Origin of the sequence: Frankia sp. R43, from assembly GCF_001306465.1 — a bacterium.
Classification (GTDB): domain Bacteria; phylum Actinomycetota; class Actinomycetes; order Frankiales; family Frankiaceae; genus Parafrankia; species Parafrankia irregularis.
In genome coordinates, this window is the sequence record NZ_LFCW01000001.1 from 865,071 (window position 1) to 922,741 (window position 57,671).

Below are 57,671 nucleotides of genomic sequence, written 5' to 3' on the forward strand. Positions count from 1 at the left end.
AGACCTTGGAGAACATCTGGCGGGTCTCCTCGACCGCCAGGAAGTGCTCCTGGTCCGGCGCCTTCTCGTAGGCGTAGCCCGGCGAGAGCTGGATCTGGTCGACCTTGAGCTCGTCGTTCAGGAAGTTGATGACGTCGATGACGTCCTGCGGGCTGTCGTTGTTGAAGAAGGTCGAGTTGCTGCCGACCTGGAAGCCGGCGGCCTTCGCGGCCTTGAAGGCAGCGACGCACTCGTCGAAGGTGCCGGGCTTCTCGACGATCGCGTCGTGCCGATCCTTCAGGCCGTCGATGTGCAGCACGAAGGTGAAGTACGGCGACGGAGTGAAGTTCTTCAGCTTCTTCTGCAACAGCAACCCGTTGGTGCAGAGGATGACGAACTTCTTCCGCTTCACGAGCTCGTTGACGATCTCGTGCATCTGCGGGTGCATCAGCGGCTCGCCGCCGGCGATGGCGACGACCGGAGCGCCGCACTCCTCGACCGCCGCCAGCGCGTCCTCAACGCTCATGCGCTGCTTCAGGACGGATGCGGGGTGCTGGATCTTGCCACAACCCGTGCAGGACAGGTTGCAGGCGAACAGTGGTTCGAGCTCCAGAACGAGCGGAAAGTGCTTCCGGCGGAGCAGCTTCTGCTTCGCCAGATACGTTCCAACGCGGAGTGAGTACCGCCAGGCGACAGCCACGGCTCACGCCCCCCTTTCATCGGCCGCATCAGTAGCGACCCGAGGTCTTGGAACGACCATACAGGTTGTACGTACAGCCTGCATGTCGATCACGGAATGAGGCCCGGCACACACGTGGGCAAAAGCTGTCGCAGCCGCTCACGGGGACACCGGAAGGCCCGACCAGCCACTTTGACAGTCCATCGGCAATGCTGGAACGACGCAAGGTCACTCGGGGTAGTCAACCGCCGGCGTTTTGAATCACGATGGTCACCCTGCGCTATTCGGATCCGGGTGACGCGGAGCATCCGGCGCGGCCTGACAAATTCATGACACAGACATCTGCGGCACCTTCGTGAACGCATCTCGCGAGAACACACTGTGGCCTGTGGCCCACCCGGGCGCCAGTCAGGCGGGAGAACACGTCGGCGGCCCGGGTACAGTTCATACCCGGGCCGCCGATGGTGCTTCGGTAGCCGATGACGCTTCGGTAACGGTGCCGATGGCGCGCGGGAGCCGCAACTCCGCGCGCCGACGTCACTTCCGTTCTGAAAGCGGTCGGCGGACCTCCTTCGGCAGGTGGAAGGAGATCGACTCCGTCCCCACCGAACGGACCGTCACCGAGGCCGAGCCGAGCCCGGACAACGCGGCCGTCAGCTCCTCGACGAGCAGCGGCGGCGCCGACGCCCCGGCCGAGATGCCGATGGTGCGCGCCCCACGCAGCCATTCCAGCTGGACGTCACCGACGCTCTCCACCAGATGGGCCGCCACCCCGTCGCGCTCGCTGACCTCGACCAGCCGCTTGGAGTTCGAGCTGTTCTCCGAACCCACGACCAGGACGAGATCGGCCTCGGCCGCGACCCGGCGCACCGCGTTCTGCCGGTTGGACGTGGCGTAGCAGATGTCCGCCGAGCCCGGGCCGACCACCGCGGGGAAGCGGACCCGCAGGGCGTCCACGACCTCCTCCGCCTCGTCCACGGCCAGTGTGGTCTGCATGAGGTAGGTGACCCGTTCGGGGTCCTCGACCTGCAGGTCCTTGACCGCCTCGGGTGACTCGACCAGCTGGATCCGGCCCGGTACCTCGCCGAGGGTGCCCTCGACCTCCTCATGGCCGGAGTGCCCGATGAGCAGCACCGTGTCACCCCGGGCGGTGAACCGGCGCGCCTCCGCATGCACCTTCTCCACCAGCGGGCAGGTCGCGTCGATGACGTCGAGCCCACGGTCACCGGCCTGGTCCCAGACCGCGGGTGCCACACCGTGCGCGGAGAACACGACGGTGGCCCCGGCCGGGACCTCGTCCAGTTCCTCGACGAAGATCGCACCCCGGCTGGCCAGGTCGGCGACCACATGGGTGTTGTGCACGATCTGCTTGCGCACGTAGACCGGCGCGCCGTGCAGCTCCAGCGCGCGTTCCACGACCTCGATGGCCCGCTCGACCCCGGCGCAGAACGCGCGCGGCTCGGCGAGCAGCAGGCGGCGGTTGGCCACCGCGTCGACCCAGGCGTGCAGGGCCGGGCCGAGCGCGCTGATCGTGCGCAGACCGGTCACCCCACGCCGGAACAGGTCCAGCTTGCCCAGCGGTTCGGCGGGAGTGTCCACGATCACCCGGACCGCCGCGATCGGCCGGTCTCCCGCGCCGGGCGCGAGAGTCGCGGATTCCATATCCACCGCGATGGCCCCGGTCGCGGCCAGTTCGGTCCGGGCCGCGCCGGTCGCCACCTTCTCGACCGAGACCATCGGGCCGACGTGCACCCGCAGGCCACCGCGCCGCAGCTCACCGGCGAGCAGCGGCGCTGTCGGGCAGGTGGCGACCACCGTTCCGTCAGCGAGGCGCAGCTCGCTGGCGACGACGACGTCGCCGGGCCGGGTCTCGTCGGTCAACCCGCCGGCCAGACCGACGATCGCCAGTGCATCCGGCCGAGCCTCCCGCACCACCCGGTTCGCGCGGTGCGCGCGGTCCGGCCCCATCCCGGTCCGCACGATGGTGGTTCCCTCGGGCAGATCGGCCCGGCTGATCGCGAAGGCCTCCAGCCGGAGGGCGGCCGCGACCACGAGCCGCTGCGCGCGGGGGGCCGGCTGTACGGGCGACCCCTTGGCACCCGCCGCGCCCGCCACTCCCGCCGGGCTCGATCCAGGCGCGTCGGGATCCGCCGGAAGCGACAGCTCCGAGACGGTGTCCGGTGCCTCGACCCAGCGCGCGAGCGCCAGCGGTGAGGCGATGCCGGCCCGCGACGGGCCACCCGCCGGCGGAACGGCACCGGCCTGCTCGGGGATCGACGCCCGCGGCGTCGCACCCCGCGGCGTGACCGTGGTCGGCCCCGGGTTCGTCACCTGGCTGTCACGGTCACGTGAGCTCGCGGAACGCGCGCCGCCGCCGTGCTCGGCCGCGCCGCCGCTGTCCGCTGCCGGGATGCTCATCGCGTCGCCCTCCCGGTGAGGCTCACGTACCGGCCGAGGGCTGTCACCGGGAAGACCAGCCGGTACAGGTGGTAGTTGATGGAGAAGTCCCAGGGGAAGCCCGTCCCGGTGAACTGCGGCTCGTCCCAGGTGCCGTCCGCGCGCTGCGTGTCGCACAGCCAGCGGATGCCGCGCTCGATGGACTCCCATTCGACGCTGCCGCGCTCCGGCTCCATGGCCAGCAGTGCCAGCAGCGCCCAGGCGGTCTGCGAGGCGGTCGGCTCGCCGCGTCCGATCCACGAGTCCTCGCGGTAGGAGCGCAGGTCCTCGCCCCAGCCACCGTCGGATGTCTGGTGCTCGACCAGCCAGTGCGCGGCGGCGAGGATCGCCGGGTGGCTCGCGCTGACTCCCGCGGAGATCAGCGCCGGCACCACGGCACCCGTGCCGTACACGTGGTTGACACCCCAGCGGCCGAACCAGGATCCGCCGGCCTCCTGGTTGTCCAGCAGCCAACGGACGGCCCGCTGGGTCATCGGGTGATCGGCCCGGCCGAGCAGCGCGAGCATCTCGACCATGTGCGCCGTGACGTCCGCCGACGGCGGGTCGACGACCTCACCGAAGTCACAGAACGGGATCTTCGTGACCAGGGTGCGGACGTTGTCCGCGTCGAAGGCGCCCCAGGCTCCGTTCGACGAGCGCATCCCCACCGACCAGTCGACGCCCCGCTCCGCGGCGGCACGCAGCTCACGGGCGAGCTCCGGGTCGGCGGCGGCGATGGTGCCGGCCGCGGCGGACCCGGCCGAAGCCGCCGCCGCGGCGGCCGCTGCCGCCGATCCGGGCCCGGAGCCGTCCGAATGATCCACCGGGCCGTGCCCGTCCCCGAGCAGGCGGTGGATGGCGATGACCACCTCGGCGGTGTCGTCGACGTCCGGGTAGAAGTCGTTGTCGAACTCGAAGGCCCAGCCGCCCGGAGCGAGGGTGGGGCGGCGGATCGCCCAGTCACCGGCGACCCGGACCTCCTCGTCGGCGAGCCAGCGACCAGCCCGAACCATGGCCGGGTCGTCACCGGGCACGCCGGCGTCGGCCAGTGCGACGACCGCGAGCGCGGTGTCCCAGACCGGTGACTGGCACGCCTCGATGCGGCGGACCATCCCGTCCGGGGTCTGCTCACGGATCGTGAACCGGTCGAGGGCGCGGAACGCCATCGAGATCACCGGGTGGTTGAGCGGGTAGCCCATCAGGTGCAGGGCCATGATCGAGTAGACCATGGGCGGCTGGATCCCGCCCCAGCAGCCGTCCGCCTCCTGCCGGGCGATCACCCACTCGGCCGCGCGGCGCAGCGCGAGGCGGCGCAGCGGCTGGAAGGGCCGCTTCTCGTAGCGGTGCAGCACCACGTCGAGCCGCTCGAACGCCCCGGCCCAGCTGCGCAGCGGGGACTTCACCGGCTTCGGAGCCGGGACCCGCAGCTCGTCCAGCGTGAAGCCGAGCGAGCGCACCGGCCGCAGCGAGCCGACGATCGTCAGCGCGACCACGGTCTGGCGGGCCCAACACGCGAAGTCGTAGATGTTCAGCGGGAACCAGGGCGGCAGGAAGGACAGCTCCGCGGGCAGCACCGGGATGTCGTCCCAGGACCATTCACCGAACAGGGCCAGCCAGATCCGGGTGAACACCCGGGACGCGGCGATGCCGCCGGCGGCACGCACCCACTCGGCCGCGGACCGCATGTGCGGGGCCTGCGGATCGTCACCGGCGAGCCGGAGCGCGACGTAGGCCTCGATGGTCGTCGAGATGTCGGACGGGCCGCCGTAGAAGGTGGCCCAGCCGCCGTCGGGGAGCTGCTGGGAACGGATCCAGCGTCCGGTCTCCTGCGCCGTCGCCGGCGTGAGGATGCCGAGGAACTGCCGAAGCATGAGGTCCTCGGCGTCCATGGTGACGTTGGTTTCCAGCTCGCCCTTCCACCAGCCTTCGTCGGCCTGGAGGGAGAGCAGGTGGTCGCGTCCGCGCGCCAGGGTGTCGACCACCGGGTCACGGTGGGCGTCGGCGGGCTGCGGCTGTGGCTGTGGTGCGCCGGTCAGTACCGCGGTCCCGGCCTCGAACGGCCCGGCCTCCTCCATCGGCGCCGCCGTCGACGGGGCCGGAACCTGCGGGGCCGGAACCTGCGGGGTCGGGTGCGCGGCCGTTGGGGCAGCCGAGGACTGGTCCGAAGTCAGGCTCATCGACGACTCCCCTCGTCGTACAGATGCAGGTACAGGTCGTGCGAATGACCGCCGGGCGACCGGCGGGCGGGTACTGCCACCTCGCTCCCCCTCAGCGATCTCGTTCGGTCACGAAACGCGCCATGGCCAGCAGCTCCGCCTCGGCCGACGCCGGGATCGAGATCGAACGCAGCGCGTTCTCACACGCCTTGAGCTGACGGTCCGCCTCGGCCGTCGTCCAGTCGCGGCCGCCGGCGCGCTCCACGAGAGCGGCGATGTGCTGCAGCTCGGCCTCGGACGACTCGCCCTCACCGGTGAGGAAGGCACGAAGCTCTTCGGCATCGTTTCCACCGGCCTCCAGCGCCACCACGACCGGCACCGACTTCTTGCGCGAACGCAGGTCGTTCAGCACCGGCTTGCCGGTCACCGCGGGGTCGCCCCAGATGCCCAGCAGGTCGTCGATGAGCTGGAACGCGGTGCCGAGCCGGGAGCCGTACTCGGCCAGCCCGTCCACCACCTCACCGGGGGCACCGGCGAGCACCGCACCGAGGGAGGCGGAGCAGGCGAGCAGCGCGCCGGTCTTCCCGTCCTCCATGTGCAGCGTCTCGGCCACCGAGACATCCGAGCGGGATTCGAACAGGAGGTCCTCCGCCTGCCCGCGGACGAGGTCCTGGACGCCGGCGCCGAGGATGACCGCGGCGCGGCGGCCCGGTTCGCCCTCGACCTCCAGCAGGACCTGGGTGGCCAGGCCGAGCAGCGCGTCACCGGCGAGGATCGCGCCGTCGGCGCCGAAGACCGTCCACGCCGTGGCGCGGTGGCGGCGTTCGGTGTCGCCGTCCATCAGGTCGTCGTGCAGCAGCGAGAAGTCGTGCACCAGCTCGACCGCGACCGCGGCCGGCAGGCCGACCTCGGCCGGCGCACCGGCGGCCTCGGCGGAGAGCAGGGCGAGTGCGGGCCGAACGAGCTTGCCGCCGTTGCCGGGCACCGGGTCGCCTGCGGCGTCAACCCAGCCGCGGTGGTAGGCGACGACGTGGCGCAGCCGGGGGTGGAGCCGGTCCACCGTGGCGCGCAAGGCGGGCACCGTCAGGGCGCGCCCGCGCTCGATCGCTTCCGGAACCGTTGTGGTCATACCGGGAATCCCCCCGTGGACTTGGATGTCACTTTCTGGGTCGTCGCTGTGTGTGCTGTCGACGAGTCAGCTGCTGCCATGGACTGGGTCGGCACCTCGCCCTGCGACGCACTGTCGTGCGACTCGCCGCCCTGCGACTCACTGCCCTGCAGCTCACTGCTCGCCGTGGGCGGAACGTGATCGGCCGCGGGCAGTGTGCTCCCCGATACCCCCATGCCGGCGAGCGTCTCACGGGCAGCAGCGATTCCGCTACGCACGGCACCTTCCATGGTCGCCGGCCAGCCGGTGTCCGTCCAGGTACCCGCGAGTGCGAACCCGGGCAGAGCGGTCGCCTGATCCGGGCGCAACCGCAGCGAGCCGGGCGCCTGGTCGAAGGTCGCGGTGCGTTCCCTGGTCACGAAGACCTCGAGCAGCTCCGCCTCGCGCGCGGCCGGGAACAGCCGGCGCATCTCCTCGACGAACAGCGCCCGCAGATCATTGGCGGGCTGGTCGATCCACTCCTGCGCCGCCGACTGGGACAGCGCCAGGTACTGCGCCCCGGGCGGCCCCACCTTCGCCAGCCCGGAGGAGACCGTCCGGTCGAAGATCCACTGGATGGGTGAGCCGACCACAGCGAGCATCGGACTGTCCAGCACCGGCCGGTCGTAGATCATGTGAATGTTGATGATGGGCGAGACACCCAGCTCACGCAGCCGGTCCCGGTCGACGCCCGAGCCCTCCGGGAGCAGATCGGCGGCGGCCGGCGGCGGCACGGCGAGCACCACCCCGTCCGCCCGCAGGACCTCTCCCCCGTCGAGGGTGACCTCCCAGCCGGTGGAGGTGCGGACGATGGCCCTGGCCTTGGTGCCCGTCCGCACGGTGCCGCCCGCGGCCGTCAGCGCGCGCACGGCCGCGTCGCCGTGGAGCTGCTGCAACGGGGCTTCAGGCCAGCCCAGGTCACCCGCATCGGCCCCGTCGAGCAGACCGGTGCGGACCACCTTGGCGGCCAGGCCAAGCGACGCCTCGGCGGCCGGGGCGTTCAGGGTCGCGACGGTGAGCAGCTCCCACAGCGCCTCGGTGGCCGCGGCGCTCTGGCCGTGCCGCTGAAGCCATCCGCCGAACGAGTCTCCGTCCACCTTCGGGTCACGCTGGTTCAACCGACCGATCTGGAACGCGGCCAGCGCGGCCCGGAGGCGGTCGGCGAGCGGCAGCGCCCGGTATCCCAGCAGCGCCGGCGCGAGGTGCAGCGGCGCGGGCAGCGGCACCCGGGTCCGGCGCAGCCTGGTCCGGGTCAGCGAGCCCGCGATCAGCACCTCGACGTCCAGCCGCTGCTGCAGGGTGGTCAGGTGGGTGACGCCGAGCCGGGCCAGCAGCCCGCGATAGGCGGTGCAGCACCGCATGAAGACGTGCTGGCCGGTGTCGATCCACAGCGAGCCGTCCTGGAACTTGCGCTGGAACGACGTGGTCTGGCCGCCCAGGCGCGGCCGGCCCTCCAGCAGCACCGGCCGGGCGCCCTCGTCCGCGGCGACCAGCGCCGCCGCGATACCGGCGAGCCCGCCGCCGATGACGACGACCCGGCCCCGCCCCGCGTCCCGGCTCTGCCCCGCGGACCGGCTCTGCCCCGCGGACCGGCCCTGCCCCTCCGACCGGCCCTGCTCGGTGCCGGCGTGGGCGCCGAGCGAGCCCGCGCCCTCCGACCAGTGGGCCGGTGGCGTGTCCCCCTGTGCGCTCATGCCGCCCTGGCTTCCGATCGGCCCGCGAGGCTTCGTGCCGCCACGACGGCCTTCTCCCAGCCGGGCAGCGACAGCCGGCGTTCCAGGACCGCGGTCGGGTCCTGCCGGATGCGCCGGTTCAGCCGCAGGTAGATGCCGGCCATCGCGCCGCAGCAGGCCGCGCTGCGGCGGTCCAGCAGGCCGAGCAGGGCCAGGCCACGCGTGTACCACTCGTCGGCCCGGACCGCACAGTCGCGCAGATAGTCCACCAGCGCGTCCTCCGGGGCCCCGAGCCGCCCGGCGGCGTCCACCGTCAGCGTGACACCGGCCTTCTCCAGCTCGGTCGACGGCAGGTAGATCCGCCCGTTGAGCAGGTCCTCGCGAACATCGCGCAGGATGTTGGTCTGCTGCAGCGCCACGCCGAGGGCGTCGGCGATCTCGGCCGCCCGGGCGTCACCGGCCGAGCCCTCCACGCCGAAGATGCCCAGCGAAAGCCGGCCGATCGTGCCCGCGACCAGGCGGCAGTAGCCGACCATGTCCTCGAACGTCTCGTACGTCGCGCCATGGACGTCGCTCTCGACGCCGTCCGTGAGCTCGATGAAGGCCTCGATCGGGATGGGGAAGCGCCGCGCGGTGTCCGCGAGGGCGACCATCACCGGGTCGGAGCTGTTCGTGTCCAGCGCGCGGATGTCGGCGCGCACCTTCGCCAGGCCGGCGAGCTTCTCCTCGGCCGGCAGATCGCCGTCACCGATGTCGTCGAGCCGGCGGGCGAGGGCGTAGACCGCCGACAGCGCGCCGCGCTTCTCCGCGGGCAGCAGGCGGATGCCGTAGCTGAAGTTCCGCGCCGCCTCCCGCGTCAGTGCCTCGCAGGAGGCGTAGGCCTCGGCAACTGTGGAACTGCCCGGTGCACCCGCGCTCATCTGACCCCCTCGGTGCCGTCAACATCTGTTACGGCGGACGCCGGAGCACCCATGCTGTCCGTTCCGGTGACCTCACCCGATCCGGTGACTGCTGGCCTGGTGGCACCGGGCCCGGCGGCACCGGGAGCGGCCCCACCGGCCCGGGCGACGCCGAGCCTGGTGGCCCCTGGCCCGGTGACCTCGGTGGCCGCGTTCCCGGCAGCCCTGGCGGTGGCTGCCGCGCCGGGCAGCCACCAACGCGCCCACGCGGTCGCGGCGAAGGCCGCGACCCGGGGCTTGGGAGCCTTCGGCGCGCCGCCGAGCATGTCGTAGTCGGCGCGCCGGATGGCGTCGAGGGCGGCCCGGCCGCCGCCGACGAAGCCGGCCATCGCCAGCCGCAGCCGGCCCCCGACCAGACCCACCAGCGGTGCGCCCGAGTCGAGCAGGGTCCTGGCCCGAGCCACCTCGAACGCCATCAGGTGCCGCACCGCCGGCGACGCGCTCGGCGCCGCCAGGTCGGCCTCGGTCACCCCGAAGGCCTCCAGGTCCTCCAGCGGCACGTAGATCCGGCCGGCGGCGAGATCCTCCGCCACGTCCTGGAAGTGCTCGGCCAGCTGCAGCGCGGTGCAGATCCGGTCCGACAGCGCGACCCGGGCCGGGGTCGCCAGGCCGAAGACACCGAGGACCATCCGGCCGATCGGATCAGCCGAGAGCGTGCAGTAACGCACCAGGTCGTCGTAGGTGTCGTAGCGGGTGACCACCTGGTCCTGCCGGTTCGCCTGCACGAGCCGGCGGAACGGCTCGGCGGGCAGGTCACAGGCCCGCACGGTCCGAGCGAGCGTCTGGTGCACCGGCAGCCTCGGCTGCCCGCCCGACCAGATCAGCTCGAGGTCCTCGCCGAGCTCGTCCAGCAGTGCCAAGCGGTCGCCGGGGGCTTCGTCGCCGATGTCGTCGACAAGCCGCCCGAAGACGTAGAGGGCGTTCAGGTGCTCCCGCAGGCGTGCCGGAAGCAGCCTCGACGCAACCGGGAAGTTCTCCGCGGACGCGGCCAGCAGCACCTGGTCGGTGGGTGTGGTCAGGTCGGTCACGCCGAGAGGGGCAGACGGACGCGGTGGGCCGGTTCGGGCGTCGATTGCGGTCATACGCCTCTCCTTAACGTGGCGCTGCGCGCTCCGGGTGCGCGGTGCGGTGTGCGTCCTGTGCGTCGTCCGGCCGGGCGAGCGCGATGCGTCGCCGACCGCGATGGTGCCGGTCATGGTGCGTGCCAGATCGCCGGAACCGCTACCGCTGGCCGGAGGGGTGCTGGCCAGATCTCCGCCGGGCCCACCGCGGCAGGCGCCGGTCCGGCACTGGTTGGCCTGGTCGTGGGCAACGTCCGGGCCATCCGGTCAGCAGGGGTCAGGTCGGTCAGGGGCAGGCGGTGCGTGACGCCCAGGCGGCGGTGGGACCGCCCGGACGTCACGCCATGGGATCACAAGCGCCGTGCCGCACGTTCACTGCCTGGCACGGCCGGGGACACCGCCGATCAGGCCGTGCCCCCCGCAGCCACCTCGTCACCGGTGCTGCCACCGGTGACGACTGAGCCCTTCCCATCGCCGACTCGGGCCTGCGACATCCCTGGCCGTTCGCCGTGAGATGGAAAAGACTCACTGGAGTAGTCCGCTGCGCGCACTCACCTCCCGGGCCGGCGGTCGGATCCGGAACTCATCCGAAGACACCGGCCAAGCGGCGGTACAGCGACGGAGCCGCGCCGTGAACGCGCGCGGCGGCGGACAGCCATCGGGGCACCCACACTTCGGCGTCTCCCCGGCCGGTGCCGGCGAGCATCCGCTGCGCCACCAGACCCGCAGGGATGGGACGCGGCCACCGGCGCACGTACGGTGCACCACGCCGGTGGAAGAAGGGGGTGTCCACAGCTCCCGGTAAACACAACGTAACGCTAATGCCACGTCCTGCGACTTCGGAGCGAAGCGCGTCGGCGAACCCCACCATCGCGGCCTTCGAAGCCGAGTACGCGACCTCGCCACGAACGCCCAACGCGCCCGCGACGCTGCCGACCAGCAGGATTCGACCCTGGCCCCGCTCCAGCATCGCCGGCAGCATGGCCCGGACGAGCAACATCGGGGCCAGGACGTTGACCGCGATGAGATCATTGATGGTTGACGGAGGCATCACGTCGAACGGCCCGGCCGCGCCGAGACCCGCCGAGCAGATCAGCAGATCCACCTCGCCGAGCAGCTCCGCGGCACGGGATGCCACCGCGACCTCGCCACCGGGGCGCGCCAGGTCCACCGCGATCCGGTGGCCCTGCGTCGCCGCGGCGACCTCGTCAAGAGCCGCGCCATTGCGGCCCACCAACAGCGAACGACAGTTCTGATCAGCGAGCAGGAGGGCCGCCTCCCGACCGATACCGGAGCTGGCTCCGGTCACCACGGCAGTGCGTGGCGGCCATCCGCCCGTCGAGGCGGTTCGCGCGCCGCTGGACGCGACAGGCAGGCTCCCTTCGCGGGCAGCCGCGCGAGGCCGAACGATCACGGCCCACCACCTCGGGTCACACGGTCCCCCCCGTGGTCCCGTTCCGGCACAGGTTTCACGTCACCTACTGCTTCCGTTTATGTCGCCCTCCACCATCGGCGTTCCACGTGCGACGGGATCAGACCTGCACTCCCGCCCACCGCCGGCTCGCTTCGAGCGGCTCCACCATTTCATCGTCCAGAGGCCAGGTCGTCCATCGTCAGATGTACGACATCGGACCCTGCTCCCTTACCACACATTCGGTGAGGCGAACGGAGGACCAGATCCGTATTCACCCCGCCGAAGCTTCAGCGGAATTGCCTTCGTGTTTTCCGAACGGAATGACACAACATTGACATCTACCGGACATCGAGACGTAGCTCACGCCCGCGCGAGTCACCGCACCTGCCGACCATCGGCTACACCCTGCCGTCAGTCCGAACCAATCGCCACCGGATCACCGGCGACGACCTCGGCGAAGGTGCGCGCCGGCGCCTCCACCGCATGGGTGTATGCCCCATCCGGGTAGTAGACGGGACAGCTCGACGGATCATCACTCGGGCACGGCGTCATCTCCCGCACGCCGACAACCCTACCGTCCCGGACAAACATGATCGAAAGGGGCAGCAACGTGCGGAACATGTAGAAGCCGGACGTCGTCTCACCGGCAAATTCGAAGATCATCCCGCGCCCCGGAGGAAGGTCGGTCCGATACATCAGGCCTCGGCGCCGCTCGGTGTCACTGTCGGCAACCTCGGCCACGATAGTCAGGCCGCGAACCCGGACGGTGACAGTCGCACCATCACCCGAACCCGCATTTCCTCCGGAACCCGCAATGCCACTACAGGCCGCGACGAACACCGTCGCGGCGGCGGCGCCCAGGGCGCCGGCCAGTCGGGGGACGGACGGGCTCACACCGCACAACCCGGTACCGGGCAGTCCCTCGGCGGGCCACCCGGACACAGCCCCCCACTACGCCAGCCGCCACTGCGCCAACCATCGTCGGGCCAACGGCTGCTATACCAGCGGCTACTGCGCCAACGGCTCCACGGCCTGCTCTGGTCCGAGCGCGGCAAGGGCGGCCTCCACGATCAGACACTGAAGTTCTTCGGACAACAGCGGCGCGAACGGAGACAGCGTGCCGGCAGCCGCCGACGCGCAGTCACCCGCGGCGGTCGCATCAGCACCCACCGCCGGGTACGCCGGGCGAGCATCGTCGGCCGCCCCGACACCCGCCGCCGCGGCGGTGCCCAGCGAGATCTCCGGTGCCACCGCGTCGGCGGTGCCATCCGCACCGCTGTCTCCAGTAAATCCGGTCAGGCTCCGAATGCCCGTTGGACTCCCCACGCGAGTGGTGGTGATCCAGGTCGCCGTGCCACCGCGGTCGGCCGCGCCGCGATGCCCGCCGCCAGCCGTGCCGTACCGACCGCCGTCAGCCGGGTGCGCGGCACCGCCGCCGGGCCGCCCGGCCGCCGCCGTCGATCCGCCGGCCGTCACCCCGACCGACGCCGATCCGACTGACGCCGATCCGACAGGCGATGCTCCGCCGGCCTCGGATTCGCTCGCCTCGGTTTCGTCGCTCGCGGCAACATTCCGCCAGCGCGCGCGGCCCATCGCATCGCCCATTACGCCGCTCTGGACACAGCCGACCGCGCAGCGGGCCCGCATGATCCGGGCCACCGTGGGCCGCGGCCCGGCAAGAGCACGGATGATCAGCTCGTACTGGGAAATGATGTCCTCCTTGCCGATCCGATGGTGCAGCACCGAGGGATCGTTCGCGAAGGCGCAGAGGACGGCACCGGTCTCCACCAGCAGTGACGTGAGTGCCTCGAGGATCGCCCGCGGTGGCGGCGGAGGGTCACGACGGGCCAACTCGACCAACTGTGCGAACCCGGACTCGAAGGGCGAAATCAGCGCTTCGAGAATCATCTCCTTGGACGAGAAGTGATAGTAGAGCGCGGCCTTCGTCACGCCGAGTCGTTCAGCGATGTCACGGACCGAGGTGCCCGCATACCCTCGTTCCACGAAGAGCTGCACGGCCGCCTCGAGGATCCGCGTGCGGGTGTCGGCTCCCTGCGCGCGCGTGCGTCCTATGACCACCAGCACTCACCCCCACAGGACGGTCAGCCGCGAATGCTACTCTTGCACTCACTTACTGAACGATCGGTAAGCAAATTGAGCGATCGGTAAGCGAAGCGCCTGGCGGGAGGCCTGCCGGCGGCACCACGGTCACCGGTGGTGGCGTCGATCAGTGCCGATCAGTTGGGCCGTCAGCAGGTCACGGACAGCGACAGACGACCAACCAGCACCTCCGAGGGGAAACGATGGCAAAGCTCGCTCGCTGGTGCTTCCAGCACCGCTGGCTCGTCCTGGGCCTTTGGGTCGCGGCTCTTGTCGGGCTGGCAGCGCTCGGCCGGGCCACGGGCGACGACTACAAGGACACCTTCTCCCTGCCTGGGACGGACTCCCAGAAGGCAATCGACATCCTCGAACGTGACTTCCCGGCGCAGTCGGGCGACAGCGCGACCGTCGTCCTGCACGCCCGTACCGGCACGCTGACCGACCCAGCGATCAAGGCGCAGGTCACCGACATGGTGGGGCAGCTCGCCAAGCTGCCGCACGTCGCCGAGGTGATCAGCCCGTTCAGCGCCGACGGCAAGGGCCAGATCAACGAGGCCGGCACCACCGCGTTCGCCACCATCGCCCTCGACCTGCCCGGCAACGAGCTGCAGATCTCCGACATCGAGCACGTCGTCGACACCGCCCGCGGCTACGACATGGGCGCGCTCCAGGTCGAGGCGACCGGGCAGGTCGTCGCGAACACCGAGCAGACGACCAGCTCCACCGAGCTCATCGGCATCATCGCGGCGGCGATCATTCTGTTCGTCGCGTTCGGTTCACTGCTCGCGGTCACGCTGCCGCTGATCACCGCGCTGGCCGCGCTCGGCGTGGGCCTCAGCCTCATCATCCAGGTCTCCCACCTGACCTCGGTGGCCGAGTTCAGCACCATGCTGGCGACGCTGATCGGCCTGGGCGTCGGCATCGACTACGCGCTGTTCATCGTGAACCGCCACCGCATCGGCCTGCGGGCCGGGCGCTCCCCCGAGGAGGCCGCGGTCAACGCGGTCAACACCTCCGGCCGCGCCGTTCTCTTCGCCGGCGCGACGGTCTGCATCGCCCTGCTCGGCCTGTTCGCCCTCGGCGTGACCTTCCTCTACGGTGTCGCGCTCGCCGCGGCGTTGACGGTCGCGATGACCATGCTGTCGTCGGTCACCCTGCTGCCAGCGCTGCTCGGCTTCTACGGGCAGAAGGTGCTGAGCCGCCGCGAACGCCGCCGGATCGCCCAGCACGGCCCCGAGCCGGAGGCGCCGTCCGGCTTCTGGTGGCGGTGGGCCAAGGGCGTCGAACGCCGCCCGGCCATCCTCGCCGTGCTCAGTGCCGTCGCGATCGCCGTGATCGCGATCCCGTTCTTCTCACTGCGGCTCGGTTCGTCCGACCTGGGCAACGGTTCGGAGGACAAGACCACGAAGCGTGGCTACGACCTGCTCGCCGAAGGCTTCGGCCCCGGCTTCAACGGGCCGTTCTCCCTGGTCACCGACCTTTCCTCCGGCGCGGGCCTGCAGGCGCTGAACCAGGCGGTCGCCGCGGCACGCGACACCCCCGGCGTCGCCTCCGTGACCGAGCCACGGCAGAGCCCGAACGGCCGGGCGGCGATCGCCACCCTCTACCCGACGTCGAGCCCGCAGTCGCCGGAGACGGCCGAGCTGCTCGACCGCCTACGCGACGACGTCCTCCCGACCGCGACCGCGGGCGCCGCCGCGCCGGTGTACGTCGGCGGGATCACCGCGATCTTCGAGGACTTCGCCGGCGTCCTGTCGGACAAGCTGCCCCTGTTCATCGGGATCGTCGTGGTCCTCGCGTTCATCCTGCTGGTCGTGGTCTTCCGCAGCCTGCTCATCCCCCTGACGGCCTCGGTGATGAACCTGCTGGCAGTCGGTGCCGCGTTCGGTGCGGTGGTGGCGGTGTTCCAGTGGGGCTGGCTGTCCGACCTGTTCGGCCTCAGCCCCGGGCCGATCGAGGCGTTCCTGCCGGTCATGCTGTTCGCGATCCTGTTCGGCCTGTCCATGGACTACGAGGTCTTCCTGGTCAGCCGCATGCATGAGGAGTGGACCGCCAGGCGGGACAACCGCATCGCGGTGTCGCTCGGCCAGGCCGAGACCGGCCGGGTGATCTCCGCCGCGGGCGCCATCATGACCCTGGTGTTCGCCGCGTTCATCCTGGGTGACGAACGAGTGATCAAGCTCTTCGGGCTTGGCCTGGCCCTCGCCATCGCCATCGACGCCTTCGTGATCCGCACGATTCTGGTGCCGGCGCTCATGCACCTGTTCGGGCGCGCGAACTGGTGGCTGCCGCGTGGTCTGGACCGGGTCCTGCCGCGGGTCTCGGTCGAGACCTCCGACGATCTCGCCGAAGCCCACCAGGTGCCGGTTCCGGCCGGCGACTTCCGCGACGGTGTGCCGGCGCAGCCGCACGAACCGGCGGAGTCCGAGCGGACCCACTGAGCCACGCGGTCATCGACCGCTGACGATCGACCGCTGACGATCGACCGCTGGAGCTCGACGCCCGGCCGGCAGCCCCACAGCGGGCCACCGGCCGGGCGTGGTCGTTTCCGGCCAGCCGCCCTCAGGGCTCGCGGGCGGCCCGATACGGTCGGTGACAGGCCGCCCGTCAGCGACGACGCGATGAGACGACGACGACGCGAGGAGGCTACGAGGCGACGACGCGAGGACAGGGGTTCCGATGTCCGCTCCCGTTCCAGGGCCCGTCCGGGTCCCCGGACGTCCACTGCGCGTGGTGATCGCGCCCGATTCGTTCAAGGGATCGGTCTCGGCGACCGAGGCCGCGGCAGCCCTGGCTTCCGGGTGGTCGGCGACCCGCCCGGACGACATCGTGGTGACCATCCCGATCGCCGACGGCGGCGAGGGAACACTGGACAGCTTCGCCGCCGCCGTGCCGGGCACGCGCCGCCACGAGCTGGACGTCACCGGGCCGGACGGGCGTCCCGTCACCGGCGCCGCGTGGCTGGAGCTCCCCGACGGATCAGCGCTCGTCGAGCTGGCCCAGGCCAGCGGCCTGCCGCTGATGAGCGCACCGGACCCGCTCAACGCACACACCTTCGGCCTCGGAGAGCTGGTGGGGGCGGCCCTGGACAGTGGTGCCCGCAGAGTTCTGGTGGCGCTCGGCGGATCGGCGTCCACCGACGGGGGGACCGGCCTGCTGGCTGCCCTCGGAGCCCGCTTCCTGAACGCCGCCGGGCAGCCACTTGCGCCGGGCGGCGGAGCGCTGGCCGACCTCGCGGCCGTCGACCTGCACGACCTGCGGCCCGGGCCGCCGGAGGGCATCCACTGCCTGGTCGACGTCACGGCGCCGCTGCTCGGCCCCCTCGGGGCGGCGGCGGTCTTCGGGCCGCAGAAGGGCGCCGGGCCCGCCGAGATCGACCGGTTGGAGACCGGCCTCGCCCGGCTGGCCGAACTCATGCCAGGCCTCGGCGCTGCCGGCCAGGGCACCTCCGGGTCAGCCGGTGTCGGGTCGGGCAGCGTCGGGTCGGGCAGCGTCGGGTCGGGCAGCGCTGGCTCCGTTCTCGCCGAGCAGCCCGGCACCGGGGCGGCCGGTGGCACGGCCTACGGTCTGGCCGCCGCCCTCGGAGCGACACTCGTGCCCGGTGCCCGCAGCATCGCCGAGCACACCGGGCTGCCGGCCGCGCTGGCCGAGGCCGACCTGGTGATCACCGGGGAGGGACGGTTCGACCGGACGTCGCTGGGCGGCAAGGTCGTCGGCGGAGTGGTCACGATGGCGCAGGCGGCCGGTGTTCCCGTGCTGCTCGTCGCGGGCCAGGTCGACGGGCCGGTGCCAGCGGCCGTGCGCGACGCGCTCGCGCTCGTCGACCTGGCCGGTGACCGGGCCCACGCCATCGCGCGGCCCGGTCACTGGCTGACGCTCGCCGGAGCGCGCCTGGCCGAGAGACCGGGCGCGCCGCGGATCAGCTCGGTGCCGGGCTGATCTCCGGGCCGAGCTGTGAATGCTCGTCCCAGGTACCCAGAACCCTGCCGTCGCTGTCGTAGGCACGGATCACCGCGAGATTCCCGATAATCCACCCCTCCCACGACTTCTCCCACGCCTTCATCTCAGGCGTGTCGTACTGGGCGCTCAGCTCAGCCTCGTCGGGCTCCGCACCTGCTTCCAATTCTGGTTCCGGCCAGACAACCTTGTCCTCCAGCTCCTTCAGGGCGGGCGGCATTTCCGCCGAAACCCTGATCACGGCCCGGCCGTCCTTGACGGGAACCTCGATCACCCGGTCGGAGACCGTCGCGGTGACCCGGCTGACCCGCGCGGAGACCTGTGCCACGCTGACGCTGACCTGGGAATTGTTTTCCAGCCCGTCCGCAGTCAGCCCACCGCCCACAGGATGGGTTGACAGAAAACTGGTCAACGTGAGGTCGGGGCTCACAATCTTCGGTTCAGCGGTCTGGTCGAACAGGCCGGCCAGGCCGTAGAAGAGCCCACCGGACGAATCCGCTGGAACATCGCATTCCACGAACATCGAGCCGTCAGTCAGGACGATGCTCGCGCCGAGTGAGTCCCGCGCCCCCGCCCACACCCGCAGATCCTCCACCCGCGGCGCCGGCTGGCCCTCCGTCGACGAATAGGTCTGCCGGCACGCGGACACGACCCGTGTCTCCTCGGCGTCGGTGAAGGTCATCGACTGCAGGCGGGTCACCGCGGGACTTCCCTGCAGGTCGGCCGGGGTGATCGACGCCCGTGACTGGCCTCCGCCCAAGGTCAGCCCGGCGGCGACCGCCGCCACGGCGACGGCGCACGCCACCGCGGGCGCGGCCCAGCGAGCGACCCGGCGGAACCGCTCCCGGGGAAGCCTGCCGCGCACCGCGGGCCACAGGTCGCCCGACGGTGCGACGGTCACCGCCTGCGCCAGGTCACGAAGATGTCCGGCGATCTGCTCGTCGGTGGTCATGCGGCACCCCCTCGTACCTCGTCGGGTTGCCCGACTTCGAGACTGCTGGGCTGAGCCCGATCGGCCCCGCCTCCATCCGCCGGTCTCGTCTCGGCCCAGCCCCCACCGTTCGACTCCGCGCTCCCCGCGACCGCACCGGACGCACCGGACGCGCCGCCGGCTGCCGGGACCCAGCTGGCTGCCGCCGCGGCCAGAGACGGATCCGCGCGCAGGCGCGCGAGCCCCCGGGAGGCGTGCGTCTTCACCGTTCCGGTGGAGCAGCCGAGAATCTCCGCGACCCGCGCCTCCGGCAGGTCCTCGCAGTAACGCAGCACGACGACGGCGCGTTGCCGGGCCGGTAACACGGCGAGCGCCCGAGCGAGCCCGGCCCTGTCCTCGACCGCCGCCAGTTCGGCGGCGGAGGACCTGGCCTCCTGCTCCGGCACGGCCGCCATCGGCGACTCGGGAACGCGGCGCCGGAAGCGGCGCCGATTGGCGTTCACCAGAATGCGGCGCACGTAGGCGTCCGGGGAGTCACTTTCGCGGACCCGCCGCCAGGCCACCAGAGTCCGGGCCAGCGCTGTCTGCGCCAGGTCCTCCGCCTCGGCCGGCTCGCCGGTCAGCAGATATGCCAGCCGCAGCAGCTCCGGAAGCCGCGCGGTGAAATACGCCCGGAACTCGCCCTGTAGTTCTTCGTCCATCCTGCCTCCCTCCCCCCTACAGAGCCCACTTGGGACCACACAGGTTGACAGCGCTCCACCGCGACGCGCCCGGGAGAAGGACCCGTCCTGGGCCACCCTGGGCCGAGGTGTTCGGACGGTCAGCAGAACGGACGGGCCACCGGTCGCACGGCCCTCCGAAGCGGTCCCGCGGAGAGGCGGGCTCCCCGAGGAGTAGACGTCCCGATCGGATGGTCAGGGCGCGAGCGATGAACGCCCGCGGAGCGCGCGGTGCACGGCGGCCGGAATCCACACCGCACACGGAATCGACACCGCACAATGCGCCGCGCTTGGCCGCATGGTTCGGGCGCGTTCATCCTGATCGACTTGGATTACCTCCGCACAGCCGGCACGACGCCGGCCTGCCCTGGGAGGTAATCGTGCGCAGATCCCTGACCCGAGGTGCCGTGGCGGCACTCGCCGTGATCGTCGCAGTGTTCGCCGGAATGGCACCGGCCTTCGCCGCGGGTTCCGGTAGCCGTGTTTCGCAGACCACCACGGTCGGTATCCACAACACCTACGACCCGAGCACCTTCACCTATCTCGCGCAGGCGCTCGATCTGCGCCCAGGGCTGATCGAGCTGGATGTCTGGCCGAACATCATCACCCGGGAGTGGAAGGTCAGCCACTCCAACCCGCTGGGGAACTCGAACAACTGCGTGGCTGCCACGACCGCCGCGGGGCTTTACACCGGGGGTACCAACAAGAACCTGGAGTACTGCCTCGACGACATCCGGCTGTGGCTGGGCGCGCACCCGGACGCCGGGCCGCTGATTCTCAAGCTGGAGCTGAAGACCGGTTTCAGCGCCCGGACGAACCAGGGCCCGGCCCAGCTCGACGCAGCGATCGCGGCACATCTGGGATCCGCCGTGTTCAAGCCCGCAGACCTGCTCGGCTCCTACGCCAGCCTGGACGACGCCGCGAAGGCGAACGCCTGGCCGACCCGTGCCCAGCTGACCGGCAAGGTCATCATCGACGTGATCCCGGGGACGGTCGAGGAGGCGAACCCGACCGACACCCTGCGCACGGACGTCGAATACGCCCAGTACCTCAACGGTCTCAAGGCCGCCGGCACCCTCGGCAAGGCACAGATCTTCCCGGTCGTGCACAACGCCCAGGCCGGCGATCCGCGCTCACGCTACTCCGACACGACACTGCGGCCCTGGTTCGTGTTGTTCGACGGCGACGCGAGCACGTACGCCGGCGGCAGCGTCGACACCTCCTGGTACGACACCAACCACTACCTGCTGGTCATGACAGACGTCCAGACCATCGCACCGGCCGTCGCCGCCGGTGACCTCGCCGCCGCCCAGGCACGGGTGACGCAGGTTGCGGGCCTGCACGCGAGCGTGGCGTCGTCCGACTGGGCGAGCATGCCGTCGGTGAACGCCACACTGCTCGACCGCGGCTGACAACCGCCTGGTTGACCCACGCGGATCAGCGGACCGTGCGGATCAGCGGACCGCGCGGATCAGGCGGACCACGCGGATCAGGCGGATCAGGCGGACCGCGCGGGTCAACCAGGCCTGGCTGGGCCCGGCGGGTCAGGCGCCGCCGGGGTTCAGTGGCACCTCGACCGGCTCGAAGCTCTCGCCGGTCACATCGACGTCGGCGGCGCGCAGGTTCGCCAACGCGGCCTGGGTGAACTCGTTGGTGTAGGCCAGCCCGACCGGGTCACCACGCAGGACCGTCTGCCCGTGCGCGTTGCGGGTGCCGCGGGCGATCTCGACCGTGCGCGCCCAGGCCGCCTCGTCGACGACGCCTATTCCCTCCGGCGACGGCCAGATGAGCTTGTTGACCTCGTTCATCTGCCACAGCTGATGGCTCGCGCCAAGCTGGGAGCCGGCCGCGACGACCAGGTCCCGGCATTCCTCGGCGTTGTCCCGGCAGTACGCCCAGCCGCGCATCGAGGCTTCCAGGAATCTCGTGGTCGTCAGACGGTAGGCGGCGTCGCTTTCCAGCCGCGAGGTGGAGGCCCAGACGGCGTCCTGCAGCATGGCCGTGCCGACCTCGTTCCAGTCGATGACGCTGAGATCCCGGGAGGTGTAAAGCCTGCCGGTCTTCGGGTTCACCGCCTCGAGAATCTGCGCGTACTCGTTGTAGCTCATCGCCGCGCCGGCATCGATGGCACCGGAGAGCAACGCCTTCACGTCGAAATCCTGCTGCACCAGGGTGACGTCCGCCCCCGGGTCGAGGCCGGCACCGGTGATACCGGCGAACAGCTCGTACTCGTTACCGAAACCCCAGGTCCCGACACGGCGGCCGCGCAGGTCCGCCGGTTTCTCGATCCCCGTGTCGGCGAAGCTCACCTGCCAGCTTCCCGAGCGTTGGAAGATCTGGCCGACCTCGGTGATCCGGGCACCCTGCTCCCGTGAGGCGAGGGCCTTGGGGACCCAGGCCACCGCGAAGTCGGCCCTGCCTTCGGCCAGCACCGTCTGCGGAACGATCTCGGTACCGCCCTGGAGGATCTCGACGGCCAGGCCGACATCCGTGAGCCTTTTCAATCTTGGTTTGTCTGATTCTCCCGGCGGTTAAGGGTCACCAATTGACGAATTGAACGGGAACCGGCTCGGGCCGTTCCATCATCTGGCGACGGCAATAGTTGGTCGGGCGGCGGGCGGAGGGATGCCGTAAATAGAGAAGTCCCCGGTAGATCACAGGGTTCCTACTCCACTGTGCCCTTGACCGAGGACTTCCGTTGCTAACCTACCCCGGTGTCGTCGACCTGCCCGAGTCGACCCTGACCTTCCTCACGGGACTGCTGGCCGAGGACCGCGCCCAGCGCCGGACCTGGCGCAAGCTGCCCCCACGCGAGCAGGCACTCCTGGTGCTCGCCCACCTCCGCAAGGGTGAACGCTACGAGCACCTCGCCGAGGGCTTCCAGGTCAGCGTCGGCACCGTCCACAACTACATCCGCGAGGCCGTCGGCCTGCTCGCCACCCACGGCCGGACCCTGCTCGCCGCGGTCTGGACCTTCGCGTGGACCCAGAGCAACTTCCTCATCCTCGACGGCACCGTCGTGCGTACCAACCGTGTCCGTGCGCACAACAAGCTGTACTACTCGGGCAAGCACAAGTACCACGGCATCAACCTGCAGGGCCTCACCGACCCCTACGGTCGGCTGCTCTGGATCTCCGAAGGACTTCCCGGCTCCGTCCACGACCTCACCGCGGCCCGGATGCACGACGTCCTCCATCTGATCGACCGCTCGGGGCTCTACCTCTACGCGGACAAGGGCTACGTCGGCGGCGAGGGTGACCGCCTCCTCGTCCCGGTCAAGAAACCCAAGAACAGGGAACTCCCCGACCGCGACAAAGAGACCAACTGGACCCACGCCACCACCCGCTCGCAAGGCGAACGAGGATTCGCGGTCCTCAAGAACTGGCACATATTCGACCGTTTCCGCGGCTGCCCACGCCGCGTCGGCATCTTCGCCCAGGCCGTCCTCGTCCTCTCCAGTGAGGGCCTTTAGGAAAATCGACTTTGAAAAGGCTCCGTGTAGAAGCCCTTGTCCCGGGCCGCGATGTACCCGGCGAACTGCGCCTGGGTGAACCACTGCAACTGCAGGCGCACCTGGGTGAGACCGCCGGCGACGCCCTCGCCGTTCCCGCTGCCCTGACCACCCTTGCCGTGCCGGCTGGCACGGTCGGGCCCGCAGGCCGCGATCAGGACCGCGGCGACCAGCGCGGCGGCGACTCCCGCCGCAAGACGTCTTCCCATCGAGCCCGCCCCTCCGCACGCACCGAATGGAAACGGCTCAGTCTCCCCGAAAGCACCCGGGCGGCGTGCGGACGGCGTCCGCTCGACTCGACGGCCCGCCGAGATCCGCTCAGTCGGTCGCTTCGGTGCGCTGCGCGGCACCCGCCGGAGCCGAGGAGACCGCAGGTGCAGCGGGCGTCAGATAGCCGTGTTCGAGATAGCCGGCTCCGCCGTGCCCCGCCCGCAGACCGGCCGCCGCCCGCACCCGGCGCGCATGCAGGACGGGAAGCTTCTCCCCCACGTCCGACAGCGGCGTGAAGGCGCAGTTGATGATCTCGTTCATGTCCAGCCGGATCCGCTCCCGCCAGTCGGACGGAAGCAGACCTCCGTCAAAGACGAAAAGCAACATGTCCCCGGTGTGCTCGTCCGAGGCCCAGTCCACCACGAGCAGTGAACCGATCGGCGGCACAATGCCGATCTCCTCCTCGACCTCGCGGACGCAGGCCGCGTACGGCGATTCACCGGGCTCGATGAACCCCCCGGGAATGTCCCACCCGGGCTTGTAGGAGGGTTCCACCAGCAACACGCGGCCCTCCTCGTCGAAGAAGAGCGCGCCGGCGGCCGCCCGGGGCCGGGCCATCGGCGGGCCGACGTTCTCGTTCTCGCCGGCCACGAACCAGTCGACGCTCTCGGCGGGCGCCACGACCTCGGCCGAGGGAACGACCTCGATCGAGGGCACGGCCTCGATCGACGGCTCGGCGTCCGTCGACGGCGCGGCATCCATCGACGGCGCGGCGTCGCCGGCAGCGTTGCGGGCACCCGCCGTCGGGATGCGGCTCGGCCTGGTGGCAGGCGCCCGTCCCTCGATCTCCGCGGACGACGCCACCGGCTGGTAGGGCACCGAGGCGGTCAACCCCGGCGCACGCGAAGCACTCACCGAAGGTGACGAGTCGTCTGCTTGGCGGGAGCCGGCAGTCATGATGGTCCCTTCTGCCGCTACGGGCGAACTAGCTGGTACTGCGCTTACTACACGAATCGGCCAACGATTTCCGACATCAGGTCACGCGCAGTCGGCCCGGAGTGTCGGGCCCGGCCCCACTCCAGCTCCATGCTCGGCGTAGTCGCCCAGCCCTCCGCTCGCTCGGGAAACATCGGCAGCCCATGCCAGTCAGAGTGGAACTCCTCCTTCCAGCAGGTTCCCGTTCGCCGAGTTGCCGTGTGGCGAATACTTGAATTGTGAGCATCAGCACTGTGGGGATGGGCGGTCGCGTGACGGAGTGGACAACGATCCGGGAGGAGCACAAGATCTTCGAGGACGAGGCCGTGCTCGCGCTGGACAAGCCGGTCGGTGTGGCCGTCATGGGTGAGCGCCACGACACAGATCTGGTGTCCATGGCCCGGGAGGCCGGCGAGGAACTGTTCCCCGCCCACCGCATCGACAAGGTCACCTCGGGCGTCGTCCTGTTCGCCAAGCAGCTGCGCCACCACGGCGACCTCACCCGGCAGTTCAACCGGCGCACGGTGGACAAGACCTACCTCGCGCTGACCCGTACCCATGGCATCCCGGCCTCGGCGACGATCGACCTGCCGCTCAGCGTCGGCCGCAAGAACCGGGTGCGGATCGCCGCCAACCGCGCCGACATCGTCACCGTCACGGCGGACGCCGGCCCGGCCGACACCGCCGGGGCCGACACCGCCGGGGCCAGCACAGCCGCGGCGGCACCCGGCCCCGAGTCCGCCCCCTGGCTGTGGACGGTGCCGGCGGCCAAGACGTTCCCGCACGTGCGGACCTATCCGTCGGTCACCCACCTCGCGCGGCTGTGGGAGGGCACCGAGCACACGTTGGTCGCGGCGCATCCGGTCAGCGGCCGGCGGCATCAGATCCGCGTCCACCTCGCCTGGGTCGGGCATCCCATCGAGGGAGATCCGCTCTTCGAGCGCGCGCCGACGACCCGCACCTTCCTGCACGCCTGGCGCCTCGCCTTCGACGCGGGCTGGGATGGTGGCCGCCGGATGGTCGTCGAGGCCGTCCCAGGCCCGGACTTCTGGCGCTCGCTCGACGGCGAGGATGCCGCCGTCGCCGCGGCGAGCCTCACCGGGTTCAACGCTCCGGCCACGTTCTGACGCCTCGGGCAGCCCGGATGCCGGCTCCTCGACGGAGCAGAGCCGGGCGCGCGGCGAACGGAGCCGGGAGGCGCGGGTGGCGGGCCGGCAGCACCGCCTGACGTCCTCGCTCCCGGGCTTTCGGCGCTCTCACCAGTCCTGATGGTCTCCACGGTGGCGGCGTCGCGCAGCAGGCAGCTCAGCCGGACGAGCGGTCGGGAGAGCGGTCGGGCGGGCGGTCGGCGAGCAGGCCCGGCCGGCGTCTGCGGAGATGCCGGCCGCCGGGCCCGGCTCCCCCCTCCTGGAGGCCGGGCCCGGCGGCGTGGTGGGCAGCGGTCAGCGCACGCTGATCTTCGCGCCCAGGTTCCTGAGCTGCGCGCTCGGAGCGGCGACCGGCTTGACGCCCTTCCGGAAGGTGATGGTGACGCTGTTGCCGGACACCGTCGAACCCTTCCCGCCCACGACCACTCGAACCGTGCCGAGGTTGGCCGGCTTCTTCGCGTTCACCGCGCTCAGTGCGGAGACGTCCAGCGTGGTGCCGACCGGAACCGTCACCACGATGTGAGTGGCGGTCTTCTGGTTCAGCGTGTAGACGCCCACGTTGGCGCCGGTGGTCACGTTCTTGACCAGAATCGCCCGGGCGCCGGCCGGCACGGCGCTCTGCGCGATGGTGATGTCGAGCCGGACGTTGGCCTTGACCGGTGCGGCCTGCGCGGTCACGGCCGCCTTGGCCGGGAGCGCCGTCGTGGCGGCGCTCGCCGGCAGCGCAAGGGAGACGGCGGCCGCCGAGCCGGCCATCGCGACGGCAATGCTACGGCGCACATTCATCGAAACTCGCATCGACTTCAGACCTCCATTGTCTGGAACGAATTCCGACCGACTGCCGGAAATCATGTCGCCGATGGCGCCGAATCGTCCCGTTATTCAAGGACCGGCCTTTCCATCCCGCGACGGTCGTCACGCTAGTTTTCGATTCTGTGTGCTCTCGATGGCGAACCTTTGACAAAGCTGTGTCGGCCGAAATGTGTTTGTGGTCACCGGCCCAGCCCAAGAATATCGGTTGAACGTGAGGAGGTGGGCACCCAACGAAGGTAAGCAAGTTCGTCGCGCACCCACCCGGTCACCGGTGTGGCCCATACCGCCGCACAGCGCCAGCAATTCGCCACAAGGAGGGCGGAGGGTGCGCAGAGTCACCTGACGACCAGCAAGAAGTGAGGATTTCGGTCGTCAGGAGGACCGAAATCCTTCACTCTTCGGACTCTCCCAACCGGGCCACCGCACTCAGCCGCCGCGCGGCGCGTACATGATGATCGCCATACCGACCAGGCAGACGGCGGCACCGGCGAGATCAAAACGGTCCGGGCGGTAGCCGTCAGCGACGATCCCCCACCCGATCGAGCCGGCGACGAAGATCCCTCCGTAGGCGGCGAGGATGCGGCCGAACTCGCCGTCCGGCTGCAGCGTGGCAACGAACCCGTAGAGCCCGAGCGCGATGACACCGGCACCCACCCACAGCAGGCCACGGTGCTCGCGGGTCCCCTGCCACACGAGCCAGGCACCACCGATCTCGAACAGCGCGGCGACGACGAACAGGGCGACGGAGCGGGCGACAGTCACGGGCGCTCTGTTCTCCTCGTGCTCGGGGACCCGCCCCGACCATAACGGCCGCACGCCGACCAACCGACGAACGGACAGCAGTTCAGCAGTTCAGCAGTTCAGCAGTTCAGCGCAGCGCAGGTCAGCAGTCAGTAGGCCAGCTGGCCCATCGTCACGCTCATGACACGTGGCGTAACCACCGGGGAAACGTTCGCGGTCACCGCGACCAGCCAGCCGCATGTGCCGCCCTTTCGGGCATGGAGGCGACGACGTGACATGCACGTCTACCGATACCCACGGGATGAAGCTCACGTTGGTGGTCGACCTCGACCCCCCGCTTTTCCGGAAGGTCCCACCACCCCACACCGGCAGGCGGCACCAAACCTTACCAAAAATTGTGATCACCATCACATGCCATTCAACTCGTAGCTCTCCGTTAATCTCGCCCATTGCACTGGACGGGCCGCACAGCCCACTCACAGGTAGACATATGCAGGTCAGCGACCATCCGCAGCAGACCAGCCCGGATGGATCGCCCCGGCAAAGCCTCCCGCCGCCCCTATACGGCCCGTTACCTACATCGGCAAAATGGCACACGTTCCCTCGCTTGCGCAGGGAACGGCACACCGATATGTTCCCGGTGTTCGATCGCGCCTCGGTCGAATACTCCGCCATTCGGGACCTGAGGCCGGCTGTTCTGCGGCGAGAGGCCACGCGACCGTACCCATAAGGGACTGCCTGATGGTCGGCCTGCTTTCACGCGCTCCGCGGCTCACCGACCGGTCACGTTCGAACCCAGCTGTAACCGGTGCCACCTCTCCAACCGCCCTCGTGGTCGGCGGGAACAGCGAGCCTTTTCCATCCCACGGTGCATGGTGAGGGATACCGAAGGGCGAAGCCGGCGACGGAATATGCCCTGTCTCCGCGGGCGCTTCGCAGGGTTGTGGAACGTGCGCGCCGTCCGGGGGCATTTTTCGTTTCTCGTCTTACTGGTGGCCGCAACGGCAGTCCGGCTCGCCGCGGTGACGGGGTGTCGCCCGGCGCTCTGGTTCAACGACAGCTACGAATACGTGGCAGGCGCACTGCGCCCGGAGCCCTATGTGGTCCGGCCGTCGGGTTACAGCTTCTTCCTCCGCGCCCTCGAGCCCTTTCACAGCTTCGAGCTGGTGGTTCTCCTCCAACATGCCCTTGGCCTCGCGGTCGGCGTCGCGGTCTATGCGCTCCTGCTCAGGCTGGGCGCGCCCGCCTGGGCCGCGGCGATCGGGGCCGCTCCCCAACTGCTGGACGCCTATCAGATCGAGCTCGAGCATCTGGTGCTCTCGGAGACGGTCTTCACCGCGCTCCTGGTGACGGCGGTGCTCTGCCTGCTCTGGCAGCGATCGATCAGCGTGCCGGCCGCGGCGGTGGCGGGGATCGCGCTGGCACTGGCGGCGGTGACTCGGTCGGTGGGCCTTCCGCTCGCCCTGGCCGCCACGATCTGGCTGCTCGCCCGACGACCTGCGTGGAAAAGCATGGCCGCGTTCGGGCTGACGCTCGCCGTGCCGGTGCTCGCCTACTGCTCCTGGCATCGGGCCGAGCACGGGAGTTTCGCGACCTCGGGTAGCACCGGTGTCTTCCTCTACAGCCGGACCGCGACCTTTGCCGACTGTGCCGTGATGAAGCCTCCCGCCGAGCTCCGGCCGTTATGCCCCACCGAGCCGACCGACCAGCGAAATCCCCCGTCGGACTACATCTGGCATGGTGACAGCCCGCTGGCCGGCATCCCCGGCCCCATCTTCGACCCGGCGAAGGAGGAGCTCGCCCGGGATTTCGCCGTCCACGCCGTTCTCGCCCAGCCGCTGGACTACCTGGATGTGGTCGGGCGGGATTTCATGCGGACGTTCGAGTCCCGGCTGGAGGACTACCCCAGCCGTTCGGTCGCCGAGCGGTACCTTTTCGGCTCCCCGACCCCGTCGATGACGCGCAAGGACCGCGAGGCGGCGGACCTGCGAGCCTATGAGCACGGCGAGTTCGCGACGACCGCGCACGAGCCGATGGCCGGCTGGCTGGTGACCTACCAGCGTCATGCGGCGCTGCCCGCGCCCGCCCTGGGCCTGCTGCTCGTCCTCGGTCTGGTCGGGACGGCCTGCGCGTTTCTCCGGGTCCGGTCGCTTGCCGCCCCGCTCCTGCTCCTCAGCGGCCTGGCCACCCTGACTCTGCTGTTACCGCCCGCCACCGCCGGTTTCGACTATCGCTACGTCCCACCCGCGTTTCCGTTTCTCGGAGCGGCGGCGGTCGCCGCCGGCCTCTGCCTGGTCAGGCTGGTCAGGCGGGGGGGCAGCGTCGTCGGAGAAACCACTGCGCAGCCGGACGAACCCGCTCGGCCTGAGCAGCCCGAGCAGCCCACGCCGGGGGAAGAGCCCACGCGGCCGGACGAACCGGTCGACGGCGGCGCGCGGCCCGGTCCGATCCCCAGCACCGGCATACCTGTCTCCTGACCGGCTCCTGTCCGGCTCCTGTCCGGGGCATCGCGGGGTACAGCGGGGTATAACTGAAATCGACGTCAACATCGCATCCTGGAGTCATCTGTGGCTGAGCGCGTTGTGGTCGAGATCCGGGACGGTGTCGCCGACGTCCGCCTGAACCGCCCGGAGAAGCTCAACGCGCTCGACGGGCCCATGTATCGGGCCCTCGTCGACACGTGCGAGGAGATCCGGAAGCAGCCGGCGGTACGCGTCGTCGTGCTGTCGGGTGAAGGACGAGGTTTCTGCGCGGGCCTCGACTTCGCGGCGTTCCAGACCATGGCGGGCGACCGTGCGGCCAGCTCGGCGATGGCCGAGAACGTCGCCTCGAAGAAAGGCGCGAACATCGGCCAGCGGGCCGTCGCGGGCTGGTCCGAGCTGGCCGTTCCGGTCATCGCGGCGATCCACGGGCCCTGCCTCGGCGGCGGCCTGCAGCTCGCGCTCGGCGCCGACATCCGCCTCGTCGCGCCCGACGCCTCGCTGTCGGCCATGGAGGTCCGCTGGGGGCTCGTGCCGGACATGGGAGGAAGTCTCGCTCTCGCCCGCCTGGTCCGTCCCGACGTCGCCAAGGAGCTCGTCTGGACCGGGCGCACGGTGTCCGGAGCGGAGGCCGTCCACCTCGGGCTGGCGACGAGGCAGGAGGCCGACCCACTCGCCGCGTCCCTCGAACTGGCCGCACGGATCGCGGCCCGCAGCCCCGACGCCGTGCGCGCGGGCAAGCGGCTCCTGACCGACGCCGTCGGCCGCACGCCGGACGAGCAGATGGCCCTCGAACGTCAGGAGAGCAGCGCGCTGGTCGGCACCGCCAACCAGATCGAGGCGGTGACAGCCTCCTTCGGGAAGCGCCCCCCGCTCTTCCGGGACGACCCTGCCTAGAAACCGGCGGCACGGCGACATTCCGGACCGCCGGTAACGACTACCGGCCGACGAAGCGGGATTTTCTCCTCGACCGCTTACAGTCCCATCAGCCGCCGTAGGTCACGGGCCTGCGACTCCGTCGCCGACACATCCTCGAGAGGTCAGATGATGCCGTCGATCGATCCCGCCGGCCTGCCCCTGGAACAGAAGGTGTCGCTGCTGTCGGGTCGTGACTTCTGGACGACCAGACCCGTCGAGGCGGCTGGAATTCCGTCGATCGTGCTCACCGACGGCCCGCACGGCGTCCGCCTCCAACGCGACGGCACCGATCACCTGGACTTCTACGACAGCCTCCCCGCCACCTGCCTGCCACCCGCCGTCGCCGTGGGGTCGAGCTGGGATGTCGGGGTGGCGCGGCGGCTGGGCGCGGCGGTCGGCCGCGAGGCCCGCGCTCTCGGTGTCACGGTCGTCCTCGGGCCCGGCGTCAACATCAAACGCTCGCCGCTGTGCGGGCGGAACTTCGAGTACTACTCGGAGGACCCGCTGCTGGCCGGCATGCTCGGCGCCGCGCATGTCCGCGGGCTGCAGGCTCAGGGGGTGGGCGCGTCGGTGAAGCACTTCGCGGCCAACAACCAGGAGACCGACCGGATGCGGGTCAGCGCGGACGTCGACGAGCGGACCCTGCGGGAGATCTACCTCGCCGCCTTCGAACGGATTGTCACCGAAGCGCGGCCGGCGACCGTGATGACGTCCTACAACCGGATCAACGGGACGCCCGCGTCCCAGCACCGCTGGCTGCTGACCGACGTCCTGCGCGGAGAATGGGGCTTCACGGGCGTTGTCGTCTCCGACTGGGGCGGAGTCAACGACCGCGTCGCCGCCCTGGCGGCGGGGCTGGACCTGCAGATGCCCGGCACGGGCGGCGCCAGCGACGCGGAGATCGCGCGTGCCGTCCGCGCCGGAACCCTCGACGAGGCCCAGGTGGATGCAAGCGCACGCCGCGTCGCCGCCCTCTCCGGCCTGGTCGCCGAATCCTCCAGCCTGCCGGCCGGGGCGGACGGCGAGGTTTCCGAGGTTCCTGTCGACGAGCACCATGCCCTGGCCCGGGAGCTGGCCGCCGACTGCGCCGTCCTGCTCCGGAACACCGGCGGTGTTCTTCCCCTCGCCCGGCAGTCCCGCATCGCGGTCATCGGCGACCTGGCCACCAGCCCCCGGTTCCAGGGCGGCGGCAGCTCGCGCATCAACCCGACCAGGATCGACATCCCGCTGGACGCCATCCGCGCGCTGGGCGAATCGGTGACCTACGCGCGGGGCTACTCCGCTGACGGCACCGATGACGATCAGCAGGCGGGGTCCCGAAGCGGGAGCGACGCGGTCGGGGGCGACGGTCGAGAGGCATTGCTCACGCAGGCCGTGCGGACGGCCGCGGCGGCCGAAGTGGCGATCGTGTTCGCCGGGCTCGACAAGGAGACCGAGGGCATCGACCGGGAGCACCTCGACCTGCCAGCCGAGCAGTTGACCCTCATCCGCGCGGTCGCCGCGGCGGCACCGCGCACCGTCGTCGTGCTGGCCGGCGGCGGCGTCGTCTCGCTGGAGGGCTGGCACGACGACGTCGACGCGATCCTCGCCGGCTGGCTGCTCGGCCAGGCCGCGGGCGGCGCGATCGCCGATCTCCTGTTCGGCGTCGCCAATCCGTCCGGGCATCTCGCGGAGACCATCCCGCTGCGTCTCGCGGACACTCCCAGCTATCTCAACTTCCCGGGCGAGGCCGGTCATGTCCGCTACGGCGAAGGCGTGATGGTCGGCTACCGCTATTACCAGACCGTCGAACGCGCCGTGCGCTATCCGTTCGGGCACGGCCTGAGCTACACCACCTTCACCACCGACGCTCTCGACGTCACCCTGGCCGGAGACGACACCGCCACCGCCCGCGTGACCGTGACGGTGACGAACACCGGCGCCCGGGCCGGCCGGCACGTCGTCCAGGTCTACGTCGCCACCGCCGCGGGGCCGGTCCGCCGCCCCGCCCGGGAGCTGCGCACGTTCACGAAGATCACCCTGCGGCCGGGCGAGACCCGCACCGTCGGCCTCGATCTGGATCGGCGTGCCTTCGCCTACTACGACATCGAACTTCACCGGTGGGTGGTCGCCCCCGGCGACTACACGATCCAGATCGGCGAGAACGCCGCGCACATCGTCGCCGAGCAGACCATCACCCTCACCGGCGACTCCGGCCACCGGCCGCTGAGCCTCGACTCCCCGTTCGGCGACTGGCTGCACCACCCGGTCGTCGGCCCGCAGCTGCGGCGCTCCCTCGGCGGAGGAATGACCGAACAGTCCCGCAAAGCCCTCGAGCAGAACCCGGACCTGCTCGAATCGATCTCCTCCATGCCGATCCGCCAGGTCCTGAGCATGGCCGGCACCAGATTCCGGGACGAGGAGCTCGCCCGCCTGATGGAGCTGAGCCGATAACGAGGCAGGCGCGCCCGCGCATAACAGAGGGCGACGCGGCGTTACTCCAGTTCGAGGAGCGAGTTCACGATCAACTCCCGGTGCGACTGCATTTCGGGAATCTCCAGCGCGCTCGACAGGACATATTTGGCACGCCCCTTAAGTGCCGACTGATGATACCCACAGCAGTAGATCAAATCTACGCAGGTGACGCGAATTTGTGAACTACTTGAAGTCTCCAGCAGTTCACAAAAGAACGGGAATGCCAGTGAAATCTCCCCGATACATTCCTCGATACTGACAGGCCCTAGGCCCTGGTCTTCGGGCTCGTGGACATATCCACCAGATATTTGCGCCAGCAGTTCAAGCGCATAATCAAGGGCGGGAACCGAGAGTTGCGTCAGTGACTGAACCACGCAGGCCGCGACTGGCACAGTAGCCTGCGTAAGACAGCCGTCTACCAGGGCAACACTATCGATTCGCCAGTAAGCAGACCTCGCAGCCTCCTTATCAGTCGCTCCAGCGAGGTCACGGATAGCATCGGGCAGAGCAGCCGAGTCCGCGAAGCTTCGCAGACCAGCCCAGTCGTGTCTCGCTAGTTCGATCTCCATGGATCCCCCTGCAGAACCGTCCGATCGGAGCCCCGCCTCTGCGTGCTCCACTCAGACGGTCAAGTCGATGATGCGAATCTATCAGAATGAAGCGAAGAAGTCCGACTGGAACGTATTTGCTCGCTGCACAAATGACGATCGTTCAGGCGCTTTCAACCGTCATCGAGCACCTGGGGATCCAGCCTTCCCGCGAGGGCCGGCGGAGGTCGAACTACCCAATCCGTCGGCCCCACCGGTATCGGAACGCGGGCGGGCAGCAGCCGAGAGCTGCCCGCCTACCACTTCGGATCCAAGGAAGCGCTGATCGACCGGCTCACCGCACGCGCCCCGGAACAGGCGATCGCGGCGACCTCCGCCGCCCTCGAACGAGCCCAGCGCGACCGTGCGGAGCTCACCGCGCTGGCGATCCTGTGCGTCACGATGGACACCTATCTCGGGCTGTTCGCCGCCGCCGACGCGGAAGCCCGCGCCGTCGTGGTGCTCTGGGGTGCCAGCTTCGCCACGGAATCCGATCTGCCCGCCGTCCGCGAAGCGGCCCGCCTGCGGCACCGTGAGCTGACAGGCCAGATCCGGGCCGGCCAGCAGGACAGGTCCATCCGCGCCGACATCGACCCTGCCGCGGCGGCCGTCGTCGTCATGGGCATGGTCCGCGGCGCCGCCGCACTGTCCCTGGCCGAGCCTGACGCCGCCGACCCGAACCAGGTTCGGAAGCTGTGCGGCGACGCCATCAAGACGCTCCTTCGCGACAACGGCGGAACCATCACCAGCCCGGCATAGCGCGACGGTGATGATCGCACTCCACAACGACGGGTCGAGGGCATATTGACCGACCCGTTGCAGAGACCAGCAGCCCTCTCCGCATGTTCGTACCGGACGTACGCTGTTCGTATGCGCAAGAAGGTCGTCACGATCGGGAACTCGGCGGGCATCACGATCAGCCCGGCCGAACTGCGCGCCCTGGGCGTCAGCCCCGGAGACTCCGTCGAGGTGACCATCCGCGCCGGGGTCCTGGAGGCCCGCGCCGTCAGCCAGTACGAGGACACTCCCCTACCCGACCTGATGGCCGTGATCAATGCCGCACGGACCAGGCCATGACCTGGACGCGGCCGGAGTTCCTGGCCGAGATCGCCCGCACCGGGATCCTGTCGCCGGAATACGCCGAGGACGTGCTCGTGCGGCTGGCGCATCACTCCACCGCGATCGAGGGCAACACCCTCACCCTGGCCGACACCATCACCCTGCTGGTCGACGAACGGGTGCCGGTGGCCGGGACACCGGTACGCGAGCTGTACGAGGTCACCAACCACTACCAGGCTCTCGCCCGCCTCCTGACCGCCGTAGCCGACGGCGAACCCCTGACCACCGAACTCGTCCGCGATCTGCACGCCGCGCTGATGGACCATCTGACCCACGACCGCGGCCAGTACAAGACGTCCAGCAACATCGTCACCGGCGCCTCCTGGCGGCCCACGTCCCCTGAACGCGTCCCGGAACTCATGCTCCAGTGGGCCGACCAGGCCGAATGGCAGACCGCCAACCTCGACAACGAGGCTCTGCTGGAAGCGATAGCCCGCGCGCACATCGCCGTCGAGCGCATCCACCCGTTCTCCGACGGAAACGGCCGCACCGGGCGCGCGATCATCGCCTACCAGACCATTCGCAGGTTCGGGTTTCCCGCCATCATCCAGGTCGCCCAGCGATCCGGGTACATCGCCATGCTCGACGCCCAGGACACGCCCGCCCTGACCCGTCTGCTCGCGGTCTCACTCGCCGACGAGGCAGGCCGCGCGCAGCCGTAGCCACCCATGGTCGCCAGGACGGCGAAAGGCCTCAGATGCTCGAACCCGCCGGCATTGTCGCCCTCCGTGGACGCGGCTACGGCTGGTAGCGGTAGCCCATCCCCGGTTCGGTGGTGAGGTGGCGGGGGCGGGTGGGGTCGGGTTCGAGCTTGCGTCGCAGCCGGTTGATGTAAAGGCGCAGGGAGGATGTGTCGTCCGCATAGGACTTTCCCCAGACCTGGGTGACCAGGGCCCGGCTGCTGATGAGCATGCCCGGGTTGCGCAGCAGTGCTTCGAGCAGCCGCCACTCGGTCGGGGTGAGATGAACGGGTCCGCGACCGCCGTTCCGGGAGGTGATGGACTTCGCCACGAAATCGACGTGGTAGTCCCCCACCTCGGCTACCGGGGCCACCCGGGCACCGGCCCCTCGCCGGCTGACGGCACGCAGCCGGGCGAGGAGCTCCTCCACGGAGAACGGTTTGGTGATGTAGTCGTCGGCTCCGGCATCCAGGGACGCGATCTTGTCGTGCCCGGAGGTGCGGCCAGAAAGAACGATAATCGGGATGTTGGTCCAGTCCCGCAGGCCGCGGATGACGTCGATGCCGTCCATGTCCGGCAGCCCCAGGTCGAGCACGACGATGTCGGGTGGATGGGCGGCGGCCTCGGCCAGGGCGTGCCTGCCGTCGACCGCCGTACGGACCTCGTATCCCCTGGCGTGCAGGGTGATCCGCATCGCCCGCAGGAGCTGTGGTTCGTCCTCGACGAACAGCACCCGGCTACCGTGATGTGGATCAGGTCCGCTACCCATCAGCCAGCTCCTATCCGCAGGCGGTGTGCGTTTCCCCGCGGGTCTCCCCGCACGTCGCCCACCGAGCTCCCGGCCGGTTCACGGGGCGGCCGTGGCTCGGTCGAGGTCGAGGTTCAGTTCCAGGACGTTGACGGTCGGCTCGCCGAGGAAGCCCAGCGCCCGGCCGGTGGTGTGCCTGTCGACGAGGTCGCGCACCTGGTCGAGGGACATGTCGCGTTCCCGGGCGATCCGGGGAACCTGCAGCTCGGCGTAGGCCGGGCTGATGCCGGGGTCGAGGCCACTGGCGCTGGCGGTCACGGCGTCGGCGGGCACGGCCGGCTTCTCCGGGGCGTCGCCGCGGACGAGGGCCCGCTCACCGGCGGCGATGTCATCGCCGGGCGTACGGCACTCGACGGCCACGCCCTGGTAGCTGGCGAGGAACGGGGTGGCGGGGCACGCCTCGTTGACGCTGACGACGCGGGTGATGGCGCCGTCGAACCCGGGGCCGGCGTGGTAGACGGCGAGGACGGCGCCGACGCCGGAGGCGGTGCAGTACTTACGGCTGCCGTCGACCCCTTCCCGCTCGCCGACCGCCAGGCTGCGTGCGCAGACCTGGGTGAGCAGGCTCTGCCCGCTCTCGTCCTCGCCGGGGGTGGCGGGGTCGTCGATGCCGTCGACGACGTCCTCTGGGCCGAGGTTGGACGCCGAGGTGGACGTCGGGTCATAGCCGTCACCCGCGGCGGACGGCCGGCTCTGAAAATAGGTGAGCAGTGCGTTTCCGTCGGTGTCGGTGAACGACTGGCCGATCAGCGACGAGCCGACACGCTGGCCTTCGGCGTTGGTGACGAAGGATCCGTCGGCGTTGTCCTTCAGGCCTGGGATCTGCGCGATGGCCAGGATCGCCAGCGGGTAGGCGAGGCCGACGAGCACGGTGAGGACGAGCAGTGCCCGCAGCGCCGCCAGGTGCTGGCGGATCCAGGATGGAAGCGTTGACATGGTTCAGCCCACTCCCGGGACGAACTGCACAAGCAGGTCGATGAGCTTGATGCCGACGAACGGGACGACGATCCCACCGAGGCCGTAGATGTACAGGTTGCGACTGAGCAGCTTCGACGCACTCGCCGGCGTGTACCGAACACCCCGCAACGCGAGCGGGATGAGCGCGATGATGACCAGCGCGTTGAAGATGACGGCGGAGAGAATCGCCGACTCGGGGCTGGCGAGCCGCATGATGTTCAGCTTGTCCAGGCCGCCGTAGACGCCGGCGAACATCGCCGGGATGATCGCGAAGTACTTCGCGACGTCGTTGGCGATGGAGAACGTCGTGAGCGCTCCGCGGGTGATGAGGAGCTGCTTGCCGATCTCGACGATCTCGATGAGCTTCGTCGGGTTGCTGTCGAGATCGACCATGTTGCCGGCTTCTTTGGCCGCCGAGGTGCCGGTGTTCATCGCCACCCCGACATCGGCCTGGGCCAGCGCGGGCGCGTCGTTCGTCCCGTCACCGGTCATCGCGACGAGCTTGCCGCCGGCCTGCTCCCTGCGGATCAGCGCGAGCTTGTCCTCCGGGGTGGCCTCGGCGAGGAAGTCGTCGACGCCGGCCTCGTCCGCGATCGCCTTCGCGGTCAGCGGGTTGTCACCGGTGATCATGATGGTGCGGATGCCCATCCGCCGCATCGCGTCGAAGCGCTCCCGCATGCCGGACTTCACGACGTCCTTGAGCTGGATGACCCCGAGCACCCGCGCGACCGGGCCCGACGGGGTCCCGATGACCTCGCCGACGACCAGCGGGGTGCCACCGGACGCGGAGATGCCGTCGACCACCTCACCGGCCTGGGTCGGAACCACGCCCCCGTTCTCGCGCACCCACCGGGTGACCGCGCTGGCCGCACCCTTGCGCACCTGCCGGCTGACCGCCGCCCCGGCGGGCTCGCTGTTCGCCGCGGCACCGTGCACCGCAGCACCGTGCACCGCAGCACCGTGCACCGCAGCACCGTGCTCCGCGGCGAGGTCGACGCCGGACATCCGGGTCTGTGCGGTGAAGTGCACGAAGGTCGCGTGCCGCAGCTCGCCCGGGGTGCGTTCGCGCAGGCCGTACTTCTCCTTGGCGAACACGACGACGGAGCGCCCCTCGGGGGTCTCGTCCGCCAGGGAGGACAGCTGGGCGGCGTCGGCCAGCTCGGCCTCGCTCACACCCCCGACCGGGATGAAGGCGTTCGCCTGCCGGTTGCCGAGGGTGATCGTTCCGGTCTTGTCGAGCAGCAGGGTGTTGACGTCGCCCGCCGCCTCCACGGCCCGCCCGCTCATCGCCAGCACGTTGCGCTGGACGAGCCGATCCATCCCGGCGATGCCGATCGCGGACAGCAGCGCCCCGATCGTCGTCGGAATCAGACAGACCAGCAGGGACGCGAGCACGATGCCGGTGATCCCGTCACCGGTCAGGGTCGAGGTGTCCGGCAGCGCGGGCTGCTGCGCCTTCGAGTAGATCGCCAGCGGCTGCAGGGTGGCGACGGCCAACAGGAAGATGACGGTGAGCGCGGCCAACAGGATGTTCAGCGCGATCTCGTTCGGCGTCTTCCGCCGGTTCGCCCCCTCGACCAGGGCGATCATCCGGTCGATGAAACTCTCGCCGGGCTTCTGGGTGATCCGCACGACGATGCGGTCGGAGAGCACCTTCGTCCCGCCGGTGACCGAGCAGCGGTCCCCGCCGGACTCGCGGATCACCGGCGCCGACTCGCCGGTGATCGCCGACTCGTCCACGCTGGCGATGCCGTCGACGATGTCGCCGTCGCCGGGGATGAACTCCCCCGCCTCGACGACCACGACATCGTTCTGGGCCAGCCGGGGAGCGGGAACCAGTTCCTCGGCCGCGGCCTCGGCAGGCTGGCCCGGCCGCCAGTCGACCAGCCGGCGGGCCTGGGTGTCGGTCTTCGCCCGGCGCAGCGCCTGGGCCTGGGCCTTTCCGCGGCCTTCCGCCACGGCCTCGGCCAGGTTGGCGAACACGACGGTAAGCCACAGCCACACGGTGATCAGCCAGCCGAACACCGACGGGTCCGCGATCGCGAGGATCGTGGTGAACGCCGCGCCGACCTCGACGATCAGCATCACCGGGTTGCGCCACAGCGTGCGGGGATCGAGCTTGCGCAGCGCGCTGGGCAGCGACTTCCACATCTGCCTCGGGTCGAGCAGGCCTCCGCCGACACGGCGTGGCTGCTCGGGGAGAGGCTGCTGCCGGTCGCCCGCGGCGTCCGCCCGCGTGGCGAGAGTGGTGGTGCTCATCAGTGAATCCCTTCCGCGAACGGCCCGAGAGCCAGCGCGGGGAAGAAGGTCAGCGCAACGATGATCAGCGTGACGCCGGCGAGCATTCCGACGAACTGAGGCCGATGCGTCGGCAACGTCCCGGCGGTGACCGGAACCGGCGCCTGCCGGGCCAGCGAGCCCGCCAGGCCGAGCACGAAAAGCATCGGGAGGAATCGCCCGAACATCATCGCCAGGCCCAGCGCCGTGTTGTACCAGGTCGTGTTCACCGTGATCCCGGCGAACGCGGAGCCGTTGTTGTTACCGGCCGAGGTGAAGGCGTAGAGAACCTCTGACAGGCCGTGCGCTCCGCTGTTGAGCATGCCGGCCCGCTGACCCGGCATCGCCATCGCCACCCCGGTACCCAACAACACGATGATCGGCGTCGTCAGGAAGTACAGCGACGCGAACTTCATCTCCCGCGCGCCGATCTTCTTACCGACATACTCCGGAGTCCGGCCGATCATCAGGCCGGCCACGAACACCGTCACCACGGCGAGGACGAGCATTCCGTAGAGGCCCGATCCGACGCCGCCCGGTGCCACCTCGCCGAGCATCATGTTGAACAACAGCGTGGCGCCGCCGAGGCTGGTGTAGGAATCGTGGAAGGAATTCACCGCGCCGGTCGAGGTCAGGGTCGTCGCGGTGGCGAACAACGCCGAGTTCGCGACGCCGAAACGAGCGTCCGTGCCCTCGGTCGCAGCACCGACCGCCTCAGGGACGGTGCCGTGGTGCGCGCCCTGGAAAGCCAGGTTCACCGCGAGGCTGCCCAGCGCGATGACCGCCATCGCCGAGACAATCGCCAGGCCCTGCCGGCGGTCGCCCACCATGCGGCCGAAGGTGCGGGGAAGCGAGAAACCGATCATGAGCAGGAGGTAGATCTCGAACAGGTTCGTCCACGTCGTCGGGTTCTCGAACGGATGCGCCGAGTTGACGTTGTAGAAGCCGCCGCCGTTCGTGCCGAGCTCCTTGATGACCTCCTGGCTGGCCACCGGCCCGCCGGTGATCGCCTGCTCACCGCCCGTCAGCGTCGACAGCGGCCGGGTGCCGTGCAGGTTCTGGATCGCTCCGCCGGCGATCAGCACGATGGCCCCGAGGACGCAGATCGGGAGCAGGATCCGCACGATCGTCCTGGTCAGATCGACCCAGAAGTTGCCGATCTCGTCACCGGTGCCCACGACGGAGTCCATGCTGCCCGGCCCGGAGGCGACCGGTGCCCGCCGCCGCGCGAAACCGCGCACCACCGCGATCGCCACCGAGATCCCGACCGCGGCCGAGGCGAAGTTCTGCACCGCGAGGCCGACCATCTGGGTGAAGTGCGACATCGTCGACTCACCGGAGTAGGCCTGCCAGTTGGTGTTGGTGGTGAAGCTGACGGCCGTGTTCCAGGCCAGCGCCGGCGAGACCCCGGAGAAACCCAGATTCCAGGGCAGATGGTCCTGGACCCGCTGCATCAGGTACAGGAAGAGCACCGACACGGCGGAGAACGCCAGCACGCTGCGGGCGTAGACGGTCCACCGCTGGCCCACGTTCGGATTCACGCCGGTCAGCCGGTAGATCGCCCGCTCCACCGGCAGGTGCTTCTCACTCGAATACACCCGGTACATGTAGTCACCGAAAGGCCGATACGTCGCCACCAGTGCGGCGACCAACAGCACGACGACCAGGATTCCCGCGGTCGTGGTCGACACTAGAAACGCTCCGGGAACAGCAAAGCCGCGATCATGAGGATGCCCAGCCCTATCGCCAGAACGAGACCGGCGATGTTCTCAGCGGTCACAGCCGCTCGACCCCCCGCAGAACGAGCGCCAGCAGCGCGAAACACCCAAGTGTCAGCGCGACGTACACCACGTCGAGCACGAGTCCTCCCTCTCCAGCAACGAAAGCCGTTCCCTCCCGTGCCGCCGTGTACGGACAGCAGGGGCGGGCAGCGTCGCCAGTAAAGCGCGATCGATACCGGTTCCGGCGATCACTCACAGGTTTCTAACGGGGACCCGGCACTTTCTAACAGAACACTAACGGCGATCATGAAAATTGCCGGACGCGGATGCCTCAGGGCCTTCCGGCGCGGTGTCGCCGACCGCAGGATGGGCGGGTGACACGAGGGACACTGCGGATCTATCTGGGTGCCGCACCAGGCGTCGGCAAGACCTACGCGGCACTCGACGAGGCCCACCGGCGAGCCGAACGAGGCACCGACGTCGTGGTCGGCTTCGTCGAGACCCACAGCCGACCCCGCACCACAGCGATGCTCGACGGCCTCGAGACCATCCCACGACAGATCATCGAATACCGCGGCGGCTCCTTCACCGAGATGGACCTCGACGCCATCCTCACCCGACACCCCGACGTCGCGTTCGTCGACGAACTCGCCCACACCAACATCCCGGGAAGCCGCCACACCAAACGCTGGCACGACGTCCAGGACCTGCTCACCGCCGGCATCGACGTCATCTCCACCGTCAACATCCAGCACCTGGAATCACTCAACGACGTCGTCGAGACGATCACCGGCGTCCCGCAACGCGAAACCGTGCCCGACGACGTCGTCCGACGCGCCGACCAGGTCGAACTCGTCGACATGGCCCCCGAGGCCCTGCGCCGACGGATGGCCCACGGCAACATCTACACCCCCGAGAAGATCGACGCCGCCCTGGCCAACTACTTCCGCGTCGGCAACCTCACCGCGCTACGCGAACTCGCCCTGCTCTGGCTCGCCGGCAAGGTCGACGACCAGCTCGACCGCTACCGCACCGACCACGGCATCGCCGGCACCTGGGAAACCCGCGAACGCGTCGTGGTCGCCCTCACCGGCGGCCCCGAAGGCGACACCCTGATCCGCCGCGCCTCCCGGATCGCCGCCCGCAGCAAAGGCGCCGACCTGCTCGCCGTCCACGTCGCCCGCTCCGACGGCCTCACCGGCGCCGACCCCTCCGCACTCGCCCGGCAACGCACCCTGACCGAAAGCCTCGGCGGCAGCTACCACCAGGTCATCGGCGACGACGTCCCCACCGCACTCCTCGACTTCGCCCGCGCCGCCAACGCCACCCAGCTCGTACTCGGCGCCAGCCGCCGCGGCCGGCTCGCCCACATCATCAGCCCAGGCATCGGTGTCACCACCACCAGCCTGTCCGGCCCGATCGACGTCCATCTGGTCACTCACTCCGAGGCATGGGGCCACAAACCTGCCCCGGCGGACGCCGAGGACGAAACACCCCACCTCCTTCGCAGGGCCAGCTGGCGGCTGCCCAGCAGCCGAGCGGCTCTGGAACCGCGCCGCCGGATCATCGCGACGCTGCTCACGCTGGCGCTCGTCCCCGCCCTCACTGCCGGGCTCACCGCCATCCGGGGCACCTTCAGCCTGAGCACGGAGATGCTCGCCTACCTGCTGATCACGGTCACCGTGGCGCTCGTCGGCGGGTTCGGCCCCGCGCTGCTCTGCGCGATCGCCAGCTCCCTGCTGCTCAACTACTACTTCACCCCTCCGGTCAACGCGTGGACCATCGCCGACGGCGACAACGTCCTGGCTCTGACCGGCTTCGTCCTCGTGGCCAGCCTGGTCAGCCGAGTCGTGTCCACCTCCGCCCGCCGCTACGGGCAGGCGGTGCGCGCCTCCGCCGAAGCCGCCACCCTGTCCACACTCGCCGGCAGCGTCCTGCGCGGTGAGGACGCCCTACCCGCTCTCCTCTCCCAGGCCCAGGAGACCTTCGGGATGACCTCGGTGACACTGCTTGAACGCACCGACGACACGCAGGCCGGCGACGAGTGGCATCCCGTCATGACCGTCGGCACCGTTCCACCCGCCGCGGGGCACAGCACCGCGGCCGGCGACGCCCACCCTGATGGCGAGCGCCCTGACGGCGAGCGAGTGCACATTCCCGTACGCGACGACCTGTGCCTCGCGCTGACCGGACGGCCACTGCCCGCCGCCGACCGGCGCATCCTGACCGCCTTCGCCGCCCAGGCGGCTGTCGCCCTCGACCAGCATCGGCTCCGGGCGGCCGCCGCCGAGGCCGCCCCGATCGCCGCCGCGGACAAGGTCCGCACGGCCCTGCTCACCGCCGTCAGCCACGACCTGCGCACCCCGCTCGCCGCCGCCAAGGCGGCCATCAGCGGCCTGCGCGGACCAGGCATCACCCTCACCGACGAGGATCAGGCGGAACTCCTCGCCACGGCCGACGAATCCCTCGACAAACTGACCCGCCTGGTCGAGAACCTGCTCGACATGTCCCGGCTGCAGGCCGGCGCGTTGAGCGTCTTCCCCCGCCCCATCGGCCTCGACGACATCGTCCCGCCCGCACTCGACGAGATCGGCCCACCCGCCGGCAAGATCAACGTGCAGGTCCCCGACGACCTGCCCGCCGTCCACGCCGACCCGGCGCTCCTGGAGCGAGTGATCGTCAATCTCGTCGCGAACGCCCTGCGCCACGCGCCCGCCGACACCCCACCGATCATCACCGCCAGTGCTCTCGCCGGACGGGTCGAACTGCGCGTCATCGACCGCGGTCCGGGCATTCCTCGTGCCGAGCACGACCACGTCTTCCAGCCGTTCCAACGCCTGGGCGACCACGACAACACCACCGGGGTCGGCCTCGGTCTCGCGCTCTCCCGTGGCCTCACCGAGGCCATGGGTGGCACCCTCACCCCTGACGAGACACCTGGCGGCGGCCTCACCATGGTGCTGTCCCTTCCCGCCGTCGCAACCCCGGCCACAGCGCCGCCGGATACACCTGCCCAGCCGGCCGCATGGACACCGGAACCGTCCGTCGATCTGTGAGTCCCGGCCCCGCACGGGCGGTACGGTCTGGCGCGGACCCCGGACCTCGCCAGCCCGCAGCCGCCAGCATCCAGGAGGGATCCCTGTGACGGATCGGCAGCAGGGGGCCCCGGAGCCCGCACCGGTACGACCGTCGGACGCCCACAGTCCGCCTTCGCGGGACGTGGTGCGGCTCGCACTGGTGGTCGGTGCGCTCGGAGTGGTGTTCGGCGACATCGGGACCAGCCCGATCTACACCCTGCAGACGGTCTTCAACCCGGAGGACCCGCACCCCGTCCCGGTCAGCACGGACAGCGTGCTCGGGGTGGTGTCGATGGTGTTCTGGTCCGTCATGATCATCGTCACGGTCACCTACGTGCTGCTGGCGATGCGCGCCGACAACGACGGCGAGGGCGGCATCATGGCCCTGATCACCCTGCTGCGGCGGCTGGGCACCCAGCGGGGCCGGCGAGCCACCGCCGCGCTGGCAGGGCTCGGAATCTTCGGCGCCGCGCTGTTCTTCGGCGACAGCATGATCACCCCGGCGATCTCGGTGCTGTCCGCGGTCGAGGGCCTGAAGATCGTGAAACCGTCGTTCGACGATCTCGTCGTGCCCGTCACCGCGGCGATCATCGTGGTGCTGTTCCTGGTACAGCGGCGCGGCACCGCGGCGGTAGGCCGGATCTTCGGACCGGTGATGATCGTCTGGTTCGTGACCATCGGCGTGCTCGGGGTGGCCGGCATCACCGGGCACCCCGCCATCCTCAAGGCACTGTCGCCGACCTACGCGGCAGGCTTCCTGGTCCATCACATCAGCATCGGATTCTTCGCCCTGGCGGCGGTCGTGCTCGCGGTCACCGGCGCCGAGGCGCTGTACGCCGACATGGGTCACTTCGGCCGCAGGGCGATCACCCGGGCCTGGCTGCTGCTCGTGTTCCCCGCGTGCGTGCTCAGCTACCTCGGCCAGGGAGCCCTGCTCCTCGAACACCCGGATCGCATCAGCAGCCCGTTCTTCCTCCTCGCTCCCGGCTGGGCACGGCTGCCGCTCGTCCTGCTGGCCACCGCGGCGACGGTCATCGCCTCCCAGGCCGTGATCACCGGGGCGTACTCGGTCGCGTCCCAGGCCGCCGAGCTCGGCTACCTGCCGCGGCTGCGTATCGCCCACACCTCGGAGTCCACGATCGGCCAGATCTACATCCCGTGGATCAACTGGCTGCTGATGGTCTCGGTGCTCACGCTCGTCTTCGCGTTCCGCAGCTCGGCGGCCCTCGCCTACGCGTTCGGCATGGCGGTCACCGGGACGATCACCATCACCACCCTGATGTTCTTCTACGTGGCCCGGCTCAGATGGCACACCCCGCGATGGCTGCTCGGCCTGGGCGCGAGCGTGCTGCTGCTGGTCGACCTCCTGTTCGTCGCGGCCAACCTGACGAAGCTCGTCCACGGCGCCTGGCTGCCGCTGCTCATCGCGCTGACCGCGTTCACGGTCATGACGACCTGGCAGCGAGGACGACAGATCGTCACCGCGGAGCGGCACAGGCGCGAGGGATCACTGCGCGACTTCGTCGAGGAGCTGCACGCGACCACGTCGCCCACGGCCCAGGTGCCGGGCACGGCCGTGTTCCTCAACCGCGGCAAGCAGACCGCCCCGCTGGCACTGCGGGCCAACGTCGAGCACAACCACGTACGTCACGACCTCGTCCTGATCATGTCGGTCGAGACCCTGCCGGTGCCTCGTGTCCCGGTGAACGAGCGGATCGCCGTGGACGACCTCGGCTACGCCGACGACGGCATCAGCCACATCACCGCCCGGTTCGGCTACATGGACCAACCAGACGTGCTCGGCGCGCTCAGGGCACTCGACCCGGCCACCATCGAGGGACAGCGACTGAACCTCGGCCAGGCGTCCTACTTCCTGTCCAAGATCGAGCTTCGCGTCGGGGACGCGCCGAGCATGGCACGCTGGCGCAAGCGGCTGTTCATCGCGACCTCCTACATCACCGCCGACGCCGCCGAACACTTCGGACTCCCCCGCGACCGCACCGTCATCATGGGCGCGCACATCGAGATCTGACGACGAACGCCGTCGCACGCGACGGTCCGGCTCCACCGCGGCGCCGACGATGGCGGGATGTCGGCCCCGCCGTACGCAGCACTGGCTCCGAGCGGGTCCAACGATGTCCAGCGGTCCCGTCCGGGCCAGGACCATCCGCCCATAGGTGGCGGGAGGTAGCTCACTCGGAGCGACGTTCGTCCGGCGACATGCTGATGGTCATCCCGATCGAGGCGGACATGATGCCTGCCACCACCGGTACGAAGGCCACCGCGGCGGTGGGTGAGCTGGTCGGCGTTGTGACGGGAGCGAGCGGCAGGGAGGGCGACCGGTGAGCGAGCGTCGGTGGATCGCATGGTTCAGGGAGATCGGTGCGGACGACGTCGGGCAGGTCGGGGGCAAGGGCGCGAACCTCGGAGAGCTGACCCGCGCCGGGCTGCCGGTGCCGCCCGGTTTCGTGATCACGGCGGACGCCTATCTCGACGTCGTCGACGCGGCCCGGATGCGCTCGGAGATCGCCGCCCGCGCCGCGCGGATCGACCCTGACGACAACACGCAGCTCAAGCAGGTCGCCGGGGAGTTACGAGAGCGCATCGAGGCGGCGCCCGTCCCGGAGCCGCTGCGCCAGGCGATATCGGAGGCCTACCGAAAGCTGGGCGGTGGCCCGGTGGCGGTACGGTCGTCGGCGACGGCCGAGGACGCGGCCGACACCTCGTTCGCGGGCATGAACAGCACGTTCACCAACGTCTGCGGTGCGGAGGAGCTCCTCGCGCGGGTACGCGAGTGCTGGGCATCGCTGTACGGGCCGCGGGTCGTCGCCTACCGGGCCAGCCACCACCTGGCGGCCGAGCCGCGGATCGCGGTCGTGGTCCAGCGGATGGTCGACGCCGAGCGGTCGGGCGTGATGTTCTCAGCCGACCCACTGACCGGTGACAGGACCCGGATCGTGATCGAGGCAGCCTTCGGGCTCGGCGAGGTCGTCGTCGGCGGCGAGATCATCCCGGACACCTACGTGGTGGACAAGGACGGTCTGCGGCTGGTCGACGCCCGGACCGGCGCGCAGGGCCATCAGATAGTCCGTGGCCGCGACGGTCATGACCTGACCGTCGACATGCCGGCCCGGGACCACCGCCAGGTCCTGTCCGCGGACGAGATTCTGGGCCTGGCCAGGCTCGCCCTGCAGGTCGAAGAGCATTTCGGCGAGCCGCAGGACATGGAGTGGGCGATCGAGGGCAGCCACACCCACCTCGTGCAGGCCCGCCCTGTCACCACCGGCGCGCCCAGGGGTGCGGCGGCCGCGGCCGGACGGCCCATCGCCGGTCCGGCCACGGCTCCCGGTGAGCCGGGCCCGGCTGTGCTGCCGCGCCCCGGCGTGGCACCCGCCGGCACGGTGTTGCTGACCGGCCGGGGCGGCTCGCCGGGCCGGGCCGGTGGAAGGGTCCGTGTCCTCGCCTCACCCGACGAGGCCGCGGCGTTCACCTCCGGCGAGATCCTGGTCGCGGCGATGACCTCCCCGGACTGGGTGCCCGTCATCCGCCGTGCCGCCGCCGTGGTCACCGACAGCGGCGGCGTCACCTGCCACGCGGCGATCGTCGCCCGCGAGCTCGGTGTCCCCTGCGTCGTTGGAACGAGCACGGCGACGTCCACCTTGCGGACCGGCGACCAGGTCGTCGTCGACGGCGCCCTCGGCGTGGTCGAAAGCGCGGGCGCGGGAGAAGCCGCCGCGGGGACACTGGCCAATCCCACCCGGACCGTGGTGATGGTCGCCCCGCCGGCCGTGGTGGCGGACCGGGCGGAGCCCGGCACGGCGGTGATCCCGGCCCAGCATCCACCGGCCGTGGGTGCCATCGAGCCGACCGCCACCAGGCTCTACGTGAACCTCGCCGTCGCCGACCACGCGGAGCAGGTCGCGGCCCTGCCCGTCGCGGGCGTGGGCCTGCTGCGCGCGGAGTTCCTCCTCACCGACGCCCTCGGCGGCATGCATCCCCGCCACCTGCTGGAGCTGGGGCGGCGCGCCGAGTTCACAGCACGGATGACGGCGTCACTGCTGCGCATCACCCGCGCGTTCGCCCCCCGGCCGGTGATCTACCGGGCCACGGACTTCCGCACCAACGAGTTCCGCGGGCTCACCGGCGGCGAGCGCCACGAGCCGATCGAGGCCAACCCGATGATCGGCTACCGGGGCTGCTTCCGCTATATCCACGACCCCGCCGTGTTCGCGGCGGAGCTGGAAGTACTCGCCGCCGTGCGGGAACACACCCCCAACCTGCACCTCATGATCCCGTTCGTGCGGACCGCGTGGGAGCTCGAAGCCTGTCTGAAGGCAGTCGACACCAGTCCGCTCGGCGAACATCGGGACATGCTCCGCTGGGTGATGGCCGAGGTGCCCTCGGCCGCCTACTGGATCCCCGCCTACGCCGGGCTCGGGATCGACGGCGTCTCCATCGGCGCAGGCGACCTGACCCAGCTCGTGCTCGGCGTCGACCGCGACTCCGAGACCTGCGCGGAGCTGTTCGACGAGGCCGACCCCGCGGTGCTGGACACCATCGCCCGCATCATCACCGCCTGCCAGGACAACGGCCTCACCTCGTCTCTGTGCGGCCAGGCCCCCTCCACCAGACCCGACTACGTCGAACGGCTCGTCCGGCTCGGCATCACCTCCGTGTCGGTCGACCCGGACGCCGTCACGGCGGTGGCGTGGTCCATCGCCGGCGCCGAACGCCGCATCCTGCTCGACGCCGCGCGGGCCCGGCCCCCGCAGGAAACCAGCGTGCGCCCGCCACGATGACCGAGGTCGTGGCGGGCGTGGACGGACGGCTCGGCCACCTCGCTACGATTGCCAGGCGGCGGCGCTCGCGCTGCTGCTGAGCCGTCTGCTGCGGGATCGGCTCCGGTGGTGTAGTTCTTCCCGAGGGTGGCATTCGTCGTCACCATCGCCGCCGGACAGGAGTGCCGTTCCCCGTGTTCCACCCACGTCTCCCGCGCCCGCCGCGCTACTCCCGCCGGTGGGTTCGGGGGGACGTCACCAGCGGCCTCACGGTGGCCGCCTATCTGATCCCGCAGGTCATGGCCTACGGCGCGCTGGCGGGCGTGGCACCCGTCGCGGGCCTGTGGGCGATCGCTCCCGCCATGGTCGCGTACGCGCTGCTGGGGTCGTCGAGGCTGCTGTCGGTCGGCCCGGAATCAACCACCGCGCTGATGACAGCGGCCGCCGTCGCCCCGCTGGCGGACGGTGATCCGTCCCGGCATGCCGCTCTCGCGGCCACGCTCGCCGTGGGGGTCGGGGTGTTCGCGGTGGCCGCCGGGTTCGCGCGGCTCGGTGTCATCGCCCACCTGCTGTCGCGGCCGATCCTCGTCGGCTACCTCGCCGGGGTCGCGATCATCATGGTCGTCGGGCAGTTGGAGAAGGTGACCGGAGTCCCGGTCGACGGCGACAGCCTGTACGGGGAGCTCCACTCGTTCGCCACCTCACTGCACCACCTGCACGGGAAGACCCTCGCGGTTTCGGCCGCCTCGCTCGCACTGCTCGTCGCGCTGCACCGGTGGACGCCCCGGCTGCCGAGCCCGCTGATCGTGATCACGATCGCGACGGTCGCGGTCTGGGCGTTCGGCCTCGACGAGCACGGCGTGCGCGTGGTCGGTCACGTCGACGCCGGCCTCCCGCACCTGGCGCTGCCGACGGGGTCCGACCTCGTCGACCTCGCTCCGTCCGCGCTCGGCGTTCTCTTCGTCGGCTTCGCCGACAACATGCTCACCGCCCGTGCCTTCAGCGGGCGCGACAGCCACCAGATCAACGCCAACCGGGAGTTGTTCGCGCTCGGCGCGGCGAACCTGGGAGCGGGAGTCGGGCAGGGCTTCCCGGTCAGCAGCAGCGGGAGCCGTACCGCGCTCGCCGCCTCCAGCGGCGCGCGCACCCAGCTGTACTCCCTGGTCGCGCTCGGCGCGGTCGTCCTGGTCCTCGCCTTCGGACGTCCCGCGCTGGCGATGTTCCCGATGGCGACCCTCGGCGCGATCATCATTTTCGCCGCGACCAGGCTGATCGACGTCGCCGGCTTCCGTCGGCTTGCCTCGTTCCGGCGCAGCGAGCTCGCGCTCGCGCTCACGGCCGCGGTGGGCGTCCTGGTCTTCGACATCCTGTACGGGGTGCTGGTGGCCATCGCCGTGTCGCTGCTGGATCTGCTGGCCCGGGTCGCCCGACCCCACGACGCGGTGCTGGGCCAGGTTCCAGGCCTGGACGGGATGCACGACGTGGACGACTACCCGAACGCCCGCACCGTCCCGGGCCTGTTCGCCTACCGGTACGACTCGCCGCTGTTCTTCGCCAACGCCGAGAACTTCCGCCGCCGTGCGCTCGCGGCTCTCGACGCGTGCAGCGAGGACGTCGACTGGTTCGTCCTCAACATGGAGGCCATCGTCGAGGTCGACATCACGGCACTCGACGCGCTGGAGGACGTGCGCGCCGAGGTGACCCGCCGCGGCATCGCCTTCGGCCTGGCTCACGCCAAGCACGACCTGCTCGACGACCTCACCGCCTACGGGCTCACCGCGAAGATCCAGCCTGAAATGATCTTCCCGACGATGCGTGCCGCCACAGCCGCCCACCACCTGCGGCTGGGCCCCGCACACCCCTGACCGCCGCGGGCGCGGCGCCGGCGTTCCGGATGTCGACCGCCCCGCTGCGGCGGCATCCGACGACGGAACCCACGTCGTGGGTGGTCAGGGCGTGATGCCGAAGCGATGAAGACCGAAGGCGCGGATCGCGTTTCCGCGCACCAGCTGGTGAATCTCGGAGGCCTCCATTCCGGCGCCGGCGACGAGCCGCTGGACAACGGCGCGGGAGTTCGGCCACGTCCCGTCCGTGTGCGGAAAATCCGTTTCGAAGAGAATGCTGTCCATGCCGACCGACGACCGGGAGACGAGGCCGTGCTGGTCGTCGAACAGGCAGCCGAAGACCCTGCCGGCGATGTAGCTGCTCGGCGGGCGCGGAAGGTCGATTCCGCCAACGCCCCCTTTCCACACCAGATCCATCCGCTCGAGCAGATACGGCATCCAGCCGACCTGGCTCTCGGCATATGTGATCGTCAGGCCGGGAAAGCGCTCGAGCGTGCCGGAGAATATCCAGTCGCACAGGGAGCCCTCCGCGTTCTGCGACGACAGGGACATGCTGACGGCCAGCGGGGCGTCCGGCGACGTCGTCGGCAGCGTCGACGAGGATCCGATGTGCATCGTGATGACCGTGCCGGTCTCCTCGCAGGCCTGGAACAGGGGGTCCCACCCCCTCGAGTGCAGCGAGGGCAGCCCGAGCCTGCTGGGGTTCTCGGAGAACGAGATGGCGAAGGATCCCTTCGCGGCGCAGCGGCGTACCTCCTCGGCGGCCAGCAGCGGGTCCCACAGCGGCACAAGGGTGAGTGGGATGAGTCGTCCGTGGCCGGGGCCCGCCGACCATTCGTCGATCATCCAGTCGTTGTAGATCCGCAGGCAGGCGAGCGCGACGGCCTTGTCCGCGCGTTCGGCGAAGCCCTGCCCGCAGAAACGGGGGAAGGTGTTCGGGAAGTTGATCGCCGCCTCGACATGGTTCGTGTCCATGTCGGCCAGCCGGGCGGACTGTTCATAGGTACCGGGCCGAAAGTCCTCGTAGACCGCCGGAAGGTTCTTGACCTCGTGCGCGGGAACGCCCGCCGAGGCATGCAGCAGCCCGGTCGGGTAAACGAGGTCGTCGTAGACCCACACATCGCACCACTGGCCGTCGGGGGCACCGCGCTCGAATCCGTAGTGACCGCCCGAGAAGACAAGTCTGACCTTCTCCCGCACCACCCGAGGACCGCGGTCGCGTAGTCCTGGAGGCAGCTCGGACCGCCAGAGGTCCCGGGGCTCCAGGATATGGTCATCCACCGAGATGATCAGGGGAATGTTCTCGATTTCCGGTCTGGCGGTCGTGGTGCTCACCATCGTCGCCCTTCGTCCGTGGTGGGGCCGCTTCCGCACCGGTTCGAGAGGCACGGTGAAGCCGCCGCAACGTGATCGGGATGGTTTTTCCGCGCGGTCATCGACCGCGGTGAACCCACTGCCGGGAAAGGATCAGGATCAGCTGCCCTCGGGGCGGCCCGTCTCCACATTCGTATCCGCGGAACGGGCACCCTCGACCGGCCGGTAGGCGTACTGGCCGGCGAGGACCACCTGGACCGTCGCCGCGACGGCTGCACGCAGCTCGTCCACGCTGCGCCGGCCGACCTGCCAGAAGTGCAGGTCGGTGAGGAAGGCCTTCCCGATTATCTCGGTGACGACCTTGTCTCGTTCGTCGGCGACGTGATCCGGGCCGTAGATCGCGGCACCGATGACAGTTCTCATCGCCGCTTCGGCCTCGTCGATGGCGACACCAGCGGCACTCGACGTCATCGCCTGAATGAAAGCTCCGACGAGGCGGGGATTGCGGTCGAGCCCATCGATGAGCAGGTTCATCACGGCGATGACCCGGGTGGCGGGATCGTCGCCGCTCCTCGGCACCGAGCGCAGATCCTCGCCGGCACCGCGCAGGCGGCGGATGAGTGCCGCGGAGAGCAGGAGCTCCTTGGACGGAAAGTAGCGGTACAGAGTGCCCAGTGCGACGCCGGCCTTCTCCGCGACAGTGCGCATCTGCACCGCTTCGTAGCCACCGCCGGCGGCGAGCCCGACCGCGACGGTCAGGATGCGCTCCCGCCGTGCGTGCTGGGTCGAGTTGGCCACGACCGCGCCGGGCTCGGATGCGCGGTCCGATCTGAGCGCGGCAGTGTCGGCCGACATTCCCGCGACCTCCGTCTCCGCGCCCTGCCCGCCACCGGCAGGTGGCCTCGTGCCCGGCCGCGCCGCCTCGCACCACCGGAGGTAGCCGACCTCTGACGTACGTCATCGCATGTGCGCTCAGCTCTCTTCGGGAGGTTACTTCACGGCGACCGGGTTGACAGGTGCACCGAGTCCGGCGCTGAAGGGCTGCGGCGTGGCCTCGAGCAGGAAGTCGTAACGACCGTCCGAGGCGCAGTCGGCCGCCAGTTCCTCCAGGTCGAAGTTCTGGCCCTGCGTGAGCCCCATCTCGACCAGGTGCAGCAGGTGGACCGGGAGATACAGATCAGGGCGCTCGCCGGGGAAGACCTCGAACGTCATCGTGTCGGTGGCGACCGCGGCGACGTTGTGGCGATGCAGCCATTCGACCGTCAGCATGGACAGGCCCGCCGCGGGCGCCATGTAGCCGAGCCGGTCACCCCGATGCAGAACGGTGATCTGCCCGGTACGGACGAGCAGGATGTCGCCCGCCTCGATCCGTAGACCGGCCAGGTCGACGGCACATTCAAGATCGTTCACCGTGATCGCATGGCCGCCGGGCAGGACGTCGACGCCGCGGGCGCGGGCGACGTCGAGAAGCACACCGCGCCCCACCAACGGCCCGATCTTGTCGATCCCGCAACGCCCCGCCCCCGCCGCGGTGATCGTCCGCGCGCCGAATCCGTTGTAGATGCGATTGTCGTAGGAGGCATGCGCGAGGGCGTCCCAGTGGGTGGCGGCCTGAAGCCCCATCACGACGACGTCGTCGGAGAAGCATGCCTGCGCCGGATCACCGGTGATGGGCTCGTTGAGCGACACCATGGTTCGCAGTGGGTTGATCCTGCCCGGCAACGCCCCGGTCTGCGGCCCGCCGGACGACAGCGGAAGCCCCAGCGCCAGCCGGCGGCCACTGCGTACCGTCGCGGCGGCCCGCCGGACCGCCTCCGGCGTGATCAGATTGACGGTCCCCCGCTCATCGCTCTCACCCCATCGACCCCAGTTGTTCACCTTCCGGGCGAGTTCGTGGAACTCGTCGGGTAACGACATCCGCCTGCCCCTCCCGATGCTCAGGCCGGCCGACCGGGTCAGGCCCCACCGACCTGCTCCTGCCGCTGCCGGGTGGTGCTGTGAACCGGATCTGTGTCGAAGCGGGGCAGCACGTGGCGGCCGAACGTCTCCACCGACTCGATGGCCAGCTCACGGGTCAGCGCACTCGAGAGGACACCGAACACCAGCTGGTCGGCACCGATGTCGACGTAGCTCTGGACCGAGCGTGCGCATTCCTCCGGGTCGCCGACGATGACGTACCCGTTGGTGATCGCCAGTTCGAGCAGGTCCGGAGTGACTTCCGGCAGCAGTTCCGGCCAGTCGGGCACGTGCTTCGGCTTCGGGAACGTGTCGAGATATCGGTAGACCAAGCTCTGCAGACGGCTCATCGACATGTCGAGGGCGGTCTCGCGCGCCCTGGCCCCGTCCGGAAGACACATCATCTGACTGGTGACCATGACATTGTTGTTAATGTAGCCGCCGACCGGCTCCGCCTTTTCGATGTTCTTCTTGTACACCTCGATCAGTGGCGCGAGCTCGTCGGGCGTACCGTGACCGAAGCACAGCACACCCAGCCCCATCCGGGCGGCCTTCTCGAAGGTCGCGGGATTTCCGGCGGCAACCCACAACGGCGGATGCGGGTCGGTGTACGGCTTCGGCAGCACCTGCCGCGGCGGTAGCGAGAAGAACCGGCCCTCGTACTGGTAGAGCCCCTCCTGCCACATCTTCGGGAGCTCGGCCACGACCTCGTCGAACATCTCCCGGGTCAGTGCCGGCTCGGTGATGCCGAACCCCTGCTGCTCGGTGCTGGACGAACCCCGGCCCATACCCAGCTCGAACCGGCCGTTGGAGAGGTGGTCGAGCATGGCGGCACGTTCGGCGATGCGTGCCGGATGGTTCACCGGCGGGGTGATGTTGAAGATCCCGCTACCCAGGTGGATCCGCTCCGTGACGCCGGCGAGATAGGCGAGGAAGCTCTCGTTCGAGGACAGATGCGAGTACTCCTCGAGGAAGTGATGCTCCGTTGCCCAGGTGTATTTGAAGCCAACCTGATCAGCGGCGCAAACAAGGTCGATCTCGGCTCGCAGGCGCTGATGTTCCGTGTCTGGAGGACCTCCTCCGGTGACCCTCTTCGGCATGTGAAGAGAATTAAAGAGCCCGAACTCCATGGCGGTGCCACCCCTCTCCGATGTCGACGGCAGAACGCCTGGCCGCCGATCAGCGGTGGACTAGAACTGGTTCTAGAGCGTAGCATGCCGATACCACCTGGCAAGCAATGCCAGCCATCTGCACCTGATCATAGAACTGGTTCTAGTATGAGGGCGCCGCCCGCTTATCACTCGTCTGGCGCGCAGCGATCACCACACAGCCCACGGAACGCCGAAGCGCTGCGAGAGGGGACGGGGTACATGGGTGAGCCCGACACGAAGATCTACGTCCACGGCGAATGGTGGGAGCCTGAGCACGGCCACTACCCGGTGCTTGATCCCGCGACGGAGCAGGTCGTCGGTGCGGCGCCGGAGGCTGGATCAGCGCAGGTGGAGGCCGCCGCGGCAGCGGCTCGCGCGGCCTTCGACGACTGGTCGGCCACCCCGCCGGCACACCGCGCCGAGATTCTGGACCGCATCGCCGTCCTGCTCGCCAAGCAGGCGGGCGAGCTCGTACCACTCGTGCAGGCCGAGACCGGCTCGACCATGCGGGTCGCCACGACCATGCAGGTGCCGGTCGCGATCGAGCGCTTCGAGCGCTACGCGCGGCTCGCGGGAGCCTCGACCGACCTTCCGCTCCCGCCGCAGGCCGTCGCGGCGACCGCGATGGCACGCGGCGGGCTCGTCGGGGCCGTCGCCCGCCGCGCCCCGGTGGGGGTCGTCGCGTGCATCACCCCTTACAACTTTCCGCTCCCCAACCTGGCCGGCAAGGTCGCGCCGGCGCTGGCCATGGGCAACACGGTGGTGCTGAAGCCTGCCCCCCAGGACCCACTCCAGGTGTTGCGGTTCGCCCAGATCGCCCACGAGGCGGGCCTGCCCGCCGGAGTGCTCAACGTCGTCACGGGTTCGACCGCGGGCAGCGGCGCCGCGCTGGTCGCCTCACCCGACGTCGACATGATCAGTTTCACCGGCAGCACGGAGGTCGGCCGGCGCATCGGCGAGGTCGCGGGGCGTGGCATCAAGCGTCAGTTGATGGAACTGGGCGGGAAGGGCGCGGCGATCGTCCTCGCCGACGCCGACCTGGACGCGGCGGCACAGGGCATCGGCAGCACCTGGAGCTTCCACTCCGGCCAGATCTGCACGGCGCCGACCCGGGTCCTGGTCCAGCGGCAGGTCCACGACCAGCTGGTGGACAAGCTTGTGGCCTTCGCGGGGGTCTGCAGGGTTGGTGACCCACGAGACCCGCAGACGGTCGTCGGGCCGCTGATCTCGGCCGCCCAACGCGCCCGGGTCGAGGCACTGATCGCCGATGGCGCCTCGGCGGGCGCGACCGTCGCCGTCGGCGGCGGGCGGCCCGACCTTGACCGCGGCTACTACATCGAGCCCACGCTGCTCACAGATGTGGAGCCAGGCATGACGGTCGCCCAGGAGGAGTTCTTCGGGCCGGTGATCGTCGTGATCGGCTTCGACGACGCCGACGAGGCCGTGTCGATCGCGAACGGGACGCAGTACGGGCTCTACGACTACGTCTGGTCAGGTGACACCGCGCTCGCCTACCGGGTGGCGGGCCGGCTGCGCACCGGCAACGTCGGCATCAACACCATCGCGCGCAACAACGAGACCCCGTTCGGCGGGTTCAAGCGCAGTGGCGTCGGCCGTGACTGCGGGGAGTTCGCCCTGCACGCGTACAGCGAGATCCAGAGCGTCGTCTGGGACGGCTGAGCACTGTCACCCCGCCTGTCCTCTGCCGCTGCAACCCTCTGCCACTGCAACCCTCTGCCGCTGTACCTCTCCGCCGCTGTACCCCTCTGCCCCGCCGATTCTCACTCCCGGCCCGCACGGGCCTCCAGAAAGGATCTTGAAGGTTATGCAGGGTGTCGTCTGGGACGGCAAGCGCGCACAGCTGGTGGATGATCTCACCGTACGGGACCCGGGGGCCGGGGAGGTAACGGTCCGGGTCAAGGCGGCCGGGCTCTGCCACAGCGATGTGTCGGTGCTCAACGGCACGATCTCCTGGCCCACCCCCGCGGTCCTCGGGCACGAGGGCGCCGGCGTGGTCGTGGCGTCGGGGCCCGGCGTCACCACCCTGGCGGAGGGTGACCACGTCGTACTCACCACGCTGGGTAACTGCGGGGCGTGCGCGGAGTGCGACTCGGGCCGACCGACGATGTGCCGCGGCACCTTCGGCGGCAGGCCTGCGCCGTTCACCTGGCGTGGCGAGCCGGCCTACAGCTTCGCGAACGTCTCCTGCTTCGCCGAGCAGGTGGTGGTGCGGGCCAACCAGTGTGTGCCGATTCCCCGGGACGTCCCGATGGCCTCCGCCGCGCTGGTCGGCTGCGGGGTCGTGACCGGTGTCGGAGCCGTGCTCAACCGGGCCCGGGTGTCGACTGGTGACACCGTCGCCGTCATCGGCGTCGGTGGAGTCGGGCTCAACGTCCTGCAGGGTGCCCGGGTCGCGGGTGCCAGCCGGATCATCGCCGTCGACGTCAACCCCGCCAAGGAGCAGCTCGCCCGGCAGTTCGGTGCGACCGACTACGTCAACCCGGCCGGTGGCGATGTGGCGGGTGCCATCCGCGCGCTCGCGCCGGCCGGCGTCGATCACGCGTTCGAGTGCGTCGGTAGCTCCTCGCTGATCCGGGCCGCGATCGACTCTCTCGACTGGGCGGGGACCGCTGTCCTGCTCGGCGTTCCACCGGAGGGTGCGGAGGCCTCCTTCCGCGTCGCCGACCTCTACCTCGACAAGTCGGTCCTCGGTTGTCGCTACGGAGCCTCCCGGCCTCAGCGTGACATCCGCGCCTACGTCGAGCTCTACCGCTCCGGCCGGCTGCTGCTCGACGAGCTGGTCACCCGGACCTACCCGCTGGCCGACATCCACCACGCCATCGAGGACCTCGAGGCCGGCGATCTCGCCCGCGGCGTCCTCCTGATGGCCGACCAGCCGGGATCGCCGGCAGACCGCGATCAGCCGATCGGAATCTGATCC

General features: G+C 70.1%; 45 protein-coding genes (1 of these 45 only partly in view). 18 read left to right on the forward strand and 27 right to left on the reverse strand.

The genetic code is table 11. From position 1 onward, the window contains the following. The 10 genes from hpnH to ACG83_RS03090 all read right to left on the reverse strand — a co-directional run. Positions 1 to 679 carry the 5' portion of an adenosyl-hopene transferase HpnH gene (gene hpnH / locus ACG83_RS03045; RefSeq protein ID WP_054564607.1) on the reverse strand. The gene continues 329 nt to the left of window position 1, outside the view, so the window shows 679 of its 1,008 coding nt (coding positions 1-679); the start codon lies at positions 677 to 679; its stop codon lies off the left edge, out of view. 516 nt (positions 680 to 1,195) lie between these two features. Next, the gene (ispH, locus tag ACG83_RS03050) at positions 1,196 to 3,076 is read right to left on the reverse strand and encodes a 4-hydroxy-3-methylbut-2-enyl diphosphate reductase (protein WP_054564608.1); all 1,881 of its coding nucleotides are present in this window, start codon (positions 3,074 to 3,076) and stop codon (positions 1,196 to 1,198) included. Beyond that, complete coding sequence (locus tag ACG83_RS03055) at positions 3,073 to 5,271, reverse strand: prenyltransferase/squalene oxidase repeat-containing protein (protein WP_054564609.1); 2,199 nt, start codon at positions 5,269 to 5,271, stop codon at positions 3,073 to 3,075. The genes ispH and ACG83_RS03055 overlap by 4 nt, the downstream gene beginning before the upstream one ends. Positions 5,272 to 5,362: 91 nt before the next feature. Further along, on the reverse strand, positions 5,363 to 6,379 hold the full coding sequence (locus ACG83_RS03060; protein WP_054564610.1) for a polyprenyl synthetase family protein: 1,017 nt from the start codon (positions 6,377 to 6,379) through the stop codon (positions 5,363 to 5,365). Beyond that, positions 6,376 to 8,091, reverse strand: a complete 1,716-nt coding sequence (gene hpnE / locus ACG83_RS03065) for a hydroxysqualene dehydroxylase HpnE (protein ID WP_063792969.1) — start codon at positions 8,089 to 8,091, stop codon at positions 6,376 to 6,378. The genes ACG83_RS03060 and hpnE overlap by 4 nt, the downstream gene beginning before the upstream one ends. Next, positions 8,088 to 8,990 carry a presqualene diphosphate synthase HpnD gene (gene hpnD, locus ACG83_RS03070; protein ID WP_054564611.1) on the reverse strand — a complete coding sequence of 301 codons (903 nt, stop codon included), beginning with the start codon at positions 8,988 to 8,990 and terminating at the stop codon, positions 8,088 to 8,090. The genes hpnE and hpnD overlap by 4 nt, the downstream gene beginning before the upstream one ends. After that, on the reverse strand, positions 8,987 to 10,111 hold the full coding sequence (gene hpnC, locus ACG83_RS03075) for a squalene synthase HpnC (RefSeq protein WP_054564612.1): 1,125 nt from the start codon (positions 10,109 to 10,111) through the stop codon (positions 8,987 to 8,989). The genes hpnD and hpnC overlap by 4 nt, the downstream gene beginning before the upstream one ends. 562 nt (positions 10,112 to 10,673) lie before the next feature. Then, positions 10,674 to 11,402: an SDR family oxidoreductase gene (locus tag ACG83_RS03080; RefSeq protein WP_054564613.1), complete on the reverse strand. Its 729-nt coding sequence runs from the start codon at positions 11,400 to 11,402 to the stop codon at positions 10,674 to 10,676. 513 nt (positions 11,403 to 11,915) lie between these two features. Continuing rightward, positions 11,916 to 12,398, reverse strand: coding sequence for a DUF192 domain-containing protein (locus tag ACG83_RS03085; protein WP_235497548.1), 483 nt, complete (start codon positions 12,396 to 12,398; stop codon positions 11,916 to 11,918). Positions 12,399 to 12,512: 114 nt separating this feature from the next. After that, entirely contained in the window at positions 12,513 to 13,583 is a 1,071-nt protein-coding gene (locus tag ACG83_RS03090) for a TetR/AcrR family transcriptional regulator (RefSeq protein WP_054565380.1), read from the reverse strand. Positions 13,584 to 13,807: 224 nt separating this feature from the next. On the opposite strand from ACG83_RS03090, the gene ACG83_RS03095 reads away from it, so the two are divergent. Next, positions 13,808 to 16,045: an MMPL family transporter gene (locus tag ACG83_RS03095; RefSeq protein WP_054564615.1), complete on the forward strand. Its 2,238-nt coding sequence runs from the start codon at positions 13,808 to 13,810 to the stop codon at positions 16,043 to 16,045. A 238-nt stretch (positions 16,046 to 16,283) separates the two neighbouring features. Beyond that, positions 16,284 to 17,543 (forward strand): glycerate kinase, encoded by a 1,260-nt coding sequence (locus tag ACG83_RS03100; RefSeq protein WP_054564616.1) that lies wholly within the window; start codon positions 16,284 to 16,286, stop codon positions 17,541 to 17,543. Here the strand turns inward: ACG83_RS03100 and ACG83_RS03105 are convergent. Together ACG83_RS03105 and ACG83_RS03110 are read right to left on the reverse strand one after the other, a co-directional pair. After that, positions 17,524 to 18,513 carry a hypothetical protein gene (locus ACG83_RS03105; RefSeq protein ID WP_054564617.1) on the reverse strand — a complete coding sequence of 330 codons (990 nt, stop codon included), beginning with the start codon at positions 18,511 to 18,513 and terminating at the stop codon, positions 17,524 to 17,526. The genes ACG83_RS03100 and ACG83_RS03105 overlap by 20 nt on opposite strands. Then, positions 18,510 to 19,193, reverse strand: a complete 684-nt coding sequence (locus ACG83_RS03110; RefSeq protein ID WP_054564618.1) for a SigE family RNA polymerase sigma factor — start codon at positions 19,191 to 19,193, stop codon at positions 18,510 to 18,512. Before ACG83_RS03110 ends, ACG83_RS03105 begins: the two co-directional genes overlap by 4 nt. Positions 19,194 to 19,591: 398 nt before the next feature. Here ACG83_RS03110 and ACG83_RS03115 point away from each other — a divergent pair, with 398 nt between their 5' ends. Beyond that, on the forward strand, positions 19,592 to 20,623 hold the full coding sequence (locus ACG83_RS03115; protein WP_054564619.1) for a phosphatidylinositol-specific phospholipase C domain-containing protein: 1,032 nt from the start codon (positions 19,592 to 19,594) through the stop codon (positions 20,621 to 20,623). A gap of 132 nt (positions 20,624 to 20,755) precedes the next feature. Here ACG83_RS03115 and ACG83_RS03120 read toward each other — a convergent pair whose 3' ends face one another. Beyond that, the gene (locus tag ACG83_RS03120; protein ID WP_083472990.1) at positions 20,756 to 21,715 is read right to left on the reverse strand and encodes an ABC transporter substrate-binding protein; all 960 of its coding nucleotides are present in this window, start codon (positions 21,713 to 21,715) and stop codon (positions 20,756 to 20,758) included. A 194-nt stretch (positions 21,716 to 21,909) separates the two neighbouring features. On the opposite strand from ACG83_RS03120, the gene ACG83_RS03125 reads away from it, so the two are divergent. Then, positions 21,910 to 22,683 carry an IS5/IS1182 family transposase gene (locus ACG83_RS03125; protein WP_054564425.1) on the forward strand — a complete coding sequence of 258 codons (774 nt, stop codon included), beginning with the start codon at positions 21,910 to 21,912 and terminating at the stop codon, positions 22,681 to 22,683. Here the strand turns inward: ACG83_RS03125 and ACG83_RS45740 are convergent. Both ACG83_RS45740 and ACG83_RS03135 read right to left on the reverse strand, forming a co-directional pair. After that, positions 22,680 to 22,931, reverse strand: a complete 252-nt coding sequence (locus tag ACG83_RS45740) for a hypothetical protein (RefSeq protein WP_054564620.1) — start codon at positions 22,929 to 22,931, stop codon at positions 22,680 to 22,682. The two genes, ACG83_RS03125 and ACG83_RS45740, sit on opposite strands and share 4 nt — an antisense overlap. 109 nt (positions 22,932 to 23,040) lie before the next feature. Continuing rightward, a complete protein-coding gene (locus ACG83_RS03135; RefSeq protein WP_235497550.1) occupies positions 23,041 to 23,847 on the reverse strand; it encodes an NUDIX hydrolase in 807 nt (268 codons plus the stop codon). A gap of 332 nt (positions 23,848 to 24,179) precedes the next feature. Between ACG83_RS03135 and ACG83_RS03140 the strand changes: the two genes are divergently transcribed. Then, positions 24,180 to 25,034: an RluA family pseudouridine synthase gene (locus tag ACG83_RS03140; RefSeq protein ID WP_063793007.1), complete on the forward strand. Its 855-nt coding sequence runs from the start codon at positions 24,180 to 24,182 to the stop codon at positions 25,032 to 25,034. A gap of 315 nt (positions 25,035 to 25,349) precedes the next feature. Here the strand turns inward: ACG83_RS03140 and ACG83_RS03145 are convergent, their stop codons facing one another. Together ACG83_RS03145 and ACG83_RS03150 are read right to left on the reverse strand one after the other, a co-directional pair. Then, positions 25,350 to 25,841: a transcriptional regulator gene (locus tag ACG83_RS03145; protein ID WP_235497551.1), complete on the reverse strand. Its 492-nt coding sequence runs from the start codon at positions 25,839 to 25,841 to the stop codon at positions 25,350 to 25,352. Between the two features lie 453 nt (positions 25,842 to 26,294). Continuing rightward, the gene (locus ACG83_RS03150; RefSeq protein ID WP_054564624.1) at positions 26,295 to 26,630 is read right to left on the reverse strand and encodes a YnfA family protein; all 336 of its coding nucleotides are present in this window, start codon (positions 26,628 to 26,630) and stop codon (positions 26,295 to 26,297) included. 971 nt (positions 26,631 to 27,601) lie between these two features. Here ACG83_RS03150 and ACG83_RS03155 point away from each other — a divergent pair. From ACG83_RS03155 to ACG83_RS03165, 3 genes are all read left to right on the forward strand, one after another. Then, positions 27,602 to 29,086, forward strand: a complete 1,485-nt coding sequence (locus tag ACG83_RS03155) for a hypothetical protein (RefSeq protein ID WP_235497554.1) — start codon at positions 27,602 to 27,604, stop codon at positions 29,084 to 29,086. A gap of 90 nt (positions 29,087 to 29,176) precedes the next feature. Continuing rightward, entirely contained in the window at positions 29,177 to 29,986 is an 810-nt protein-coding gene (locus ACG83_RS03160; protein WP_054564625.1) for a crotonase/enoyl-CoA hydratase family protein, read from the forward strand. Positions 29,987 to 30,136: 150 nt separating this feature from the next. After that, the gene (locus ACG83_RS03165; RefSeq protein WP_054565382.1) at positions 30,137 to 32,440 is read left to right on the forward strand and encodes a glycoside hydrolase family 3 C-terminal domain-containing protein; all 2,304 of its coding nucleotides are present in this window, start codon (positions 30,137 to 30,139) and stop codon (positions 32,438 to 32,440) included. A 41-nt stretch (positions 32,441 to 32,481) separates the two neighbouring features. Here the strand turns inward: ACG83_RS03165 and ACG83_RS43840 are convergent, their stop codons facing one another. Continuing rightward, on the reverse strand, positions 32,482 to 33,030 hold the full coding sequence (locus tag ACG83_RS43840) for a hypothetical protein (protein ID WP_152991244.1): 549 nt from the start codon (positions 33,028 to 33,030) through the stop codon (positions 32,482 to 32,484). 420 nt (positions 33,031 to 33,450) lie between these two features. Between ACG83_RS43840 and ACG83_RS03170 the strand changes: the two genes are divergently transcribed. The 3 genes from ACG83_RS03170 (at position 33,451) to ACG83_RS03180 (ending at position 34,829) form a co-directional block, all read left to right on the forward strand. Next, entirely contained in the window at positions 33,451 to 33,807 is a 357-nt protein-coding gene (locus tag ACG83_RS03170; RefSeq protein ID WP_235497556.1) for a TetR family transcriptional regulator C-terminal domain-containing protein, read from the forward strand. Positions 33,808 to 33,918: 111 nt separating this feature from the next. Next, entirely contained in the window at positions 33,919 to 34,125 is a 207-nt protein-coding gene (locus ACG83_RS03175; protein ID WP_054564627.1) for an AbrB/MazE/SpoVT family DNA-binding domain-containing protein, read from the forward strand. After that, complete coding sequence (locus ACG83_RS03180) at positions 34,122 to 34,829, forward strand: Fic family protein (protein WP_054564628.1); 708 nt, start codon at positions 34,122 to 34,124, stop codon at positions 34,827 to 34,829. Before ACG83_RS03175 ends, ACG83_RS03180 begins: the two co-directional genes overlap by 4 nt. 76 nt (positions 34,830 to 34,905) lie before the next feature. On the opposite strand, the gene ACG83_RS03185 is transcribed toward ACG83_RS03180, so the two are convergent. The 5 genes from ACG83_RS03185 to ACG83_RS03205 all read right to left on the reverse strand — a co-directional run bounded on the left by ACG83_RS03185 (position 34,906) and on the right by ACG83_RS03205 (position 40,669). After that, on the reverse strand, positions 34,906 to 35,616 hold the full coding sequence (locus tag ACG83_RS03185) for a response regulator (protein ID WP_054564629.1): 711 nt from the start codon (positions 35,614 to 35,616) through the stop codon (positions 34,906 to 34,908). Positions 35,617 to 35,694: 78 nt separating this feature from the next. Then, entirely contained in the window at positions 35,695 to 36,591 is an 897-nt protein-coding gene (locus ACG83_RS03190; protein ID WP_054564630.1) for a potassium-transporting ATPase subunit C, read from the reverse strand. Between the two features lie 3 nt (positions 36,592 to 36,594). Then, positions 36,595 to 38,871 carry a potassium-transporting ATPase subunit KdpB gene (kdpB, locus tag ACG83_RS03195; protein ID WP_054564631.1) on the reverse strand — a complete coding sequence of 759 codons (2,277 nt, stop codon included), beginning with the start codon at positions 38,869 to 38,871 and terminating at the stop codon, positions 36,595 to 36,597. Continuing rightward, positions 38,871 to 40,580 carry a potassium-transporting ATPase subunit KdpA gene (gene kdpA, locus ACG83_RS03200; protein ID WP_054564632.1) on the reverse strand — a complete coding sequence of 570 codons (1,710 nt, stop codon included), beginning with the start codon at positions 40,578 to 40,580 and terminating at the stop codon, positions 38,871 to 38,873. The genes kdpB and kdpA overlap by 1 nt, the downstream gene beginning before the upstream one ends. Next, on the reverse strand, positions 40,580 to 40,669 hold the full coding sequence (locus tag ACG83_RS03205; RefSeq protein ID WP_035953673.1) for a K+-transporting ATPase: 90 nt from the start codon (positions 40,667 to 40,669) through the stop codon (positions 40,580 to 40,582). The genes kdpA and ACG83_RS03205 overlap by 1 nt, the downstream gene beginning before the upstream one ends. 315 nt (positions 40,670 to 40,984) lie before the next feature. On the opposite strand from ACG83_RS03205, the gene ACG83_RS03210 reads away from it, so the two are divergent. From ACG83_RS03210 to ACG83_RS03225, 5 genes are all read left to right on the forward strand, one after another. Beyond that, entirely contained in the window at positions 40,985 to 43,666 is a 2,682-nt protein-coding gene (locus ACG83_RS03210; protein ID WP_054564633.1) for a sensor histidine kinase KdpD, read from the forward strand. Positions 43,667 to 43,751: 85 nt separating this feature from the next. Then, complete coding sequence (locus ACG83_RS03215) at positions 43,752 to 45,719, forward strand: potassium transporter Kup (RefSeq protein ID WP_054564634.1); 1,968 nt, start codon at positions 43,752 to 43,754, stop codon at positions 45,717 to 45,719. Positions 45,720 to 45,907: 188 nt separating this feature from the next. Beyond that, positions 45,908 to 46,033, forward strand: a complete 126-nt coding sequence (locus ACG83_RS47550; RefSeq protein ID WP_255354678.1) for a hypothetical protein — start codon at positions 45,908 to 45,910, stop codon at positions 46,031 to 46,033. Beyond that, the gene (gene ppsA / locus ACG83_RS03220; protein WP_054564635.1) at positions 46,030 to 48,486 is read left to right on the forward strand and encodes a phosphoenolpyruvate synthase; all 2,457 of its coding nucleotides are present in this window, start codon (positions 46,030 to 46,032) and stop codon (positions 48,484 to 48,486) included. The genes ACG83_RS47550 and ppsA overlap by 4 nt, the downstream gene beginning before the upstream one ends. A gap of 173 nt (positions 48,487 to 48,659) precedes the next feature. Continuing rightward, positions 48,660 to 50,330, forward strand: a complete 1,671-nt coding sequence (locus ACG83_RS03225; RefSeq protein ID WP_054564636.1) for a SulP family inorganic anion transporter — start codon at positions 48,660 to 48,662, stop codon at positions 50,328 to 50,330. Positions 50,331 to 50,414: 84 nt separating this feature from the next. On the opposite strand, the gene ACG83_RS03230 is transcribed toward ACG83_RS03225, so the two are convergent. The 4 genes from ACG83_RS03230 to ACG83_RS03245 form a co-directional block, all read right to left on the reverse strand. Further along, positions 50,415 to 51,647, reverse strand: a complete 1,233-nt coding sequence (locus tag ACG83_RS03230) for an amidohydrolase family protein (RefSeq protein WP_054564637.1) — start codon at positions 51,645 to 51,647, stop codon at positions 50,415 to 50,417. A 135-nt stretch (positions 51,648 to 51,782) separates the two neighbouring features. Next, complete coding sequence (locus ACG83_RS03235; protein WP_063792970.1) at positions 51,783 to 52,478, reverse strand: TetR family transcriptional regulator; 696 nt, start codon at positions 52,476 to 52,478, stop codon at positions 51,783 to 51,785. Positions 52,479 to 52,613: 135 nt separating this feature from the next. Further along, positions 52,614 to 53,540 carry a cyclase family protein gene (locus ACG83_RS03240; protein WP_054564638.1) on the reverse strand — a complete coding sequence of 309 codons (927 nt, stop codon included), beginning with the start codon at positions 53,538 to 53,540 and terminating at the stop codon, positions 52,614 to 52,616. 38 nt (positions 53,541 to 53,578) lie between these two features. Beyond that, the gene (locus tag ACG83_RS03245; protein WP_054564639.1) at positions 53,579 to 54,709 is read right to left on the reverse strand and encodes an LLM class flavin-dependent oxidoreductase; all 1,131 of its coding nucleotides are present in this window, start codon (positions 54,707 to 54,709) and stop codon (positions 53,579 to 53,581) included. A gap of 240 nt (positions 54,710 to 54,949) precedes the next feature. Between ACG83_RS03245 and ACG83_RS03250 the strand changes: the two genes are divergently transcribed. Beyond that, positions 54,950 to 56,410, forward strand: coding sequence for an aldehyde dehydrogenase family protein (locus tag ACG83_RS03250; RefSeq protein ID WP_054564640.1), 1,461 nt, complete (start codon positions 54,950 to 54,952; stop codon positions 56,408 to 56,410). Between the two features lie 145 nt (positions 56,411 to 56,555). Continuing rightward, entirely contained in the window at positions 56,556 to 57,668 is a 1,113-nt protein-coding gene (locus ACG83_RS03255; protein WP_054564641.1) for a Zn-dependent alcohol dehydrogenase, read from the forward strand. Positions 57,669 to 57,671 lie beyond the last annotated feature (3 nt).

Excerpts from the sequence above, each read along its gene's own strand:
- kdpB (WP_054564631.1), bottom strand. The coding sequence starts at position 38,871 with ATGAGCACCACCACTCTCGCCACGCGGGCGGACGCCGCGGGCGACCGG.
- ACG83_RS03230 (WP_054564637.1), bottom strand. The coding sequence starts at position 51,647 with ATGGTGAGCACCACGACCGCCAGACCGGAAATCGAGAACATTCCCCTG.
- ACG83_RS03105 (WP_054564617.1), bottom strand. The coding sequence starts at position 18,513 with ATGACCACCGACGAGCAGATCGCCGGACATCTTCGTGACCTGGCGCAG.
- ACG83_RS03255 (WP_054564641.1), top strand. The coding sequence starts at position 56,556 with ATGCAGGGTGTCGTCTGGGACGGCAAGCGCGCACAGCTGGTGGATGAT.
- ACG83_RS45740 (WP_054564620.1), bottom strand. The coding sequence starts at position 22,931 with ATGGGAAGACGTCTTGCGGCGGGAGTCGCCGCCGCGCTGGTCGCCGCG.
- ACG83_RS03100 (WP_054564616.1), top strand. The coding sequence starts at position 16,284 with ATGTCCGCTCCCGTTCCAGGGCCCGTCCGGGTCCCCGGACGTCCACTG.
- ACG83_RS03165 (WP_054565382.1), top strand. The coding sequence starts at position 30,137 with ATGCCGTCGATCGATCCCGCCGGCCTGCCCCTGGAACAGAAGGTGTCG.
- ACG83_RS03240 (WP_054564638.1), bottom strand. The coding sequence starts at position 53,540 with ATGTCGTTACCCGACGAGTTCCACGAACTCGCCCGGAAGGTGAACAAC.
- ACG83_RS03250 (WP_054564640.1), top strand. The coding sequence starts at position 54,950 with ATGGGTGAGCCCGACACGAAGATCTACGTCCACGGCGAATGGTGGGAG.
- ispH (WP_054564608.1), bottom strand. The coding sequence starts at position 3,076 with ATGAGCATCCCGGCAGCGGACAGCGGCGGCGCGGCCGAGCACGGCGGC.
- ACG83_RS47550 (WP_255354678.1), top strand. The coding sequence starts at position 45,908 with ATGCTGATGGTCATCCCGATCGAGGCGGACATGATGCCTGCCACCACC.
- ACG83_RS03060 (WP_054564610.1), bottom strand. The coding sequence starts at position 6,379 with ATGACCACAACGGTTCCGGAAGCGATCGAGCGCGGGCGCGCCCTGACG.
- ACG83_RS03190 (WP_054564630.1), bottom strand. The coding sequence starts at position 36,591 with ATGTCAACGCTTCCATCCTGGATCCGCCAGCACCTGGCGGCGCTGCGG.
- ACG83_RS43840 (WP_152991244.1), bottom strand. The coding sequence starts at position 33,030 with ATGGAGATCGAACTAGCGAGACACGACTGGGCTGGTCTGCGAAGCTTC.
- hpnC (WP_054564612.1), bottom strand. The coding sequence starts at position 10,111 with ATGACCGCAATCGACGCCCGAACCGGCCCACCGCGTCCGTCTGCCCCT.
- ACG83_RS03245 (WP_054564639.1), bottom strand. The coding sequence starts at position 54,709 with ATGGAGTTCGGGCTCTTTAATTCTCTTCACATGCCGAAGAGGGTCACC.
- ACG83_RS03185 (WP_054564629.1), bottom strand. The coding sequence starts at position 35,616 with ATGGGTAGCGGACCTGATCCACATCACGGTAGCCGGGTGCTGTTCGTC.
- ACG83_RS03145 (WP_235497551.1), bottom strand. The coding sequence starts at position 25,841 with ATGAATGTGCGCCGTAGCATTGCCGTCGCGATGGCCGGCTCGGCGGCC.
- ACG83_RS03235 (WP_063792970.1), bottom strand. The coding sequence starts at position 52,478 with ATGTCGGCCGACACTGCCGCGCTCAGATCGGACCGCGCATCCGAGCCC.
- ACG83_RS03175 (WP_054564627.1), top strand. The coding sequence starts at position 33,919 with ATGCGCAAGAAGGTCGTCACGATCGGGAACTCGGCGGGCATCACGATC.
- ACG83_RS03110 (WP_054564618.1), bottom strand. The coding sequence starts at position 19,193 with ATGGACGAAGAACTACAGGGCGAGTTCCGGGCGTATTTCACCGCGCGG.
- ACG83_RS03095 (WP_054564615.1), top strand. The coding sequence starts at position 13,808 with ATGGCAAAGCTCGCTCGCTGGTGCTTCCAGCACCGCTGGCTCGTCCTG.
- ACG83_RS03055 (WP_054564609.1), bottom strand. The coding sequence starts at position 5,271 with ATGAGCCTGACTTCGGACCAGTCCTCGGCTGCCCCAACGGCCGCGCAC.
- hpnD (WP_054564611.1), bottom strand. The coding sequence starts at position 8,990 with ATGAGCGCGGGTGCACCGGGCAGTTCCACAGTTGCCGAGGCCTACGCC.
- ACG83_RS03170 (WP_235497556.1), top strand. The coding sequence starts at position 33,451 with ATGGACACCTATCTCGGGCTGTTCGCCGCCGCCGACGCGGAAGCCCGC.
- ACG83_RS03180 (WP_054564628.1), top strand. The coding sequence starts at position 34,122 with ATGACCTGGACGCGGCCGGAGTTCCTGGCCGAGATCGCCCGCACCGGG.
- hpnE (WP_063792969.1), bottom strand. The coding sequence starts at position 8,091 with ATGAGCGCACAGGGGGACACGCCACCGGCCCACTGGTCGGAGGGCGCG.